At 33.8% G+C, this 54400-nt stretch carries 57 protein-coding genes, 4 tRNA genes, 1 other RNA gene and 1 pseudogene; 51 read left to right on the top strand and 12 right to left on the bottom strand.

The genetic code is table 11. The annotated features are described in order from the left end of the window. The 10 genes from cfbD to ACKI5C_RS03995 form a co-directional block, all read left to right on the top strand. Window positions 1-841, top strand: an 841-nt coding sequence (gene cfbD, locus ACKI5C_RS04040) for a Ni-sirohydrochlorin a,c-diamide reductive cyclase catalytic subunit (protein ID WP_407431925.1), incomplete at its 5' end; no start/stop codon positions are given. Beyond that, window positions 838-1434: an imidazole glycerol phosphate synthase subunit HisH gene (hisH, locus tag ACKI5C_RS04035; protein WP_407431924.1), complete on the top strand. Its 597-nt coding sequence runs from the start codon at window positions 838-840 to the stop codon at window positions 1432-1434. The genes cfbD and hisH, both read left to right, overlap by 4 nt. 5 nt (window positions 1435-1439) lie before the next feature. Beyond that, the gene (locus ACKI5C_RS04030) at window positions 1440-2804 is read left to right on the top strand and encodes an AIR synthase-related protein (RefSeq protein WP_407431923.1); all 1365 of its coding nucleotides are present in this window, start codon (window positions 1440-1442) and stop codon (window positions 2802-2804) included. A 51-nt stretch (window positions 2805-2855) separates the two neighbouring features. Next, on the top strand, window positions 2856-3293 hold the full coding sequence (locus ACKI5C_RS04025) for a hypothetical protein (RefSeq protein ID WP_407431922.1): 438 nt from the start codon (window positions 2856-2858) through the stop codon (window positions 3291-3293). Between the two features lie 237 nt (window positions 3294-3530). Next, a tRNA-Arg gene (locus ACKI5C_RS04020) sits at window positions 3531-3604 on the top strand. Window positions 3605-3623: 19 nt separating this feature from the next. Beyond that, entirely contained in the window at window positions 3624-4880 is a 1257-nt protein-coding gene (gene truD / locus ACKI5C_RS04015; protein ID WP_407431921.1) for a tRNA pseudouridine(13) synthase TruD, read from the top strand. A gap of 37 nt (window positions 4881-4917) precedes the next feature. Then, entirely contained in the window at window positions 4918-5307 is a 390-nt protein-coding gene (locus ACKI5C_RS04010; RefSeq protein WP_296885225.1) for a DUF126 domain-containing protein, read from the top strand. A 9-nt stretch (window positions 5308-5316) separates the two neighbouring features. Beyond that, the gene (locus ACKI5C_RS04005; RefSeq protein ID WP_407431920.1) at window positions 5317-6549 is read left to right on the top strand and encodes an amidohydrolase family protein; all 1233 of its coding nucleotides are present in this window, start codon (window positions 5317-5319) and stop codon (window positions 6547-6549) included. Then, complete coding sequence (locus ACKI5C_RS04000) at window positions 6512-7309, top strand: nitroreductase family protein (protein WP_407431919.1); 798 nt, start codon at window positions 6512-6514, stop codon at window positions 7307-7309. Before ACKI5C_RS04005 ends, ACKI5C_RS04000 begins: the two co-directional genes overlap by 38 nt. A 69-nt stretch (window positions 7310-7378) precedes the next feature. Then, on the top strand, window positions 7379-9859 hold the full coding sequence (locus ACKI5C_RS03995; protein ID WP_407431918.1) for a heavy metal translocating P-type ATPase: 2481 nt from the start codon (window positions 7379-7381) through the stop codon (window positions 9857-9859). Here ACKI5C_RS03995 and ACKI5C_RS03990 read toward each other — a convergent pair. From ACKI5C_RS03990 to purB, 3 genes are read right to left on the bottom strand one after another with little or no spacing between them, the layout of a single operon-like run. After that, window positions 9856-10869 carry a tRNA-dihydrouridine synthase gene (locus ACKI5C_RS03990; RefSeq protein ID WP_407431917.1) on the bottom strand — a complete coding sequence of 338 codons (1014 nt, stop codon included), beginning with the start codon at window positions 10867-10869 and terminating at the stop codon, window positions 9856-9858. The two genes, ACKI5C_RS03995 and ACKI5C_RS03990, sit on opposite strands and share 4 nt — an antisense overlap. Before the next feature lie 57 nt (window positions 10870-10926). Continuing rightward, entirely contained in the window at window positions 10927-11766 is an 840-nt protein-coding gene (locus tag ACKI5C_RS03985) for a hypothetical protein (RefSeq protein WP_407431916.1), read from the bottom strand. Between the two features lie 9 nt (window positions 11767-11775). After that, window positions 11776-13125: an adenylosuccinate lyase gene (gene purB / locus ACKI5C_RS03980; protein WP_407431915.1), complete on the bottom strand. Its 1350-nt coding sequence runs from the start codon at window positions 13123-13125 to the stop codon at window positions 11776-11778. A gap of 174 nt (window positions 13126-13299) precedes the next feature. On the opposite strand from purB, the gene ACKI5C_RS03975 reads away from it, so the two are divergent. From ACKI5C_RS03975 to ACKI5C_RS03870, 22 genes are all read left to right on the top strand, one after another. Then, the gene (locus ACKI5C_RS03975; RefSeq protein WP_407431914.1) at window positions 13300-13509 is read left to right on the top strand and encodes a helix-turn-helix transcriptional regulator; all 210 of its coding nucleotides are present in this window, start codon (window positions 13300-13302) and stop codon (window positions 13507-13509) included. Next, window positions 13506-14207, top strand: a complete 702-nt coding sequence (locus tag ACKI5C_RS03970; RefSeq protein WP_407431913.1) for a DUF4013 domain-containing protein — start codon at window positions 13506-13508, stop codon at window positions 14205-14207. Before ACKI5C_RS03975 ends, ACKI5C_RS03970 begins: the two co-directional genes overlap by 4 nt. A gap of 531 nt (window positions 14208-14738) precedes the next feature. Further along, on the top strand, window positions 14739-15008 hold the full coding sequence (locus tag ACKI5C_RS03965; RefSeq protein ID WP_407431912.1) for a hypothetical protein: 270 nt from the start codon (window positions 14739-14741) through the stop codon (window positions 15006-15008). A gap of 105 nt (window positions 15009-15113) precedes the next feature. Next, window positions 15114-16925, top strand: a complete 1812-nt coding sequence (locus ACKI5C_RS03960; RefSeq protein WP_407431911.1) for a hypothetical protein — start codon at window positions 15114-15116, stop codon at window positions 16923-16925. A 147-nt stretch (window positions 16926-17072) separates the two neighbouring features. Then, the gene (locus ACKI5C_RS03955; RefSeq protein ID WP_407431910.1) at window positions 17073-17849 is read left to right on the top strand and encodes a CPBP family intramembrane glutamic endopeptidase; all 777 of its coding nucleotides are present in this window, start codon (window positions 17073-17075) and stop codon (window positions 17847-17849) included. A gap of 9 nt (window positions 17850-17858) precedes the next feature. Next, window positions 17859-18260 carry a hypothetical protein gene (locus ACKI5C_RS03950; RefSeq protein WP_407431909.1) on the top strand — a complete coding sequence of 134 codons (402 nt, stop codon included), beginning with the start codon at window positions 17859-17861 and terminating at the stop codon, window positions 18258-18260. Between the two features lie 147 nt (window positions 18261-18407). Next, window positions 18408-19904 carry an anthranilate synthase component I gene (trpE, locus tag ACKI5C_RS03945; protein WP_407431908.1) on the top strand — a complete coding sequence of 499 codons (1497 nt, stop codon included), beginning with the start codon at window positions 18408-18410 and terminating at the stop codon, window positions 19902-19904. Then, on the top strand, window positions 19901-20470 hold the full coding sequence (locus ACKI5C_RS03940; protein WP_407431907.1) for an anthranilate synthase component II: 570 nt from the start codon (window positions 19901-19903) through the stop codon (window positions 20468-20470). The genes trpE and ACKI5C_RS03940 overlap by 4 nt, the downstream gene beginning before the upstream one ends. Then, complete coding sequence (gene trpD / locus ACKI5C_RS03935) at window positions 20471-21478, top strand: anthranilate phosphoribosyltransferase (RefSeq protein WP_407431906.1); 1008 nt, start codon at window positions 20471-20473, stop codon at window positions 21476-21478. Between the two features lie 5 nt (window positions 21479-21483). Continuing rightward, the gene (trpC, locus tag ACKI5C_RS03930; protein WP_407431905.1) at window positions 21484-22260 is read left to right on the top strand and encodes an indole-3-glycerol phosphate synthase TrpC; all 777 of its coding nucleotides are present in this window, start codon (window positions 21484-21486) and stop codon (window positions 22258-22260) included. Continuing rightward, the gene (locus ACKI5C_RS03925; RefSeq protein ID WP_407431904.1) at window positions 22253-22855 is read left to right on the top strand and encodes a phosphoribosylanthranilate isomerase; all 603 of its coding nucleotides are present in this window, start codon (window positions 22253-22255) and stop codon (window positions 22853-22855) included. The genes trpC and ACKI5C_RS03925 overlap by 8 nt, the downstream gene beginning before the upstream one ends. Next, on the top strand, window positions 22848-24032 hold the full coding sequence (gene trpB, locus ACKI5C_RS03920; RefSeq protein ID WP_407431903.1) for a tryptophan synthase subunit beta: 1185 nt from the start codon (window positions 22848-22850) through the stop codon (window positions 24030-24032). Before ACKI5C_RS03925 ends, trpB begins: the two co-directional genes overlap by 8 nt. Continuing rightward, window positions 24025-24798, top strand: a complete 774-nt coding sequence (trpA, locus tag ACKI5C_RS03915) for a tryptophan synthase subunit alpha (RefSeq protein ID WP_407431902.1) — start codon at window positions 24025-24027, stop codon at window positions 24796-24798. Before trpB ends, trpA begins: the two co-directional genes overlap by 8 nt. Before the next feature lie 79 nt (window positions 24799-24877). Then, window positions 24878-25612: a proliferating cell nuclear antigen (pcna) gene (gene pcn, locus ACKI5C_RS03910; protein ID WP_407431901.1), complete on the top strand. Its 735-nt coding sequence runs from the start codon at window positions 24878-24880 to the stop codon at window positions 25610-25612. Between the two features lie 52 nt (window positions 25613-25664). Further along, a complete protein-coding gene (locus ACKI5C_RS03905) occupies window positions 25665-26621 on the top strand; it encodes a hypothetical protein (protein ID WP_407431900.1) in 957 nt (318 codons plus the stop codon). 242 nt (window positions 26622-26863) lie between these two features. Continuing rightward, complete coding sequence (locus ACKI5C_RS03900; protein ID WP_296794498.1) at window positions 26864-27142, top strand: 50S ribosomal protein L44e; 279 nt, start codon at window positions 26864-26866, stop codon at window positions 27140-27142. Between the two features lie 9 nt (window positions 27143-27151). Next, a complete protein-coding gene (locus ACKI5C_RS03895; RefSeq protein WP_042691937.1) occupies window positions 27152-27331 on the top strand; it encodes a 30S ribosomal protein S27e in 180 nt (59 codons plus the stop codon). 66 nt (window positions 27332-27397) lie between these two features. Beyond that, a complete protein-coding gene (locus ACKI5C_RS03890) occupies window positions 27398-28195 on the top strand; it encodes a translation initiation factor IF-2 subunit alpha (protein ID WP_407431899.1) in 798 nt (265 codons plus the stop codon). A 6-nt stretch (window positions 28196-28201) separates the two neighbouring features. Further along, the gene (locus tag ACKI5C_RS03885) at window positions 28202-28381 is read left to right on the top strand and encodes an RNA-protein complex protein Nop10 (RefSeq protein WP_407431898.1); all 180 of its coding nucleotides are present in this window, start codon (window positions 28202-28204) and stop codon (window positions 28379-28381) included. Continuing rightward, on the top strand, window positions 28368-29138 hold the full coding sequence (locus ACKI5C_RS03880) for a proteasome assembly chaperone family protein (protein WP_407431897.1): 771 nt from the start codon (window positions 28368-28370) through the stop codon (window positions 29136-29138). Before ACKI5C_RS03885 ends, ACKI5C_RS03880 begins: the two co-directional genes overlap by 14 nt. Before the next feature lie 21 nt (window positions 29139-29159). After that, window positions 29160-29681 carry a DUF2112 family protein gene (locus ACKI5C_RS03875; RefSeq protein WP_407431896.1) on the top strand — a complete coding sequence of 174 codons (522 nt, stop codon included), beginning with the start codon at window positions 29160-29162 and terminating at the stop codon, window positions 29679-29681. 112 nt (window positions 29682-29793) lie between these two features. Further along, a complete protein-coding gene (locus ACKI5C_RS03870; protein ID WP_407431895.1) occupies window positions 29794-30981 on the top strand; it encodes a TIGR00375 family protein in 1188 nt (395 codons plus the stop codon). Between the two features lie 2 nt (window positions 30982-30983). Here the strand turns inward: ACKI5C_RS03870 and ACKI5C_RS03865 are convergent. From ACKI5C_RS03865 to ACKI5C_RS03855, 3 genes are all read right to left on the bottom strand, one after another. Then, window positions 30984-31057, bottom strand: a tRNA-Arg gene (locus ACKI5C_RS03865). Window positions 31058-31113: 56 nt separating this feature from the next. Next, window positions 31114-31188 (bottom strand) — tRNA-Arg (locus ACKI5C_RS03860). A 187-nt stretch (window positions 31189-31375) separates the two neighbouring features. After that, entirely contained in the window at window positions 31376-31882 is a 507-nt protein-coding gene (locus ACKI5C_RS03855) for an endoglucanase (protein ID WP_407431894.1), read from the bottom strand. A gap of 152 nt (window positions 31883-32034) precedes the next feature. Between ACKI5C_RS03855 and frhD (ACKI5C_RS03850) the strand changes: the two genes are divergently transcribed. From frhD (ACKI5C_RS03850) to frhB, 5 genes are all read left to right on the top strand, one after another. Beyond that, the gene (frhD, locus tag ACKI5C_RS03850) at window positions 32035-32598 is read left to right on the top strand and encodes a coenzyme F420-reducing hydrogenase, FrhD protein (protein ID WP_407431893.1); all 564 of its coding nucleotides are present in this window, start codon (window positions 32035-32037) and stop codon (window positions 32596-32598) included. Window positions 32599-32975: 377 nt separating this feature from the next. Next, on the top strand, window positions 32976-34202 hold the full coding sequence (gene frhA / locus ACKI5C_RS03845; RefSeq protein WP_407431892.1) for a coenzyme F420 hydrogenase subunit alpha: 1227 nt from the start codon (window positions 32976-32978) through the stop codon (window positions 34200-34202). 18 nt (window positions 34203-34220) lie between these two features. Next, window positions 34221-34790, top strand: coding sequence for a coenzyme F420-reducing hydrogenase, FrhD protein (gene frhD / locus ACKI5C_RS03840; protein WP_407431891.1), 570 nt, complete (start codon window positions 34221-34223; stop codon window positions 34788-34790). Further along, on the top strand, window positions 34790-35644 hold the full coding sequence (frhG, locus tag ACKI5C_RS03835; RefSeq protein ID WP_407431890.1) for a coenzyme F420 hydrogenase subunit gamma: 855 nt from the start codon (window positions 34790-34792) through the stop codon (window positions 35642-35644). The genes frhD (ACKI5C_RS03840) and frhG overlap by 1 nt, the downstream gene beginning before the upstream one ends. 11 nt (window positions 35645-35655) lie before the next feature. Further along, the gene (frhB, locus tag ACKI5C_RS03830) at window positions 35656-36507 is read left to right on the top strand and encodes a coenzyme F420 hydrogenase subunit beta (protein ID WP_296798983.1); all 852 of its coding nucleotides are present in this window, start codon (window positions 35656-35658) and stop codon (window positions 36505-36507) included. 56 nt (window positions 36508-36563) lie between these two features. Here frhB and map read toward each other — a convergent pair whose 3' ends face one another. Next, complete coding sequence (gene map, locus ACKI5C_RS03825) at window positions 36564-37481, bottom strand: type II methionyl aminopeptidase (RefSeq protein WP_407431889.1); 918 nt, start codon at window positions 37479-37481, stop codon at window positions 36564-36566. A gap of 90 nt (window positions 37482-37571) precedes the next feature. Here map and ACKI5C_RS03820 point away from each other — a divergent pair, with 90 nt between their 5' ends. The 5 genes from ACKI5C_RS03820 (at window position 37572) to ACKI5C_RS03800 (ending at window position 39368) form a co-directional block, all read left to right on the top strand. Beyond that, complete coding sequence (locus ACKI5C_RS03820; protein ID WP_407431927.1) at window positions 37572-37979, top strand: hypothetical protein; 408 nt, start codon at window positions 37572-37574, stop codon at window positions 37977-37979. A gap of 8 nt (window positions 37980-37987) precedes the next feature. Continuing rightward, window positions 37988-38491 carry a hypothetical protein gene (locus tag ACKI5C_RS03815; protein WP_407431888.1) on the top strand — a complete coding sequence of 168 codons (504 nt, stop codon included), beginning with the start codon at window positions 37988-37990 and terminating at the stop codon, window positions 38489-38491. 103 nt (window positions 38492-38594) lie between these two features. Further along, window positions 38595-38669 (top strand) — tRNA-Met (locus ACKI5C_RS03810). A gap of 21 nt (window positions 38670-38690) precedes the next feature. Continuing rightward, window positions 38691-38970: RNase P RNA component (rnpB, locus tag ACKI5C_RS03805), an RNA gene on the top strand. Between the two features lie 176 nt (window positions 38971-39146). Beyond that, complete coding sequence (locus ACKI5C_RS03800; RefSeq protein ID WP_407431887.1) at window positions 39147-39368, top strand: flavodoxin domain-containing protein; 222 nt, start codon at window positions 39147-39149, stop codon at window positions 39366-39368. 34 nt (window positions 39369-39402) lie between these two features. On the opposite strand, the gene ACKI5C_RS03795 is transcribed toward ACKI5C_RS03800, so the two are convergent. The 4 genes from ACKI5C_RS03795 to ltrA form a co-directional block, all read right to left on the bottom strand. After that, on the bottom strand, window positions 39403-40596 hold the full coding sequence (locus ACKI5C_RS03795) for an RNA-guided endonuclease InsQ/TnpB family protein (protein WP_407431886.1): 1194 nt from the start codon (window positions 40594-40596) through the stop codon (window positions 39403-39405). 306 nt (window positions 40597-40902) lie between these two features. Further along, window positions 40903-41352, bottom strand: coding sequence for a group II intron maturase-specific domain-containing protein (locus tag ACKI5C_RS03790; RefSeq protein ID WP_407431926.1), 450 nt, complete (start codon window positions 41350-41352; stop codon window positions 40903-40905). Window positions 41353-41456: 104 nt separating this feature from the next. Continuing rightward, the gene (locus ACKI5C_RS03785; RefSeq protein WP_407431885.1) at window positions 41457-42407 is read right to left on the bottom strand and encodes a reverse transcriptase domain-containing protein; all 951 of its coding nucleotides are present in this window, start codon (window positions 42405-42407) and stop codon (window positions 41457-41459) included. Window positions 42408-43099: 692 nt separating this feature from the next. Continuing rightward, window positions 43100-44593, bottom strand: a complete 1494-nt coding sequence (gene ltrA, locus ACKI5C_RS03780; RefSeq protein ID WP_407431884.1) for a group II intron reverse transcriptase/maturase — start codon at window positions 44591-44593, stop codon at window positions 43100-43102. 724 nt (window positions 44594-45317) lie between these two features. On the opposite strand from ltrA, the gene ACKI5C_RS03775 reads away from it, so the two are divergent. Further along, on the top strand, window positions 45318-45611 hold the full coding sequence (locus tag ACKI5C_RS03775; protein WP_407431883.1) for a hypothetical protein: 294 nt from the start codon (window positions 45318-45320) through the stop codon (window positions 45609-45611). A gap of 216 nt (window positions 45612-45827) precedes the next feature. Further along, window positions 45828-46700, top strand: a complete 873-nt coding sequence (locus ACKI5C_RS03770) for a CPBP family intramembrane glutamic endopeptidase (protein ID WP_407431882.1) — start codon at window positions 45828-45830, stop codon at window positions 46698-46700. A gap of 25 nt (window positions 46701-46725) precedes the next feature. Here ACKI5C_RS03770 and ACKI5C_RS03765 read toward each other — a convergent pair whose 3' ends face one another. Beyond that, the gene (locus ACKI5C_RS03765; protein ID WP_407431881.1) at window positions 46726-48561 is read right to left on the bottom strand and encodes a subtype A tannase; all 1836 of its coding nucleotides are present in this window, start codon (window positions 48559-48561) and stop codon (window positions 46726-46728) included. Between the two features lie 186 nt (window positions 48562-48747). Between ACKI5C_RS03765 and ACKI5C_RS03760 the strand changes: the two genes are divergently transcribed. From ACKI5C_RS03760 to ACKI5C_RS03730, 7 genes and pseudogenes are all read left to right on the top strand, one after another. Further along, entirely contained in the window at window positions 48748-49326 is a 579-nt protein-coding gene (locus ACKI5C_RS03760; RefSeq protein ID WP_407431880.1) for a flavin reductase family protein, read from the top strand. Between the two features lie 49 nt (window positions 49327-49375). Continuing rightward, window positions 49376-49837 (top strand): hypothetical protein, encoded by a 462-nt coding sequence (locus ACKI5C_RS03755; RefSeq protein WP_407431879.1) that lies wholly within the window; start codon window positions 49376-49378, stop codon window positions 49835-49837. Between the two features lie 145 nt (window positions 49838-49982). Further along, on the top strand, window positions 49983-50624 hold the full coding sequence (locus ACKI5C_RS03750; protein WP_407431878.1) for a site-2 protease family protein: 642 nt from the start codon (window positions 49983-49985) through the stop codon (window positions 50622-50624). A 195-nt stretch (window positions 50625-50819) separates the two neighbouring features. Further along, on the top strand, window positions 50820-51152 hold the full coding sequence (locus ACKI5C_RS03745) for a hypothetical protein (protein ID WP_407431877.1): 333 nt from the start codon (window positions 50820-50822) through the stop codon (window positions 51150-51152). Between the two features lie 17 nt (window positions 51153-51169). Then, window positions 51170-51580: a C-GCAxxG-C-C family protein gene (locus ACKI5C_RS03740; RefSeq protein WP_407431876.1), complete on the top strand. Its 411-nt coding sequence runs from the start codon at window positions 51170-51172 to the stop codon at window positions 51578-51580. A 5-nt stretch (window positions 51581-51585) separates the two neighbouring features. Then, window positions 51586-52086, top strand: coding sequence for a YgjV family protein (locus ACKI5C_RS03735; RefSeq protein ID WP_407431875.1), 501 nt, complete (start codon window positions 51586-51588; stop codon window positions 52084-52086). 167 nt (window positions 52087-52253) lie between these two features. Beyond that, window positions 52254-54400, top strand: a pseudogene (locus ACKI5C_RS03730) (hypothetical protein); the annotation flags it as partial.

Genomic DNA, 54400 nt, shown 5'->3' with positions numbered 1-54400 from the left:
ATTGATGGGAATTGCCGGAACATGCGCCAGTATGATTATTGGTGAAGATTTAAAAGATGCAATCGCCAGTGCGGATTTGCCGTGTACTGTGATACCTGTTGAATCTCATGGCGGATCCGGTGAAGGTGACAATACTGTAGGGGCAATAATGGTATTGGATGCAGCTGTCGAATGTGACGTAATTCCAAGAGAAGAAGCTGACAGACAAATCGAAATGCTTGAAAAGGCAACAGAAGTTGAAAAAACTCGTGGAATGGCTAAAGGAAAATACATTAAGCCTAACTTTGGAGATTCAAAGGAATCAGTTGCAAAAACTGTGGTTAAAGCTTTAAAGGATGGTAAAAAAGTAGCATTTGTACTCAATGTTAAAAAAGAAACATCATACCTGTTTGCAGATATTATAAATTTCGACTATATTCAGATTAATCCTGATAATAAGCCTATTTTTGTGGCTAATTTGGATGAAAATATTGGTTTGCCTAGAATCAGACAGCATGCTGTAAATATTAAAAATCAATTGGATATCGAACCTGATTTTATCACTGGCGGTCTTGATGAATATCCGATTACTGCTGATGCGGCAGCAAAATATCTTAAAGACAAGGATTTGGATTTAATTGTAGTGTTTGGTGTTCCCCATGCATTTCCAATTGAAAATTTTGATGTTGAATCCGTTGCAGTAACAGATGGGCCACGTTTGGTTGAACCTCTTAAGGAATTAGGTTATACTCATGTTGTAGCCGAATTGGATGCACATTCAAAAACATTGGGCACTGATGAAATTGTCTTTTCAGACTTTGGTGGAATGATTCGATCAGCTATTGGGTGGTTAAACGAATGATTACGATTATTGATTATAAAAGCGGAAATTTAAAAAGTATTTCCAATGGATTTAAAAAAATAGGCGAAGATTTTCAGATAACCGATGATATTGAGCTAATTTCCAATGCTAACCATTTGGTTTTGCCGGGTGTTGGGGCTTTTGGCTCAGCAATGAAAAATTTAGAGCCTTTTAGAGAAGTGATTGAAGAGCATGTAAACGATGATAAACCCTTTTTGGGAATCTGTTTAGGCCAGCAGGTACTTATGGGTGAAAGCGAAGAAAGCCCTAATGTTGATGGACTTAATTTATTTAAAGGACATTGTGAATATTTGCCTGAAGGCGTTAAGATTCCTCATATGGGGTGGAACAGATTAGATGTAGTTAATGACTCTCCTATTTTGGAAGGAGTAGATAAAGAGTATTTTTATTTTGTCCATTCATATCATGTAATTCCTGACGACGATGCTATTATTGCAGGTACCTGTGATTATGGAATAGATGTTGTAGCATCATTAAGTCAAAATAACCTGTTTTCAACACAATTCCACCCAGAAAAAAGTGGAAAAGCTGGACTTAAAATATTAAAAAACTTTGTTAATATTAAGGAGTAATTATTATGGATATTGAAGGTTTTGTCCGTGCAAGAATTGATGATTATTCATATGATGATTTGTCAGTTCTTTTAGCCGAAAGAATAAGAGAATATAAGGAAATTTCTGAGGAAAATTCAATCAAAATGGCTGAAGCCGTTATCGATGAAGTTTCAACCACTTTAAAATTAAAAGAAAGTGATGATGAATTTTTAAAAGAAATCGCTGAAATCACCAAATCCGGTGTTGGGATGGGTGAAATGGGTGTTGGTTCCCGTGGAGCAGGAGACTTTTTTGTTCACAGAAGAATTGCAGATATTGTAGCATCAACTAACACAGCATCACTTGTAAATCCAACAGAACAGGATGATGGTGGTGTTGTACGTTCAAAAGCTAAAAATGATGATGTTTTTATTACAACTGCTGTTGATGGAATACACTCCAGATTAAGTGAATATCCATTTTTAGGTGGATTCCACGTTACAAGAGCAACTTTAAGAGATGTCTGTGTAATGGGAGCTGATCCGGTAGCTATTTTAAGTGATGTTCACTTGGCGGATGACGGTGACGTTGGTAAAATATTTGACTTTACTGCAGGTGTTGCAGCAGTTTCAGAGCTTGTAAATGTTCCTATTGTAGCAGGCAGTACTTTAAGGGTTGGCGGAGACATGGTTTTAGGTGACAGATTCGTTTCTGCCGTAGGTAGTGTCGGTGTATCTGATTATCCTCCAACCGCACGTAAAGGTGCAACAAAAGGCGATGTAATTCTTTTGACTGAGGGTTCCGGTGGAGGAACAATTACAACAACAGCTCTTTATAATGGATTTTTTGATGTTGTATGGGATACAATGAACGTTAATTTTGTTCAAGCATCACAGTCATTATTTGAAGCTGATTTGGTTAAAGATATTCATGCAATGACTGACGTAACTAACGGAGGACTTAGGGGAGATGCCCATGAAATATCCAATACGACCGGTGTCGGTTTGGAGTTTTATGAAAAGGATATCCGTGCTATGGTTGCTCCAAATGTTTTAAACATGCTTGAAACATTGAATATTGATCCATTGGGAGTTTCTACAGATTCATTAATGCTTGTTGTTCCTGAAGAAATTGCTGAAGATGTTAAAAAAACTGTTTCCAGCGCTGGTGTTGACATCTCAGAAATCGGTCAGGTCACTGATAGCGGTGAACCGATCTTGATTAAGGAAGATTCATCAACCGAAAAACTTGTTCCTCTATTCAGGGAAGCTGCATACACAAAGATTAAAAAGTTAGTCGGTGATACAACACCTGAGGACTTTGAAATAATGCAGGAAAAAGTCCAGAAAGCATGTGAAGATGCAATTGCCAAAAAGGATAAGGTTATAAAGTATATAAATGAAAATTGATTTTTTCGCACTTCCATATTTTTTAAATATTATGGAAGTTAACTTCTTTTTATGAATGATGAAAAAGGAAGTTTATATCTGGGTGATGCAATAATCGCCCTAAGTATTCTATTTATTGTAATGATAATGTTAAATACCTTAATTTCACTTCCAAATCCAAATTACTCTGATATTTCACACAAGTCTAAGGATGCTCAGGATGTCATGGAAATTTTAAGCGGAAAGGTTAATTTTCATGATAAAACTTTTTTAAGTAAAATTACAGCTATTTTAAAAGAAAATAAAAATTCTAAAAAGTCCGTTAGTGAAGTATCTCAGCTTTGTGATGAAAAATTTGGTGAATTTAAACTGAAAAATTATAGGTTTGTGGAAACGAATCATTTGGATTCAAAGATTTTATCGGGTTCTGGAGATTTTACAAAAGCAGATGATGTATCTGTAGCAACACGAAATTTTGATGGTTATTCTTATACTCTATATGTGTGGTAACGGCTTATTGTATGTAATAGACCGATATTATACGTGTTTGGTGGTGAATATATCAGCCCTTACATACCCAATCATGCACCAAACTAGCAGAGAATTGGGTTTGTGGTGGTGATTCCCCACCAGTTATAATGCACATTTTAATATTTTTTCCTAACTATTATATAATGTTTACTCAGATTTAAATAAATATTAAATACTATGAAAAACTTATATTAGTGTGATAGCTTATTTTGTCTCGCCCCGGTGGTGTAGTTTGGATAACACATGGGACTGCGGATCCCATTCCCCGGGTTCAAATCCCGGCCGGGGCATTTTTGTTTTTGTGATACTATGTTAAATGCTAATACTTATGTTACGAGTCAAAAGGGAATTGGTGGATCTATTAGAAACCAATATGAAGATTTTTATGTTGAAGAAATTCCAGAAGTGATTCCGAATGGTGAAGGTCCTAATGTTTGGATTTGGATTGAGAAACTTGGAAGGACTACTCTTGATGTTGTTTTAGATATTGCTCGTGATTTGCATATTGACAGGAAAAGAATGGGCTTTGCTGGAATGAAGGATAAAAAAGCTTTAACCCGTCAATGGATTTGTATAGCTAATATGGACTCAGAAGAACAATTTAAGCAAGTTGAAAACTTGGATATTTACAAAACTGATTTTTTAGAAATTACTCGTGGACGTAAAAAACTCAGGATGGGTCAGTTAAAGGGAAATAAGTTCAGAATTCTAATTCGCGATTTGGATGATGTTGAAAAAAGCGCAGATGTTGCAAATGAAGTCCTGAAGGAGTTGGAAGTTACTGGAGTTCCTAATTATTATGGCTGGCAGCGTTTTGGAAAACCTAGAACCAATACTCACCTTGTCGGTGAAGCTTTAATTCAAAATGATTTGGCTGAAGCCGTTAGGAGATATGTTGGAAATCCGTCTGAAGATGAAAGTTTGGAAAATCAAAAGGCAAGACAGGCTTATGATGATGGGGATTTGGAAAAGTCATTAGAATTAATGGGTAAAGGAATGCGTTATGAAAAAATGATGGTTCGTCAATTAATCAAAGACTCTAAAAAAGGTGAATTAACTGATAAATCATATATGAATGCTATTCATGCTCTTCCAAAGCCATTACAAAGAATGTTTGTCCATGCTTATCAATCTTATTTATTCAATGATGTTGTAAGTCGACGTGTTGAAATGGGAATTAACAAATATATCGAAGGAGACATTATTATTGATAATGAGGAACACATTATCCGTGATAAAACTCCTGAGCAATATCAGGAATTAATCAATAATTTTGAAGTTAATCCTACAGTTCCGTTATATGGTACCAAAGTTCCTTTTGCAGGCGGTGAAGTTGGAGAGATGGAAAAAGAGGTTCTTGAAAACTATGGTTTGGATAAAAGCGATTTTGAAGTTCCTAAAATGCCACGTTTAGGAAGTCATGGTCTTAGGAGGTCTGTGCGTTTCCAAGTTTGGGATGCATCTGCTAAAGCATGTGATGATGGTGTTTTGGCTGAATTTTCAATTAACAAAGGCTCTTATGCAACAGCAGTGTTACGCGAAGTAATGAAGAAAGATGTTGTTTAACTTATTTTAAATACTACTTTTTACATAATATTTCATAATGATAGAATGTAGAAATATTGCAAAAGGAAAAGGAAAAGGGGAGTTAATTGTAAGCTCTGAGCCAATTAGTTTTTTAGGTGGAGTTAATCCTGATAATGGTGAAATTATCGACCCAAATCATGAATTGAAAGGTCAGATAATCAAAGATAAGGTTTTATTCATTCCTGGTGGAAAAGGTTCTACTGTGGGTTCTTATGTGATTTTTCAGATGATGAAAAATAATACTGCTCCAAAAGCCATTATTTGTCTTAATGCAGAACCTATTATAGCTACCGGTGCAATCATGTCGGATATACCTATGGTTGATTCTCCTTCAGAAACTAAAGACTTGGTTAATGGTGCTTTGGTTGAAGTTGATGGCGATAATGGTAAAATTACAATTTTATAAGTGATTTAAATGCAGACCCTAATTGAAAATGTAAATATTGTTAATCCTGCAGATGAGATAGCGGAGCATCAAAATATTTTGATTGAAGGAAAATATATTAAAGAGATTTCTTCAGGTAAAATTAATGCTAAAGAAAATGCTAAAATCATTGATGGAAACAATAATTATGTTTTGCCGGGGTTTATTGATTGTCATACTCATATTTTAGCTAAAGGTTTTCATAAAGAAGAAAATATGTATAATCCTCTAGCTATTCATTTTTATAATGCTGTTCCTCATGGAAAGCAGACAATTAATGCCGGTGTTACAACAATTAGGGATTGCGGATCTGCAGATGCGGGTGTTAAATTAGCACAACAAAGAGAACTATTTACTGCTCCTAAAATGGTGGTTTCCATAACTCCTTTGATAATGACTGGTGGACATTTTGATTTAATGATGCTGTCAGGTTTTGATATGGAAATAATGTATCCTGGCTTTCCAAAGGGAAGGTGTGATGGTCCATCTGAAGTTTTAAAGAAAACCCGTGAAGTTAAAAGAGCTGGTGCTGATTTTATTAAGGTAATGTGCAGTGGTGGTGTTTTAACTACAAACAACTCTATAGAGTTTTCTCAATTTAACTTGGAAGAACTTAAAACTATTGTAGGCGAAGCGAATAGTACAAATACAAAAGTTTCGGCCCATTGCCATAGTTTGGAGGGTATAAATAAATGTATTGATGCAGGATTTTCTTCAATTGAACACGGAACATTTATCGATGATAAAACCTCTAAAAAAATGGTTGAAAACAATGTCACATTAGTTCCAACCATGTTGGTTAATCAGTATATATATGAAAACGGTTTTCCTCCATGGGATAATTATGCTGATGAAAAGTTGGCAAAAATGAAAGAAGTAGTTAAAGTTTGCAAGGAAAATATTAAAACTGCTTATGAAAATGGTGTTAATATTGTAATGGGAACTGATAGTGGAGTAATGCCTCATGGTAATAATTTAAAAGAATTGCTGAATTTAGTCGATATAGGAATGACTCCTATGGAAGCTATCGAATCTGCTACCAGTAAATCTGCTGAATTCCTGGGAAAAGATGATATTGGTTCTATTGAAACTGGAAAATGTGCTGACTTAATTTTTGTTGAAAATAATCCTTTAAATGACATAAAACTATTAACAAATACTGATAATATTCTAAGGGTTGTTCAAGATGGTAAAGAAGTTAAAAATAGATGTGGAGTTATGTAGTGGATGCAAACTCTGTAAATCTGTATGTATTAGAGGTAATATTGAAATTGATGATACTGCTTTTGAATTAGAAAGTAACTGTTTTGATTGTGGACATTGTATGGCGGTTTGTCCTGAAGGGGCGATTACGCTTATTAAATATGAAAATCAAATGGATATGGTTGAAGAATATAATGCACGCCAAATTCCTGTCGATTATGATGATTTGCTTCAATTTTTAAAGCAAAGAAGATCTATTCGCTGGTTTAAAAATAAAAAAGTCGATAAGGATACATTTGATAAATTATTTAAGGGTGCTTATTATTCTCCTTCTGCTCAAAACCAGCAGGATGTTGAATTCGTTGTTTTGGACGATAAATTGGATGAATTCATGGACTTGGTTTATGACATAATTAAAGTAGAGGAAGATGAATTTTTCAGAATTAAGGAATTTGGGGATTATTTAAAAGACAAATCCTCCAAAGAATTTCATCCTTTACTCTGGCAAGGCCATCAGCTTATTTTAACTTTTGCAAGCGATAAAACAAGTGCAGTCATTGCAAATACTCGTCTGGAATTGCTCGCATATTCTTTGGGATTGGGTGGCTTTTATTCTCTTTTCATTTTAAAGGCAGATGAAATAGACCATGATAAATTAATGGAATTTTTCCCGAATATTGATAAGAATAAGCATATGTACTCTTCTTTCATAATCGGATATCCTAAAAAACGTTTTAGAAGAACTGTTCCTCATGATGAAATCGATGTAACTTTCATGTAAATTTTCTATTACCTAATCTTTATTAAATAATTTTTTTATATATTTAAATATAATTGAGTGGGAGATAGTATGGCAAAACTTAAAGAAATGGATATTCCTATTGAGGGAATGCATTGTGCTTCCTGTGTTTTAAGCGTTAACAAAACATTTGAACGTGAAGAGGGTGTGGAAGCAGTTGATGCTGATTTGGCTTCAAATAAGGTTCACATTACAGTCAATCCTAAAAAAATGTCATATGATGAAATGGATTCCATAGTCAGAAATTTGGGATTTCAATTGCATTGTGACGAAGTTACCTTAAGGATTGAGGGAATGCATTGTGCTTCATGTACAATGAATGTTGAAAATTTTTTAATCCGTTTGGACGGTATTTTTGATGTTAAAGCTGATTTAACTTCTGGAACTGCTTTTGTTCGATATGATAAGAGTAAGGTTACTATCGACGATATGGAAGTTGTAATTAATAATCTTGGCTTTGAACTGTTGGGAATCGATGGACAAACAGAAATTGATGAAGAAGAGCTTTACCAACAAGATTTAATTAGTAAAAGAAATCGTATTATTGTCGGTTTATTTTTCTCAGCCATACTAATGATTCTAATGTACAGCGGATGGGATCCGTTGATGGGTTTAACTCACCAGATACATGAAAGTACGGGAATTGACATTTCGTCTATGGGTCTGCTTTCATTACTTGTAAGTATTTTACCGTTTTTATATGTTTCACTTCCTATTTTAAAAGCGGGAATCAATGGTTTAATGCATAAAAACCTGAATATGGATGTAATGTATTCTATGGGTATTATTGTGGCTTATGGATCAAGTATTTTGGGAACATTCGGAATAGTCTTGGACCATACTTTCATGTTTTATGAGTCTGCTGTTATGCTACCTTCATTTTTAATGATTGGAAGATATCTTGAAGCCAAGGCTAAAAAGAAAACTTCAGATTCAATTCGTGAATTAATCGGTCTTCAGCCAACTGTTGCAACACTGGTTGAAGTTGATGAAAATAATGAAGTAATGTCACAAAAAGAGGTTCAGATTGCCGAAATTAATCTGGGAGATAATCTTTTGGTAAAACCTGGAGATAAAATACCTGTCGACGGTAAGGTTATCGGTGGAGAATCCTATGTTGATGAATCCATGATTAATGGTGAACCTATTCCTAAAGTTAAAAAGGATGGTGAAGAAGTTTTTGCAGGTACCATTAACCAGGATGGAGTTTTAATCATCAGCGCTTTAAAAATAGGTTCAGAGACAGTTCTTTCCAATATTATCCGTTTGGTTGAAAAGGCACAGTCATCAAGACCTCCGGTTCAGAAATTTGCCAATACTATTGTTTCTTACTTTATTCCAGTTATTTTAACTATAGCTATTGTAGTATTCTGCATCTGGTATTTTGTTTTGGGAGCAACATTATTGTTCTCACTTACCTGCTTAATATCTATTTTGGTTGTTGCCTGTCCTTGTGCTCTGGGTTTGGCTACTCCAACTGCTGTTACTGTAGGTGTTGGAAGGGCTGCAGAGTTCGGTATTTTAATTAAAAATGGTGATACTTTGGAAAATGCTGGCCAAATTGATGTCGCAGCATTTGATAAAACGGGCACTATTACTGAAGGAAAGCCTGAAGTTGATGATATAATAACATATGGCATTTCTGAAGAAGAATTGGTAGCTATTGCAGCTTCTGTTGAACAGAATTCAAATCATCCTATCGCTAAGGCAATTGTTAGAAAAGCTGAAGGCTTGGAACTGCTGAATACAGTTGATTTTGAAAATGTTACAGGTAAGGGTATTAAAGCAGTAATTGATGAAAAAACTGTTTTGGCAGGAAATAAATCATTAATGAAAAGTAGCGGCATTGATCTATCTGATGATGTGTTGAAAAGTTATGATGAATTGGAAAATCAAAGCAAAACCATTATACTTTTAGCTGTTGATATGGATGTCCGTGGAATCATAAGTCTTTCCGATAAGGTCAAGCCAAATTCTAAAAGAACCATTGAAGAATTACATAGGATGGACATTGAAACATACATGTTAACAGGCGACAATGAAAGTACAGCACTATCTGTTGCTAATGAAGTTGGAATAGATAATGTTGAATCCGAAATACTTCCTGAAAATAAGCTGGATATAGTTCAAGGCATTCAAAAAGATTCCAAAAAAGTGTTGTTTACTGGTGATGGAATCAATGATGCTCCAGCATTAACACAGGCAGATATTGGAGTTGCAATGGGCAATGGGACTGATATTGCAATGGAAAGCGGTGATGTTGTAGTAATGGAAGGTGATTTGGAAAATGTTGTGGCAGCAGTACAGTTTTCTAAAAAAGTAATGAGAAGAATCAAGGAAAATATCTTCTGGGCATTCGCATACAACACAATACTGATTCCTGTAGCTGCCGGTGTATTGTATCCTAACTTTGGAATCATGTTTAAACCTGAATTGGCAGGTTTGGCTATGGCATTGAGTTCAGTAACTGTTATTTCACTATCATTATTACTTAAACGCTATGTACCTCCAATTAAAAAAGTTAAGAGTTAATCAGATTTTTCCTCATAATATTGGAAACATCTGCTTTCTTTTTTACTGTAACAATTATTACATCCTTTACATATGGAAGTACCATCTCCATTTTCTTTCCAATCTGCTAAGAAATCAGGCTGTGCAACAAAAGGCTTTGAAAGGGACATAAACTCAACGTTTGAGGAATTCAATATTTCATTCATTGTTTTCATATCTCTTAAGTTTCCTGCCAATATTATTGGGACATCGACTTCCTGGGATAATTCATCTGCATAATCCAGAAACACATGCTTTTCTTCAGCATCATATTTCATGGAAATGGTTCTGCCGGTGATTTGGATACTGTCTGCACCATGTTCTGCCAGCAATTTAGCTATTTTCCTGCTTTCTTCCTGCGTCATTCCACCTTTTCTCACATCTTCAATATTGATTCTGCAGCTGACATGGAAACCTATTGTCTTTTTAATTAATTGAATAATTTCAAGAACAATTCTTAATCTGTTCAGTGTATTTCCACCATATTTGTCATCTCTTTGGTTGAAATATGGATTGACAAATCGGGATAGATAAAAATTATTTCCCATATTAATTTGGATGCCGTCAAAACCGGCAAAGGAGAATTTTTTTGCAACCATAATAACTTCCGCCTGAAGTTTTCTGATACCTTCAATTGTCAAATCATTAGGTTCCGCTTTCTGGTTATCTCCGTCATCATAATAGAAAAATGCTAACTGGCCTAGAATAGGTACATCATAATTGTGACAGATGTCTGTAATCTGTTTGTAATCCTTAATGAATCCTCTGTAATTAACGTTTGCTGAATAGTCATAAAAACGGTCTTTCGGGTCAAATGCGAATATCTCGGATAAAATTAACCCAACTCCGCTTTTTGCCATATCCTCATATCTGTCAAAAACTTCTGATGTTAAAAAACCGCCTTCGGTCTGTCTTTCCCAGACGCCTGTTCTGATAATTCTGCTTTTAATGTTAAATTCACTGAATTTACATTCATCGAAAATATCTTTCATATACAACTCTCCCATTAGATAGTGATGTTAAAAAAATAAAGGGAATAAGTGGATAACTTATTCTAATTCAACTTTCAATTTACCGATTTTTGGAGCAAGGAAATTATAAATCACTGCAACTAATAATGCTCCTATAAATCCACAAACAAAACTGCTTAATATGCTTGTTAATGCATTGAATATAGGAGTACCGCTAATTATCATAATTATCCCGACTATAATATTTAAAATAAGACATATTGCAGCTATAGCTATACTGAAGTTCACGGGATCCAATGATTCAAGCTGGGTAAATTTATCTTCTTGGCTAAGGTTAACTTTTATTCCTCTGTCACTATCTGCTAAAATATTATAAACATATGTTGCAAGTAATGTAAATATTGAGGTTATGATAACAGTACCAAGTATTCCAATTGCAATAACTAGTGGATTGGATATTAAAAGCATTATTTGATATAATTGTGTTGCGATAATGGCTTGTGAAGCATACATTAAAATTGAAATCATTGTGCTTAAAAGTACTGGAATAATTAATGAAAATGCCAAATAAACCACAAGAATCATAATTATTGTAATACAGGCAGCAATAAGTGCAGTCTCTTTTGGTGAGATTTTTTTAATGTAATCTTCTTCAATATCCAACTTAATAAAGCCGAATTTCTTTGCTAAAATATTATAAAGATAACCTATTGAAAAATATGTAAAAATACCGACAATTATTGTTCCGAAAATGATTGTAGGAACAATGAATGTAATTGTTGTAAGACTGTTTGGCACTAATGCTCCCATAGTTACAAATATAAGCAGTGCCACTAAAATTGAAATTAGTGTAGAAACACCTGTTGATATAATTGTAAATGAGGATATATCAATAGATTTTAATGTTTTTACAGTCATTTTATCCCTCTAAAACCAGTCTTTTGAGTCTTCTAACAATTCATCAATAATTATTTCAATTGAACCGGTATAAGTGTGAGGGTCCATTATTTTTTCTACATCTTCTTCAGTCAGGTATTTTTGAACTTCACTGTCTTCTAAGATTAGTTCTCCGAGCAATAGTTTTTCTTTGTTTGCTTTGATGGCATTTTTTCTTACAATTCCGTATGCAGTTTGTTTACCCATTCCTGCTCTTGTAAGTTCGGCCATTAATCTTTCAGCCATGATTAAACCGTTTGTAAGGTTTAAATTTCTTTCAATATTCTCGTCATAGAATACTAAATTGCTCATCAGTTTAATTGTTAAGTTTAAGATGTAATCTGTTAATATACAGCTTTCCGGAAACATTATTCTTTCACAGGATGAGTTTGTCAAATCTCTTTCATGCCATAACGGGTTATTGTCAAGTGCTGCATTAACGTATGATTTTACAATTCTTGCAACACCACAAATTCTTTCAGCAGTAATAGGATTCATTTTGTGTGGCATTGTGCTGCTGCCCACTTGTTTTTCCGGATCGAAGTATTCTCCAACTTCCATTATTTCAGTTCTTTGAAGACTTCTAATTTCTAAAGCTATTTTATCTAAAGTTGAAGCAATATTTGCTAATGTTGATATGAATTCAACGTGATTGTCCCTTTGAACAACCTGGTTTGTAATTTTGGCAGCAGGTAAATCTAATATACGTGCAACGGTTTTATGGATTTTCCATCCGTCAGTTCCTAATGCTGCAGTTGTTCCAACAGCACCGTCCATCATTGCGATACAGACATTTGCTCTTGCATGTTCTAATCTTTCGTATTGTCTGTGGAGTTCATCTGCCCATAAAGCAAATTTCATTCCGTAGGTGGTTGGAAGTGCATGTTGTCCGTGTGTACGTCCGATACATACTTTCATTTTATTTTCGCTTGCTAAATCGAGCATTATTTTGGTTAATCTTTCTACTTTTTCTTCCAATACGTCGATTGAGTCGCGAATGAGTAATGAATTTGAACTGTCTACTATGTCATTGGATGTTGCTCCAAAGTGAACATATTCTCCAGCCCCATTATCACAAACTTCAGTAATTCCTTTTGATAATGCGGCGATGTCGTGATTGGTTTCAGCTTCTATTGCTTTTACTCTTTCCAATTTAACATATTCTGTCGTTGCTTTTTTTGCAATCTCATCAGCCACTTCTTTTGGAATTATTCCTAATTCTCCTTCTGCTTGTGCAAGTGCTGATTCAATGTCTAACATTCTTTGTAATTTGTTTTCTTCTTCCCAAATTGCTTTCATTTCGGGAGTACCATATCTAAATTCGATTGGATGTATAGCCATTATTATCATCTCATTTTAAAATTTATACATTAATATATTTGTCAATTGTATATTTTTATAGTTGTTTGTTATATTCCATTATGGAAAATTTAATAGACAATTTTATATATATGTCTAAATAATATAACATTAAAGTCAACTTTTTTTTAGTTGAATAAGATTATGGGTGATTATTTGGAAACTAAGATACGGGAATTTCGCCAAGAGAAAGGCTTAACACAACAGGAATTGGCTGATGAGGCAGGTGTTACCCGTCAAACGATTAATGCGCTGGAAAATGCTAGATACAATCCTTCTTTACTGTTGGCATTTAAAATTACTAAAATTTTAGATAAAGATAGTATTGAAGAAGTATTTATAATTGATGAAGGTAGTTTAGAATGATTTTAGATATATATAAAGATTCAATAGAATTTGCATCAAAAAAGATTTCGATTCTTCTTATATTGGGTGTTTTATCTTTCTTTAATTTTTTAATCGTTCCATTAATATTTTTTTATGGTTACAATTATAAAATTATAAAGCTTTCCACTCAATCTATGATTAATGTTGATGCTGTGCCTCCTGAATTTTCAGGTTTGAAAGAAATGTTTATAAACGGTTTAAGATATATTGCGGTTAATCTTGTTTATATGATAATACCGGTTATTATACTTGTTTTTGCAATATCTTCAAAATCACTATTATTATTAGTGGTAGGATTAATTTTGGCTTTAATAGGGGTTGCTTTTTCATTTTTGGCCATACCTCATATGGCTGCAAACAATGATTCTTTTAAATCAGCATTTGCACTAGGCGAACTCAAAGAGATAATGTCTTTCATTGGATATGGAAGATATATTTTATCATATCTTGGTATTATATTTATTTCATTGGCTACGCTCATCATTGTCACTTTTATTATTGGAATAATATTTAATATATTTGGTGTTGCCGCATTGAGTGTATCTACAGCAGGTTTTGGAGAAGTTACTCGGTTTACTGCATTGGTTACTAATGCTATTTTATTATTTTTGGTTTCTCCTTTCTTATCAATATTCCAAAATAGAAGTCAGGGTTTAATTTATAATTTAAGGGGTTAATTGTTTAATTAACTTCATCTTATTTTTTTTGTCTCTTTCAAAAACTATGTTGATTTGAAATTTTTTCATGAAAATCAGTTGCGAATTTTTAATTCAATCTAAAAATAGTTAAATTTAATAAATAGATCGATTAAAAGTTTTTAGCATATCAAATCAAAAAAAATTACTCCAAATAGTATTTTAGATGTTAAACAATATTTATTATGTGATTTTGATGATGGATTTGTCCTTTCAGATCCTCGTTTTGTGAAGATTTTCAAATCATGTAAAAAGGTAAATGATTTTTTCCCCCGAATATAATGATTCAGAAAAATATTTTCATGTAACACCACCAAAAGCCAATAAAAAAAGATACAGAACACAACAAAGAGTATTTAATCAATTCTACAACAGAAAAAATGGCTGGATGAAAAAAATAAAATTCCAACTAACAAATTGACATAGCCAAAATATGTATGCAACACCGCACTTTATATATGTGGGTATAATCTATATTACATTAGGAGTTTTTATTATTAGGGGTATCTAAAAATGAATTTTAAAAAAATTTTAATTATTTTATTTATATTATTTATGGTATCTTTAACTGCTGTGAGTGCAGCTGATATTAATGATATGGACATGAATGAATCATCAGGTGGTGATGATTCATTGAAATCAATTTTTGATAATGTACAACTTGAAGAGACATACACCAGCACATCACCAGGTACTTTCGATGATCTTCAAGTTGAGATAAATAATGCGCCTGTAGGGTCTGTATTATATCTTAGTCGCGATTATAATGGAGCTTATGGTTAAAGAATTCATTTAGAGAGTGATTTAACAATTGATGGCCAGGGACACACTCTTGACTGTTTAAATACTGAATGCAGTGCATTCTACTCAAGCAGTGGAAATATAGTATTGAAAAACTTAATAATTAAAAACGGACACAATGATGACAACTACAATGGAGGAGCTATTCACATTGAAGGTTCAGCACAATACACAATAGAAAACTGTATTTTTGAAAATAACTGGGCAGACGATTATGGTGGAGCAATATACAATGGTGCAGATAAACCCCTTACCATCATAAACTCACAATTCAATAACAATGAGGCAGATGATATTGACGGTGGTGCAATATACTCCAAAGAGGATTTATATATTCAAGGTTCCACATTCACATCCAATAAGGCAGACGAATGTGGTGGAGCAATTTTCTGTAAAGAATGCGTTGAGGTTAAAAACTCCACATTTAATTATAACTATGCTGCAGATTACGGCGGAGCAGTTTATGCCGAAATCATAAATATCAATAATAATATGGAAACAGCACCATTTGACACATTCTTCACAGGCAATGATGGAGGAAAGAATAAAGGTGGAGCACTGTATGCAACTGAATATATTAATGCAGTAAACACAGTATTTGATAATAATACTGCATTTTTCGACGGAGGTGCTGCGTATGCAGAAACCAACATAAACGTAAGGCACTGCCTATTTGAATTCAACAAAGCAACCTCTCCTTTAATATCATCTTATGGTGGAGCAATGCGTGCTGAAGATACTGCAATAATCGATAACTCTACATTTATAAGCAATTTTGCTTATAATAAAGGTGGAGCGGTATATGCAAAGGATATAACAATAAAAGGTAATTCATCAATATTTGAAGGCAACACTGCAGGAGATGATGGTGGAGCAATATATACAGATAAATTCAATGGAGATGTTTCCAGGGTATCATTTATAAAAAACGTCGCCAAAAAAGGAGACGGCGGGGCAATATATATAAATGATGAAAAATGGATAACATTCTCACAGTGTATCTTTTCAAACAACATATGTGAGGGCAGAATTTTTTCAAAAGACACACCTGAGGGCAGAGGTGGTGCAATTTACCTTGACTCACAAAGTTCTCACCTGACATTGAAATATAATATTTTTATTTTTAATAGGGCATACGGTGAAGGAAAAACCGTATTCAACTCAGGTTATTATGATGAAATATCTGAAAATTACTGGTCAACCAATCCTAGTGAAGACAATGGTCAATTAACCGAATGGAAATACTGGCCATTTTCAAATGTCAATCATACAGATTCCAACCCTTTAAAGATAGAAATAGAATTTAGTGAAAATCCATGTGTAGTTAATACCTCTGTAGATGTGGCGGCTGTTTTCTACTGCAGTGACGGAAGCCAATGCTCCGGTGCAATGTATACTGATTACATTGTATTCTACCGTGTTCGAGACGCTGAAGTTGAAAACAGAACTGACTATGGAAACAGTGTACATATAACTGTAACACCTACAGAAGTAGACTCATACCTAATATCGGTATACTTATTCGACGAAAAGGTAACAAAAAGATTGGAAGTAATAGCTCTGGATAAATATATGGAGCATATAATGAAAAATACCGGTAATGGCAAAAATAATCAAACGAATTATGTTGCATCTCGAAAAAATCAAAAGAGTAATTTAGCATCTTCAAGTAATGGTCTATCATATTATAGGGATGTTGTTGAATTTTTACCTGCAAATGTTGTCAATCAATTGAATACGGCAGACGATTCTGTTGATGATAATCAATCAAATAATAATGCTCCAGTAAAATCCATTAATCAGGCAAAAACACCTTTAAATAATAATAATTTGTATTGGATAGTGTTATTGATATTGCTGGTTATTTTGGGCATATTCTTAATTAGAAAAATGAGATAATAACTTATTTTTCTATTTTTCTATTTTTTTTAATATAGGCTGCGCGCCAAAATAAAAAATTACAAACTAATTTTCATCAAAAAATTTCAAATCAACAAGTTTTTGAAAGAGTCTATTTTTTATATTAATATAATCATAACTTTATTCATGTCTTCATTAAATGATTGTCTTAAAAAAATTTCTATTTTGGAAGTTTTAATTATACTTCTGATATTAATAGGTTTATCAATCCTGTTGAGATTTTATGGCTATTCTATTGGTGGAGATTTGATTTATCTTGGACTTATAGTTTATTTTATCTATAGATTAAGGTTTTTTGGAGAGGGATTTAAACAGGATTTCAACAATATTTTTTCCAACATATCTCCAAAATCGCTTCTTACTATAGTTTTGGTTAATGTTTTCTTTTCTTATGGGATGTTGTATATTTCGATATTTGCACGGGAGTATATTCCTGGGTTAAACTCATTTTTGGGAATGTCTATACTTCATGCACTGCCAATAAATTCACTTGTTGGTATTGGGGCCTCCCTTTCAATAATATTTATTTCACCGGTTTGTGAAGAGCTATTGTTCCGTGGAGTATTTTTAAACAGGCTCAAACTCTTTGTTCCAACATCCTATGCAATAGCTATCACGTCAATTTTATTTGGATCGCTTCACGGCTATGGCAATATTATTTCCGCAATTGTATTTGCTGTTTGCATGTGTATTATCTTTCTTAAAACAAAGAATATATTAACATGCATATTGGCCCATTTTTTAAACAATTTATTGGCGGAGATTTTCGCTCATCTTGATTCAGGAAATTTGATTTTTACAAATGATGTATTTATATTTGTATTTTCCATTTTAGCTATTGTATCGTTTTATTTAATTGTAATATCTATACGTCAGGAGTGGAAGCATATTGATAAAAGGTAGTGATGTTTTATGGATTTAAAAAAAATAGGTATTGTATTAATTTTTATTGGAATTCTTTTATCTGTATATTTTGTTGATAATCATCAATATTTGGTTCCAGCATTAACAGTTACGGTTTTAGGATTTTTTATAACTGTTGTAGGATTTGTGGCTGAGGTTAAAAAAAGAAAAGAAATCAACGATCAGTTGGATAAGGATATTACATCTATCATTCAGCCATTGATAACCAAATATTCAAATTTAAATAAGGAATATAAAGCTTCTTTAAATGAAGAAGAATATGCCAAAAAAAGATTGGAGATTAATAAGAATTTGGAAGCTGAATTAAAAGAGAATCTTCCTTATCTTGAATCTCGTGAAATTAAAAAGATTGTTATAGAATTTAGTCGTGAACAGGATAAAATGAATTAATTTTATCTTTATTTTCTTTTTTTTTGATTTGATTTTCAAAGTATGTGTTAATTTTTATCAATGTTTATAATGTACAAAAATGTACTACAAGGTTTTAAATAGTACATTATACTAATAATCATATACTAAAAAGAAATTGGTGATAAAATGTTTTCCCCAAGTTTAGATGAAGTAAAAGAAATTGCTAAAGATAAGCAATATAAAAGAATACCAATATCTTATGAGTTGTTTTCAGATATTGCAACTCCGATTGAGGTTTTAAGAATTTTAAAAGGTATCAGTAGACATTGTTACATGTTGGAAAGTATTGAAGATACTGAAAATTGGGGAAGGTACAGCTTTTTAGGTTTCAATCCATTACTAGAATTTACCTGCCAGAACGGTGAAGTTCAAATTAAAGGTGATGTGAACTTTACTGAATTTAATGAAGAGACTATAACAATCAAAACAGACAATCCAAGTGAAATAATAAGGGATTTAATTGAAAAGAATAAATCTCCGAAATTGGAAAATTTGCCTCCGTTTACCGGAGGTTTTGTAGGTTATTTTGCTTATGACTATATTAAATATGCTGAACCTTCATTAACTCTTGATGCTGAAAATCAGGATCAATTTAAGGACATTGATATAATGCTTTTTGATAATGTAATTGCATTTGATAATTTCCGTCAAAAAATCATCATAATATCTAATATGAAGACAGATGATTTGGAAAAAAACTATAAAAAAGCATGTAAGCATTTAAAAACTATTGCTTATTTAATTATGAAAGGTAAAAAACCTAATATTCATCATTTAAAATTAAAATCTGATTTCAGGCCAGTATTCAGTCGTGAAAAATATTGTGACATGGTAAATAAAGCGAAAGAATATATTAGGCAAGGTGATATTTTCCAGGTTGTTTTATCCAATCGTATTGAAGCTGAAATTGAAGGAAGCTTATTTGATACGTATAGGGTTTTAAGAACTACAAACCCCTCACCTTACATGTTTTATTTTTCAAGTGATGATATAGAAATTGCAGGAGCTTCTCCTGAGACATTAGTCAAAGTTAAAAATGGAAATCTGTATACTTTTCCACTTGCCGGAACAAAGCCTCGCGGAAAAACTGATGAAGAGGATTTGGCATTGGAAAAAGAATTGCTGGCTGATGAAAAAGAGTTGGCTGAACACAACATGCTGGTTGATTTGGGGCGCAATGATATTGGAAGAATTGCCGAAATCGGATCAGTATCTGTGGACAATTATTTGACTGTTGAGCGATTTTCTCATGTAATGCATATCGGTTCAACAGTTTCCGGAAAATTAAGAAATGATTTGGATGCTTTAGCGGCATTGGATTCAATATTGCCTGCCGGAACATTGTCCGGCGCTCCAAAAATCAGGGCCTGTGAAATTATTAATGAACTTGAAGATAATAAACGCGGAATCTATGGTGGTGCTATAGGTTATATTGACTTAAGCGGAAATTTAGATACATGTATCTCCATTAGAATAGCCTTTGCCAGAAATAATAAGGTATTTATCCGTTCAGGAGCAGGAATCGTTGCTGATAGTGTGCCGGATACGGAATTTGATGAATCCATGAATAAAGCAGCCGCTGTAATTAATGCATTAAAAATAGCTGACGGGGGATTGGAATGATTCTTCTAATAGATAACTATGATAGTTTTGCATATAACTTATACCAGCTGATTGGTGAAATTACGCCGGACATTATGGTTTCAAGAAATGATAAAATTACTTTGGATAAAATAAAATCTTTGAATCCTGAAGCTATTGTTTTATCTCCGGGTCCGGGTAAACCTGAAAATGCAGGAATCTGTGTTGACGTTGTAAAGGAATTTGCAGGAAAAATTCCAATTTTGGGAGTTTGTTTAGGTCATCAGTCAATATGTGTTGCTTTTGGGGGAGTTGTTTCTCATGCCAAAAGATTAATGCATGGAAAATCATCAATCATATCTTTAAATGATGATCCTATTTTTAAAAATCTTGATTCAAAGATTACTGTTGGCCGTTATCATTCCTTAAGTTTAATAGAATCAACTATTCCTGATGAATTGGAAATAATATCCACTTCCTGTGATGACGGTGAAATTATGGCGGTCAAACATAGAGAATATAATGTTTATGGATTGCAGTTTCATCCAGAATCAATTTTAACGCCAGACGGTTTAACAATTATTGAAAATTTTTTGAAGGGGATTTAAATGATTAGGGAAGCTATTTTAAAGGTTTCAAGAAAAGAAGACCTGACATATGATGAAGCATATCAGACAATGGATGAAATTATGAGCGGTGAAGCCAGTGAAGTTCAAATGAGTTCATACTTAACTGCAATGTCTATGAAAGGTGAAACAATTGATGAAATTACGGCTTCAGCTAAAGCCATGAGAAACCATTGTGTCAGATTGTTAAATGATGTCGAAGCTTTAGAAATTGTAGGAACTGGTGGAGATGGTTCCAATACATTTAATATCTCAACAACATCTTCAATTGTAATTTCTGCTGCAGGAGTTCCTGTTGCAAAACACGGAAACAGGTCTGCATCAAGTAAATGTGGGGCTGCTGATGTATTGGAAGAACTTGGCGTTAATATTCATATTGATCCAGATAAAAGTTTAAAATGCTTAAAAGAGAATAATATTTGTTTTTTGTTTGCTCAAAACTATCATATTGCAATGAAATATGTTGCCAGTGTAAGAAAAGAACTTGCAATCAGAACTATATTCAATATTTTAGGTCCTCTGACCAATCCTGCCGGTGCAACTATGCAGGTTTTGGGGGTCTATGACAAAGAATTAGTAGAACCTTTGGCAAAAGTATTAAATAATCTTGGTGTAAAATCAGCATTATCCGTTTATGGTACTGACGGAATGGATGAAATATCCGCAAGTGATAAAACCTGTGTCTGTGAAATTAAAGATGGTGTAACCAAATCTTATGAAATATGTCCTGAAGATTTCGGTTTTGAAAAATGCAATAAAGCGGATTTAGTCGGTGGAGATCCAAAGGAAAATGCTCAGATTACATTGGATATTCTTAAAGGTCAAAAAGGTCCAAAAAGAAATGCAGTTGTTTTAAATTCTGCTGCAGGATTGTATGTTGCAGGTGTTGTGGAGTCAATTAATGATGGTGTCAGGCTGGCTGAAGAAATCATTGATTCCGGAAAGGCGTTAAAACAACTTGAAAAATTCATTGAATTTACAAACAGTTGATTTTTATGTTAGATGAAATAGTTGAAAAAACAAAAGAGCGTATTGAACTTGAAAAATCTATTATTTCTTTAGATGATTTAAAAAGAGAAATTTCCTATTTGGAAATAAACGAAGATTTCCCATTTAAAAAAGCACTTCAGGGTGATGATATTTCAATCATTGCAGAAGTCAAAAAGGCATCTCCTTCAAAAGGTTTGATTGCTGAGGATTTTGATTACCTTCAGATTGCAAAGGAATATGAAGAAGCCGGCGTTTCTGCAATATCTGTATTGACTGAACCTTACTTTTTTAAAGGAGACGATGATTATTTAAAAGAAATTGCTCAAAACGTTTCCGTTCCGATTTTAAGAAAAGATTTTGTCATAGATGAATATATGATTTATCAGGCTAAATATTTGGGAGCTTCAGCTGTCTTATTGATAGTGGCTATATTGGATATAGTGCAATTAAAGAAATATTTGGATTTGGCTCACTCTTTAGGTTTATCAGCTATTGTTGAGGTTCATGACAGTACGGAAATCATGAAGGCATTAAGTGTAGGTGCTGAAATTATAGGTGTAAACAACCGTGACTTGACAGATTTCACTGTGGATATTGAAAATAGTATTAATCTACGTAGATGTGTTGGTGAAGATATTGTATTTATATCTGAAAGCGGCATTAAATCAAAAGAAGATGTCACCAGATTAAAAGAAAATAATGTTGATGCAGTTTTAATAGGCGAAACTTTAATGAAAAGTGATGATAAAAAGGCTAAGGTTTTGGAGTTGAAAAATGGTTAAAATCAAAATCTGTGGACTGAAAAGATTGGAAGATATTGAAATTGTAAACAAGTATAAACCTGATTATATTGGTTTTGTATTCGCAGATTCTAAAAGAAAAGTCACACATGATTTAGCTGCTAATATGAAGAAAAAATTGGATTCATCAATTGAATCTGTTGGTGTTTTTGTTGATGCGGACATTGAAGAAATTCTAAAGTTATATGATGATGGGACAATAGACATTGTACAGTTGCACGGCAGCGAAAGTGAAGAATATATTAAGAATTTAAAGCAAAAATCTAACTATCAACTAAAAATTATTAATGCTATTGAAATGTCAGATGAAAAGGATTTGCTGGAATATGATGATTCACTTGCAGATTATCTCTTGCTTGACAGTGGAAAAGGCAGTGGAAAAACTTTTGACTGGCGGCTGATACGTAAAGATTTAAAAAAGGAATTCTTTTTGGCTGGAGGATTAAATGTAGATAATATTGCCTTGGCCATTGAGGAATTCAATCCCTATGCTATTGATTTAAGCAGCAGTTTAGAAACTAACGGTTATAAAGATGAAATAAAAATAAAAGAGGTCATGGAGGCAATAAATGACTAACGGAAGATATGGAGAGTATGGTGGTCAATATATATCAGAAACACTAATGAACGAACTGATTTATCTTGAAGAGCAGTTCAACTATTACATGAACGATCCGGAATTTTTGGATGAATTAAATACATTATTAAAGGAATATGCAGGAAGACCATCATTATTATATTATGCAAAAAGAATGACACAGGATCTTGGTGGAGCAAAGATATACTTAAAAAGGGAAGATTTGAATCACACAGGTGCTCATAAAATCAATAATGTTTTGGGCCAGGTGCTTTTAGCTAAAAAAATGGGTAAAACCCGAGTAATTGCTGAAACTGGTGCAGGTCAACATGGTGTGGCAACTGCAACAGCAGCCGCACTTCTTGATATGGAATGTGAAGTCTTTATGGGTGAAATCGATACTCAAAGGCAGGCTTTAAATGTTTATCGTATGGAACTGCTTGGAGCAAAGGTTCATTCAGTTAAATCAGGAACAAAAACTCTAAAAGATGCAGTTAATGATTCATTCAGAGATTGGATAGCTAATGTAGGTACTACAAATTATGTAATTGGTTCAACAATGGGGCCTCATCCATTTCCTCAAATTGTCAGGGATTTTCAAGCTGTAATCAGTGCCGAAGCCCGTGAACAGATTCTTGAAAAAGAAGGAAAACTGCCGACGGCGGTAATAGCTTGTGTTGGTGGTGGAAGTAATGCTATGGGAGCATTTTATAATTTCATTGATGATGAAGAAGTGCAGTTGATAGGATGTGAAGCCGGAGGAAAAGGTGTTGACACTCCATATAATGCAGCGGCACTTACCAACGGAAAAATCGGAATATTCCACGGTATGAAATCAATTTTCAATCAGGGAGATTATGGACAAATCGCTCCTGTTTATTCAATTTCAGCAGGTTTGGACTATCCTGGTGTTGGACCTGAACATGCATATTTGAGAGATTGTGGAAGAGCCCAGTATGTCCCGATTAATGATGAGGAAGCGGTAGAAGCATTCGAATATCTATCCAGAATGGAAGGAATTATTCCAGCTATTGAAAGCTCACATGCAGTAGCCCATGCAATGAAAATCGCACCTGAAATGGATGAGGATGATATTATAATTGTCTGTTTATCCGGAAGAGGAGATAAGGACGTCAAGTCTATAGCCGAGTATAGAGGAGTTGATTTAAATGAGTAGAATACCTAATGCATTTAAAAATGGAACTGCATTCATAGGCTTTTTAACTGCCGGAGACCCGACTGTTGAAAAAACTGTAGAATATATTTTGGCTATGGAAGAAGCGGGCTGTGATTTAATAGAAATTGGAATACCATTTTCAGATCCGATGGCTGAAGGGGTTGTAATTCAGGACGCCAATGTCCGTGCCCTAAAACATAATACGACAACAGATGATGTTTTTGAAATAGTTAAAAAAGTTCGCCAAAAAACGGACATTCCTTTGGTATTTTTAACTTATATCAATCCGGTATTCTTTTACGGTTATGAAGAGTTTTTCAAAAAATGCAATGAGTATGGTATTGATGGAATAATCTCACCGGACCTTCCTTTTGAAGAAAAAGGTGAAATTTCAGATATTGCTTTAAAAAATGATGTTGATGTAATTTCACTCATCGCTCCAACATCCAAGCAGAGAATTCAAAAAATTGCCCGTGATGCTACAGGTTTTATTTATGTAGTTTCATCACTAGGAGTTACAGGAATGCGTTCAGAGATAAAAACGGATTTAAATGCAATAATTTCAGACATTCGTGATGTTTGTGATTTGCCCGTTGCTGTTGGATTTGGTATTAACACACCTAAACAGGCAGATGAAATATCTAAAATTGCTGATGGTGTAATTGTTGGAAGTGCTATTGTTAAAATTATAGAAGAGCATGGTGAGGATGCTGCTGATGCATTAAAAGAATATGTGTCTCAAATGAAAAACGCATGTGCTGAATAAGAAATATTTATAATACAGAATTAACATATTATTTAATAATATTCAAAAATTTTTAAGATTAAAAATTAGAGGATTATTTATGTTTAAAGCTGAATTAAGTGATTCTAGTATTTTAAAAACCAGTTTTGATGCAATTTCATCAATTGTTGATGAAGTTCAAATCCAAACTGACAGTGAAGGTATGAGATTAGATGCCTTAGACCGTAGTCACATAACTTTTGTTCATTTAGAACTCAAAGCAAGTTTGTTTGATGAATATGTTTGTGATGTTCCTGAAAAGATTAACATAGACACTGATGAGTTTATGAGAGTTCTTAAAAGGGCTAAATCTCAAGATAGAGTTTTAATGTCTGTTGATGAAGGTAATTTCATTATTACTTTTGAAGGAGATGCAACAAGAACATTTAAAATAAGATTAATTGATATTGAGTACGACAATCCTACTCCTCCTCAAATCAATCATCCTACATCATTTAAAGTTCGTTTCTCTATCTTAAAAGATTCAATCAACGATATTGAAATATTTTCAGATAAAATTGCTCTAGAAGTCGATGAAGATTACTTTATTGCATCTGCAGACGGTGAATTTGGTGATGCAAGTATCAAATATCTTCACGGTGAAAATATTAAAGAACATGCAAAATCTCTATTTTCTTTAGATAAGATTAGAGAAATGCTTAAAGCAGATAAATTTTCAGAGGAAGCCGAAATTAGTTTAGGTACTGACATGCCATTAAGTTTAACATTAACCATGGTTACAGGCGATGGAAAACTCAGTTTCTTGCTTGCTCCTAGATTAGAAACAGATGAATAATTTCATTTGTTTTTCTTATTTTATTTTTAAAAACCATCCGAGATGATAATAAGTGGATTTATATCAATCATTGCGTAAAATTCAGAAAAAAGAACGTGATAATGGTACATTAGCTCATGTTGAAGAGACTTTTTATAAGGATATTCATGAATATCTCAATGAGTTAAAGCAATCCGCTATTGATGATCCATTCTCTGATGTATACAATACTTTAAATGAGGCCAGAAGAATAGCTACTGAAATTTGTGAAAGACGTGAGCATAAAATTACAAGTGTAGCTGTCTTGAACATGAACAGGTCTTATCATCTTTTTTCCGGAAAACAGGAATTTGATTTGGTAGATTCCATGCCTTTAAATTTAACTCCTGAAGAGGAAACCTTTTACTTTTCCATAATTGAAACTTTAAAAAATCACAGGCTTAATATTTCAGGTCAGGAAATTCCTAAAGAAAGTCTTTCAGATGTGATTGAAGATGATGTTATTGATGAATCCGATGATGACAATGCTGCTCCTTCATTAAGTGATGTTGCTGATGTTGCTATGGGTAAAGAGGAAAGTGATGATGATATTTTAGATAAAGTCGATAAATCATTGGATGATGAAGATGATGAGGTTTTAAATAAGATTAATGAAATCTCCAAAGCTAAAGTAATCACTGATGAGGTAAGGGAACCTATTGAAAAACAGGTTGCTGATTCTAAAGTCAAAACAGAAGTAAAAAAAGAAGTTCCTAAAGCTGAAGTTAAAAAAGAAGATTCCAATCGGCCGGCTGATTTGGATGATATTGAAATTATCGATCCTGATGACCAGTTTATTGATTTGGATGCCCCAAAAAGAACAAGGGAATCTGAAATTGTAACTATTCTTGTTTTGGATGATGTCGGGTCCATTGTTGGTATTGATGAAAAAGTTTATGGTCCTTTCAGGTCACAGGATATTGTTACCTTACCAAAAATTAATGCAAATATTTTTGTGAAAAACAGAAAAGCCCGTTTTGTCAAAATATAAGATAACTTTATATACTCTTAATAATATAACTATATCTCATATCTATTTGTAATATTAAAAAATTATTTATTATAATTTGGATTTTTGCTGTTTGTAGACATAAACGGTTACTATGCAGTTTTTATCTCTAACTTTTTGATATAACTTGAGTTTAGATAAATTTACAATTAGATTTATAATGACTATTTAATTAAGCACTTTTGAGTGCGTATTAAAATAAAAAAATATATAATGGTGGAAATATGAAAATACCAAAAGAAAAAAGGACATACTGTCCTCATTGTAAAAAACATACAATTCACGAACTCCACACTGCTAAAAAAAGAAAAGCTAGTGAATTAACTTGGGGACAAAGACAATTCAGACGTGTTACCGCTGGTTACAGAGGTTATCCAAGGCCTTTACCTGCTGGAAACAAACCGGTTAAAAAATTAGACTTAAGAGCTAAATGTAAAGAATGTGGTAAATCTCACATTAAACAATCTTTCAGAACAGGAAAACCTGAATTTGTAGCAAAATAGGTGGTTAACATGGTTAGTAAAGGAAGAGGAAACTTTTTAAAAGTTAAATGTTTAGATTGTGACAATGAACAAATAATCTTTGACCGCGCAGCATCTGATGTTAAATGTATTATTTGTGGTAAAACTCTTGTTAAATCTCGTGGTGCTAAAGCTAAAATCACAGCACACATTGAAAAAGTTTTAAACTAAATTTTTTAGTTTTTAACTTATTTTTAACTATTTTTTAATTTTTACTTATTTTTGGGGTGATTTTACATGGTAAGAAAAAGTAGAGAATGGCCTGATGAAGGGGAACTTATAGTAGGTACTGTTTACAAAGTTCTTAACTATGGTGCATTCGCTAAATTAGAAGAATATCAAGGCAAAGAAGCTTTTATTCATATTTCTGAAGTCTCTGCTGGTTGGGTAAAAAATATTAGAGATCACGTAAGAGAAAATCAAAAGATTGTATGCCGTGTTCTAAGAGTAAACCCTAAAAAAGGACATGTGGATGCTTCTTTAAAAAGAATCCGTGAAGACCAAAGAACTAAAAAGATTCAACATTGGAAAATCGAACAAAAAGCTGAAAAGTTCTTGGAATTATCCGCTAAGTCTTTAGACAAAAATCTGGATGAAGCTTATGATGAAGTCGGTTATGAGCTCATGGATATCTTCGGTGATGTTTATGGCGCTTTTGAAACTGCAGCTGATGAAGGAGCTGAATCCTTAACTGAAGAAGGAATCCCTCAAGATTGGGCTGATGCTATTACAGAAGTAGCACAAAAGAATATTACTCCTCCGGAAGTTCATATTAATGGTTATGTTGATATAGAAACTTTTGTTCCTAACGGAGTCGAAATCATTATTGAAGCACTCAAGGCTGCTGAAGATAATGGTGACGATGAAGAGGAAATCAAAGTCCAGTGTGTTGGTGCTCCAAGATACAGAATCACTGTCAAATCAACAGATTATTTGCTTGCTGAAAAAGCACTTAAAGCCGCTGCTGATAGATGTATTGCTGTTGTTGAAGAATCTGATGGTAACGGATCATTTTTAAGAGAATTGGATGATTAGATTCTTATGAGTATGAAAATGCATAGATGTCCTGAATGTGGAATTTATACTTTAGAGGATAAATGCCCTAAATGCGATGGGGATTTGAAAGTGATTTATCCTCCAAAATTTTCTATTGAGGATAAATACGGAAAGTATCGCCGTATATTAAAAAAAGAATTAAGGGGAAAAAATGAAAGCCACTGATATTACTGTTTTAGAAGAAGTAGAGTTAAATAATCCTATTTTCATTGAAGCCTTACCTGGTGTTGGCCATGTGGGTAAATTAGTTGCAGACCATATGATTGATGAGTTAAACGCAACCAAATTTGCAGAAATCTATTCTCCAACTTTCCCGCCACAGGTTTTGGTTGGTGATGAGGGTATGATTGAAAATATGGTTAATGAATTGTATTATATTCGTGATTTAGGTGAAAATAATCAGGATATTATTATAATTGGTGGAAATACTCAATCATTATCTCCTGATGGCCAGTATATTGTTTGTCAAGAAATTTTAGAATTTTTAGAACCTTTCAATATCTCTAGAATTTTCACTTTAGGTGGAGTGCCTACAGGACAGCCTGTTGAAAATCCAAGAGTTTTGGGCGCTGCCAGTGATGAAGCTCACATCGAACTTTTAAAGGAAGTTGGTGTTGAAATGAGATCTAATGATGGTGCAATCGTTGGTGCTTCAGCATTATTTTTAGGTTTAGGAATGCGCAAAGGAATATATGGTGCTTGTTTAATGGGCGAAACCCCAGGTTACTTTATTGATGCCGAATCTGCTGAAGGTGTTTTATTGAAATTGGCCGATTTGCTTAATTTCGAGATTAACACTGAAAAACTTGATGAAAGAGCTGAAGAAACCAGACAAATGTTGGCTCAAGCTCAGCAAATGGAACAGGATTTAATTAATCGCGCCAATGCCGGAAATGCAGATGATTTAAGATATATTGGATAATTATCCAATTTTTATTTTTTTATGAATATTGTTGTTATTCCTGATGGTGCAATGATTGTTGTGCCGCTGATTGAAAAGAATGGACATACATATTTGTCTCCAACTAATTTTTCCAAATATGATAATGAACTGAATTTAAATCCTGATTTTAAAGTTAACATGTCCAGCGAAACTCCATCAGGCGTTCGTGGTCGTATTTCTCTTTTGATGCCTTTGCTGGATAAGGCTGATGCTGCAATAGTTTTGGGTCAAAGGCCAGCAAATTATGAGCCGATGTATGATGTTTTAAACGAACTGATTTTGTTTTGCGGTAACGGCTGTAATAATGCTCATTCATTAGCAGTTAATATTGTAAGTCAGTTGGATATTCCTGTTTTAAAATTGGCTTATCCAACCACTCGTGATGAAATTATTGATTTGATTGACAAGGTCAATCTATTTTTAAAAGATTTCAATTCTTCCATTGGTGATGATTTGGATGTTGATTTGAGAAATAAAAGTGAAAAAGTTTCATTGGAGGATTTTAAAAAAATTATTTTTTAAAATCGAACAATTTTTATCATCATCATGTTTTTTTAATTGACCATTAGTATGGGAAATTAATCATCTTTTTTGTAATCAATTTTAAATAAATCAATTTAAAGATAATATTATCATGTTGGTCAATTCTGATTTTCATATTCATAGCTGTTTTTCAATGGCTTCATCCAAGGACATGCTGATTAAAAATATCGCTCCTAAAGCCAAACTTAAAGGTTTAAACCTTATGGGAACCGGAGATGGTCTTCATCCCAAATGGTTGGATATCATTGAGGAATCCACCACTTATTCGGGGGATGGAATCTATTCGACAGAAGATATGGATTTTGTCATAACGACTGAAATTGAGGGAAAAAACAAGATTCATCATCTTATTATCATTCCCGATATTGATATTGCAAGGGAATTGTCTGAAAAATTGCCATCTAAAAACAAAGGCATTGACGGAAGGCCCAAAACCCATTTGGGTGGTGCTGAAATTCTAGAGTTGGTGCGCCAGTATGATTGTTTAATCGGTCCTGCTCATGCTTTTACTCCATGGACAGGAATGTATAAGTCTTTTGATAGTATTTATGATTGTTATGGAGCTAAAGTTGATTTTGTTGAGCTGGGACTGTCTGCAGATACAAATATGGCAGATACTGTTGCTGAATTAAAGGATTTTACATTTTTAAGTAATTCCGATGCACATTCTCCATGGCCTCACAGATTGGGTCGTGAATTTAATCAAATGGAGCTTGAAGATATTTCATTTTCTTCCATTAAGTATGCAATTAAACATTCAAACATTAAAGCAAATTATGGTCTTGTTCCAAATCTGGGAAAGTATCACATGACTGCATGTACCAAATGCTTTAAAATAATCGATCCCGAAATTGCCCAGAAAAATAAGATGAAATGTGACTGTGGGGGAAGAATTAAAAAAGGTGTTGATTATAGGATTTTTGAAATTTCTGATTTTAAATCCCCAAAACATCCTGATTTTAGACCGCCTTACATTCATTTGATGCCTCTTGCAGAGCTGATTTCCACTGTTTATGACAAGGGAGTTACAACAAAAACCGTTCAAAACATCTGGCAAAAATTAGTTGATAATTTTGCTAATGAAATAAATGTTTTAATTAATGCTGAGATTTCTGATATTGAAAAAATAGATTCAAAAGTATCTGAAGCGATTGAAGCGTTTAGAAATAATACAATTGATATTACTCCTGGCGGTGGAGGCAAATATGGTGAAATTAATTTCAAATCTTCCGTTAAAGAAGAAAAAAGTCCTAAAGTACTTACTTTGGATAATTTTTAAAACGGACTTGGAGGGATTTGAACCCTCGATCTTAAGATTAGGAGTCTTACGCCCTTCCAGACTAGGCTACAAGCCCAAAAAATTTTTAAATTTCTTTATAAAATCTTTAAAAAAAGTAGTTTTCATGAAAAGCGGACCCGCCGGCATTCGAACCCGGGACCTTCGGATTAGAAGTCCGACGCCCTATCCAGGCTAGGCTACGGGCCCCTCATAAACATCATTTATTTATTTTGTTTTTCTTATTATATATATTTAATTGTAATCTGTGTAGTCATGTTATATTTTTGTCCATGTAATAATATTTGTTTTTTGAGCACACATGAAAAAAATTCTTTTTTTAAAAAATAGTGAATGTATCTCTTAATTAAAAAAATAAAATAAGGTAGTAGAGAAATTATCCCCTACTTACTTGTCCGGTTGCATCATTAATAACAAAACCGTCTACAGCACTGTCATCAGTACTGTTGTAGATTGTGACATACCAGTAACCACCACTATATGATGGTGTTCCTGCATAACATCCAGACACTCCGATATGATCATTTGCTATTGCACGGATTTGTGAAGTTGTGTGGATTGTACCACTACCAGATCCTCCGCCAGATCCACCACCGGATCCTCCGCCGGAGCTTGAACCACTTCCAGAACCTGAACCGGATCCTGAACCTGAACCTGAGCCGGAACCAGACCCACCACCGGATCCACTTCCGCCTGAAGAAGGATTTGTTCCATTGTGGGTTGTGTTATTTCCAATACCATGTCCACCATTTCCAGAACCTGAACCCATACTAGCTAAATCTGAAAATATAGCATCTTGATTATTTATAATACCATAAGCTGCAACTGCAGTTGCAATACATAACACGATAATGATAGAAATTATTAAATTTGATTTTTCCATTATTGCACCCCCGTTACATTTTTGTAATTTCTAATTAATTGAATATATGTTTATTTCTATTACTTAAATGTTATTTAATACAAAAATTATAACAGTTATATTATATAAAACTTACTATATTAATCTATAAGATTATATTTGGAGGATTTTCAATGCCTTATCATGCAAAAACTATTGTTGTTGGATGTGGAAACATTCTTTTCAAGGATGATGGCTATGGGCCCATTGTTGTAAATTTGTTGGAAAAATATTTTGAAAATGAAACTGAAGATGATTTTGATCCTGTGGTAATTTCCTATATTGAAAATGACTTTTCAAAGGAAGTGCTTGATGAAGTTGAAGACATTGTCAGCGGTGTTGATTTGTCTGGTGAAGTAAAGTTTGTTGATGCCGGAAACGGTGCAACTCATTTCATATTTTCTCTTCCCGACGAGTATTGGGAGAAAGTCATTGTCGTTGATGTCGTTGATTATGACGCTGAAGCAGGATCAGTTAGAACATTTTCTCCTTTTGAGATGCCTAGGGACAAATATGAAAATGTCCACACATATTCTGTTGAAGAACCGCTTCATGAGTTATCCGAGAAATGTGAGGTTGTTATTGTGGGATGTAAGCCTGGTGAGATATCAACTCCGGATGTTGAAATGGGATTAACTGAAGAGGTTGAAAAGGCGATTCCCGAAACAATTCGTTTGATTTTAAATGAAATTAAATAATATTTTTTTATATTTTAGTATTACTTCATGTAATATAAATTTATTATAAAGTATTACTTTTTATTATTTTATTGTAAAATAAGCATATTTTCCGTGGAAAATGCAAGTGGTCACTTTCGTTTTTTATGTATTATTTTAAGGTTTGATTAATTCATTAATTCTTTTTGTTTAACCTAAACTTTTTACTACATTTTTTAAAATATTTATTAATTTATCATTATTTATCATGGATTTCCTTGCAGTATAGGGCTTAGATTTTTTATTATTTAAAGTTTACTATTTAATTTTTAAAGTATCACTTATTAATAACATTAGAGAAATATATATATCGTTATTTCAAATAACAAATTTTTTAATTACGAAAGAAGGTGACATATTTGACAGATAGAGTAGTTATATCTCCTACAACTCGTCAAGAAGGCCATGCCGAATTGGTTATGGAAGTTGACGATGCAGGGATAGTTACAAAAGGTATGTATTTTAGTATTACTCCTGTAAGGGGTTTAGAAAAGATGGTTCTTGACAAGGCACCTGAAACCGCTCCTGTATTATGTCAAAGAATCTGTGGAGTTTGTCCAATTCCACACACTTTGGCTTCAGCAGAAGCAATGGATATGGCATTAGGAATTGAAATTCCTAAAGCAGGTAAATTGTTAAGAAAAGCTACCTTAGCAGCTCATAACATTAACAGTGCAGCTATTCACCACTTCTTAGTTGCAACAGATTTCGTCCCAGAAGACAAATTTGTTACTGCTGTAGACAGTGTAAGTGAAATCAGAAAAAATGTACAATATGTTGTTGATATGATTGCTGGTGAAGGTATTCACCCATCTGATATTAGAGTAGGTGGAATGGCTAGAAACATTACTCCATTCACAAAAGATAGATTAATCGAAAGAATGACTGCACTTAAACCAAAACTTGAAGCACACATTGAATTAATCAAAAACTGTGTTGCTGAAAGTGCTGAAAAATTAGGTATTCCTGAAGATTTAGGTGTTGTTAACCAACCATTAATGGCTGTTGACCCACTTTATGGTAGTAACGACTTCGACATGGACAAATTCTCTGAAGTATTACCTGAAACCTGGTATGATGACCCAGAAATTGGTAAAAGAGGATGTTCCGTAATTCCTTTATGGGACGGTCAAAATGTTGAAACTGGTCCTAGAGCAAGGATGGAAAAATACCAAGGATTCAAAGGTAAAGGTGTAATCGCTCAACACGTTGCACGTGCAGACGAAATGTTGAAAAACTACGACGCATGTTTAGAAGCATTAGATGCAATTGACCCTGCAGCTTCTGCAAAAGCAGATTATGATCCTAGAGGAACCGGAGAACTCGGTTTCGGTATCATCGAAGGTCCTAGAGGAACCAATGCTCACATGGCAAAAGTTGTTGACGGTAAAACCGCATTCTACTCTGCTATTGTACCAACTACTTGGAACATTCCAACTATGGGTCCTGCAACTGAAGGATTCCATCATGAGTTCGGTCCACATGTTATCAGAGCATACGACCCATGTTTATCATGTGCTACTCATGTAATGGTAGTTGACGATGAAGACAAATCCATTCTTAAAAATGAAATGGTGAGAATCTAAGTTTGGAGGAAATAATTAATGCCTTATAATTCGGATATCATTGTAGTTGGATGTGGGAATATATTGTTTAGGGATGACGGATTCGGTCCTATCCTCATAAATATTCTACAGAAATACTTTAACGATACCAACGATTATTATGATCCTGTTGTTACATCTTATGTAGAAGATGAATTCGATAAAGACATTTTAAACACAATTCAAGAAAAATTTGAAGGTATTTCATTGCCTGACGGTGTCCAGTTTGTTGATGGTGGAACTGCAGCTCCTTCCAATTTCTTCCCGTTGTATGAAGAATATGACTGGAAAAAATTAATTGTTTTGGATGTTGTGGAATTCCAGGCAGAACCTGGAACTGTTGAGGTATTTGATCCTAATATTATGAAAATAGGAAAATATGACAATCCTCATGGAATGACTGTTGAAGAGCCTCTTCAAAAAATTTCAGAAAAATGTGAGGTTGTTGTCGTTGGTTGCAAACCAAAAGAAATTCCAACTCCGGATGTTCATATGGGTTTAACGGAACCTGTAGAAAAGGCAATTCCTAAAGCTATAGATATTATTTTAAATGAAATCGGGGTAAAATAATGTTTGACAAATTGAAAAAAGCTTTTGGCGGTTCAAATGAACCAGCAAAACCAAAAGTAGAAAAAGAAGTTAAAGCAGCAGCTCCTGCAAAAGAAGAACCTAAAGCAGCAGCTCCTGCAGAAACTAAAGCTGCTTCATCCAAACCACGTATTGGTTACATACACTTAAGTGGTTGTACTGGTGATGCAATGTCTTTAACAGAAAACTATGACATTTTATCTACTGTTTTAACTGATATGGTTGATATTGTATACGGACAAACTTTAGTCGACAAATGGATCCATGGTACTTATGCTGAAGAAATGCCAGAAATGGATGTCTGTTTAATTGAAGGGTCTGTTTGTTTACAAGATGAACACAGTGTTCACGAACTTTTAACTGCTAGAGAAAAATCAGGTTTAATTGTTGCATTCGGTTCCTGTGCTGTTACCGGTTGTTTCACAACCTACGCACGTGGTGGTCAACAAGCACAACCTAAACACGAATCATACTTACCTATCAGTTCATTAGTAAAAGTTGATGCAGTACTTCCAGGATGTCCTGTAGCTCCTGAAATGATTGCAAAAACTGTCGTTGCTGTATGTGAAGGTGACTTAGATTACTTAAAACCAGCAATGGACTTAGCTGCATGTAACTCTGCATGTGGTTGTGATGTATTAACAAACGTAGTCCGCCAAGGATTATGTTCTGGATGTGGAACTTGTGGTCTAGCTTGTCCAACAAGGGCAATGGGCTATTCTGAAGGTAGACCTAGCTGTGACAGAGACAGATGTATTAAATGTGGTACCTGTTACGTAATGTGTCCAAGATCATGGTTACCTGAAGGAAGAATTAAAAAGGAAACAGGACTTTAGGAGGATTGGATATGCCATTAGGTACTTATAAAGAAGCAGTATCTGCAAGATCTACTGATAGTAAAATTTTAGACGTATCACAAGATGGAGGAATTGTTTCAGCATTATTATGTTACGCAATCGATGAAGGTATCATTGAAGGTGCTGTTGTTGCTGGAACTCCTGATGATGATTGGAGACCTATTCCTACAGTTGTAACTTCATCTGATGAAGTTATCGCAGCTGCTGGAACTAAATACTCAATGTCCCCAACTTTATCTGCATTAAAAGATGCTGTTCGTCAAAACGGTCTTGAAAAAGTCGGTGTAGTTGCAACTCCATGTCAAGTACAAGGTTTAAGAAAAGCTAAAGCTTATCCATTTACCAGATTTGTTACCGAAAAAGTAAACTTAATCATCGGTATTTACTGTATGGAAAACTTCCCTATGGCTTCTCTTGATACTTTTGCAACTTCCAAATTAGGATTTGACTCCTTAACTGAAGCTAGTAAAATGGACATCGGTAAAGGTAAATTCTGGTTAACTAAAGACGGTGAAGACAAAGGTTTAGCTATTAAAGAAACTCACGGATACGAACAAGCTGGATGTAACGTATGTCAAGATTACGTTGCTGAATGGGCTGATGTATCTACCGGTTCTGTAGGATCACCTGACGGATGGTCCACTGTTTTAGTCAGAACTGACGACGGTGAAAGTGTCTTTAAAGCAGCAGTTGATGCAGGTCTTATTGAAACCAAACCAATGGACGATGTAAAACCAGGTCTTCCTTTACTTGAAAAATTAGCTAAAGGTAAAAAAGACAAAAATACTGCAGAACGTGAAAGAAGAGCTAAAATGGGTGTACGTATCCCTACTATTTACTAATCTTCTTTCTTTTTTTTCTTTTTTTTAAAAAATAGTAATAAAGAGAGTAAACTCTCTTATAATGTTGTAACAGTACAACCTTCTTTTTCTACAATTACTGTGTGTTCTTTTTGTGAAACAAAGTAACCTTTTTTCTCTTTGAGAGGTGCATACGGATAAATTGCCATTGCGTCGGCAAGCTGTTTGAGTGCAATGTTTCCTCTTCTTTCTCCAAATTTCTCAGTTATCCATCTGCCTGAAAATGGCAGGTACTGGTTGTTGTTTTGGATATAATTAAGTACTTTTTGTGTGTTTTTCATTCTGAATGGCTTATTTGCCATATATGAGAAAATATAATGTCCTGGTCCATCATTAACATATCCTGCACCGTTTGTTGCGAAAGGTTCAATAGCTATTGCCTGACCTTCATCCAAAACGAATGGGTCATGATTGTCATAGTTTGGAATTGAAATTCCAGCATGCAAATTATATTGCTCCAAACTGTGTCCTGTCAGGTTAAATATCGGATTTAGGTTAAAGTCTTCAATTGCTTCATGGACTGCAGCTCCGATTTTTCCGACTTCAACTCCTGCTCTGACTGTTGCTATTGCCGCTTCAAGACCTGCTGCTGAAGCCTCTATGATTTCTTCATGGAGGTTTATTTCATCCTGGGAGTAATTTTCTTCAATATTTCCTCCAGCCATTATTGTTACAGCAGAATCTGCAATGCAGCCATCTATTTCTGCTCCTAGATCTAGTTTAACTAAATCTCCTGCATGGATAACTGTTTTATCATTAATTGGGGATGTGTAATGGGCAGCAACTTCATTAATGGATACGTTGCATGGAAATGCAATTCCTGCACCCTGTTTCAATATTTCTTCTTCTACATATTCCACTAAATCCAATACCAAACATCCTTCCTTTATCATTTCTGATGCATCTGAGCGTATTTTTGAAACTATTTTTCCAGATTTTATATAAGAGTCAATCATAATTATCACTTTTCAATAATAAATGTTATATTTAATAAGATTTAAATATTTATTATATCTTAATTATTAATTGGAGGTCAACTTATGGATATGAATATTCCAGCAATTCCGGATCAAATGTTTTTATTAATTATATTATTAATCGTTTCATTAGTTCTCATTATTATTGTTTACCAATGGAGAAAAGTTGCTCAAGCTAGAACCTCTGTAGATATGCTTGAAAAAGAAATTCAACTTAAAAAAATGTCTATGGTCGAAAAGGACATAGAATCTAAAAGGTTAATGGACAATCCTATTCCTTTACCTCAAGACCAGCAAGACTCTCTTAAAGCTATTAGACAATCAACTAATGATGTAAGAAGTGAGATTGGTTTTTTACACAGCCAAATAAATGAAAGATTAGCAAGATTGGAAGCACAAACCGAACAGAAAAAGTTAGAAAAAATGCTTAAAGAGATCGAAGCTAAAGAGAAAAAGCTCAATAAAACAAATAAATAGGTGGAATTATGGAAGTTATTGAAGCTGTCGCTATAATCATTTTAGTAATTGCTATTGTTGTTTTGGTTTACTATTATTTATTGAATACTCCAGGTACTATGAATAAGCTCAAGGCTTATATTCCAACAAGTGCTGATGCACATATGAATGAAGTGCTTAATAAAAATTCTGAATACAATGATTTAAATAAAGATAAAGAGTCAGAATCTGTAACTAAAAGAATAAAAGTTAAATTGAGCGACATTGATAAAGCAAGTATCAACACAGATGCTTTTTCTAAAAAACTTGATTCATTCTTGGATGAAAAAAGTGATGAATTGATTAAAGACTGGTCACTTGCAACAAAAAAAGATCTTGGAGAACTTGAAGCCAAGTTTACCGAAACCACCAATTCTGTTGATGCACTTGATAAAGATTATCAGGAATTTAAAAAATCTTCTCAAGAATTCCAGGAAGCTACAGAAGAAAAGCTCAATGATTTGGATAAAAGAATTAAAGCATTAGAAAAATAATTTTTTGAAATGGGATAAATTCATCCCTAATTTCTACTTTTATAGAAAGTTTTATATATTATCGCGAATATAGTATTAGTGTTGACTATTTTCTTGTTTTTATAGCAGGGTGGGGTAGTCTGGTGATCCCGCAGGGCTCATAACCCTGAGATCCCTAGTTCAAATCTAGGCCCTGCTACTTTTAATTAATATTTTCATGGCAAGTTAAAGACAGCTGCTGGTTATTTTAACTAAGGAAACTCCGCCCATCACACAGATTATGGCATTGAAAAATGTATGCTGAGAAGTATGGCAATGGAGCAGAAACGACACGGCTTTTAATGGTTGACGATGATATTTAATTGAGGACATTAAAAGAATCGGTGAAACGGCCACCCCATAAGGTGCAAGAACAAAGTTGCTGATGATCACTGTTGTAGGCAAGGTAGTTCGCTAAGATGAATGCTGTTAAAACAGAAGGTGGGTTACTCTTAACAGGCCATGGATATTAATTATTTTCTTTTTTACTAATTTTTATACTTTATTTAAAGTTTTTATGGAATTTTCATTAATTTTTTATAATCATGAATTAAAATATATAATAGGGCAATAAGAAAATAAATGGAACAATAAATTAACATTACATAAAAAGACTTAATAATCATGGTGCAATATTATGAAAATAATTATTTATGGTTCACAGTATGGAACAACAAAACAATATGCTCAAGAATTATCTAAAAAAACAGGTATCAAAGCAGAAAAATATACTGATATTCAAGATATAAATCAATATGAAACAATAATATATCTGGGAGCTTTGTATGCGGGTAGGGTCTTGGGTATGAAAAAAACTTTAATTGAACCTCTCCGGCCTGTAGAGGTCGGAGATTCTTAGGTAATCCATTCTATTGAATGGAAAATATTCTAAGCTATCCCCCAGGTCCCCTAGGTTTTTTTAGTGTTTTTAACCCTTCGTTTAAGATGTTGATTGCGGCATTGTGGTCTCTTTCATGCTGTGTGCCGCATTTTGGGCAATTCCATTCTCTGTCTTTTAGGGTTATGTTGTTGTTTTTGTAGCCGCATTTGTGGCATGTTTTTGTGGAAGCGAACCATTGGTCTATTTCGATGAATGTTTTACCGTATAATTCTGCTTTGTATTTGATTTTTTGTTTTAGTTTATACCATGCGGCATCATGAATTCCGCTACTGACATGATGATTTTTTAGCATACCTTTAATATTTAATGTTTCCATTACGATTATATCGTATTCAGTAACTATTTTTTTGCTTATTTTGTGGTGGAAATCGTTTATTATGTCGTTTCTTTTGTGTTCGAGTCGTTGTAGTTGTTCTATGGCTTTTAGGTAGTTGCTTCCATATGGTGAGACTTGGAATCTGCGGGATACTATTTTGCGTTGTTTTTTTATTTTATCATCTAAATCACGGGTGTCTGGTTTGGCTATCACCTCTCCTGTTGATAATGTGATATAATTTTTTAAACCAACGTCAATTCCCACTGCTTTACCGGTTAATGGAAGTGGATCTATTCGGATTTCAATTCGATAAGTCAATATTGCATACCATCTTCCTTTGTCATATAGGATTGTTACGGTTTGTATTCTGCCCAGTATTGGTCGCAATCCATGTAGTTTGATGAATCCGTATTTATTTAGTCTTATGTAATTGTCTTTGAGTCTAATGCTGTTTTTGATGTTTTTAATGGTGAATGATTGTACTGGATTTTTTAATGTTTTAATCTTAGGTTCACCAGATAATCTTTTATCATAGCGTTGATATGCTTTTTGTAAGCGTTCTGTAGATTCTTGTAAAGCTGTAGAGTCGATTTCGTATAGAAATGGATTTTCATGCTTTAATTCACGTAGACAATCATTGTAAAAACTCCTATTTATCCAAATCTTTTCATCCTTAGATTCAGAGTAATTTTTATCGATTATCTTGTTGTGAATTCTTGCTTGCCTTACTTTTTGTCTAACGTTATTGCTAACAAAACGTGAAGCTCCAAAAGCATCCCAAAAAGCAATCTTTAAATCCCAATTAGGATTAATACTACATTTACAACTTAAAACCTCAGGCATAAATAAAACACACCATCTAACAACCATTGAAAAAAACCATTAACAGATTTTTATCACTACAAAAATATATATGAATATACAAAATATATAAACAAAATGAGAGAGAGCATTTGAAAAGTAATTATTCAAAAATATTAATTAAAAAAAATGACTCCGTGTCTTTTTTGTGAAATTCATCTCGTCGGATAAGTCAGAGGGGTCGCCCCCTCCTTCTCTCCTAAGAACCCATCGTGTGACTTTGTCAGATAAGATTGAGGCATTACTGCCTCGCTCTCTCAGAAGAACCGTACGTGTGCCTTTTAGCACTACGGCTCAAATAGACCATTATCTTAATCAATTTGACAACTTAATCTGTCGATTTTTAAAGTATTCGGATTTATCACTATCAAAAGGCGAATAATTATGTTTAATCATTATATGCCTTTTGTCAATGTTAGTCCACCTCATTTTAACTAATTGACGACCAGAAACTGGGTCAGTCAAAATCCACCTATCTTGATGTTTATCTTCAGGCTTAGGATCAGGAAAATATTTTCTTCTAATCCATTTCCATCCTTTTTTGGGATGTAGATGTTTTAGGAATTTCTTGACTTTAATCCAAATATAATTATCCATCTTTTCAAATGCTACTGTGGAAACCATGGGTTTCCAATAATTTACAAGTCCGATAATCAAGGGATTAAGAGCATCAATTAAATTCCCAACATTATGCCCTTTCATAAGTTCAAATCTTTCTGCGATTTTAGTTCTGGCATTCTTTAGAGAATCTTTAGATGGTTTAATGAAACATTTGTCTCCATCCTTAGTGTGCCTTTGTCTAGTTTCAAAACCGAGAAAGTCAAAGCCCTCAGAAATATGTGTAATACGAGTTTTATCCTCTGCGAGGATTAAACCCCTTTCCTCAAGATAAGGATTAAGAATATCGTAAACTTTCTCGATTTCTTCCTTTTAGCAAATATTACAAAATCATCGGCATATCGAGTCATACGATAATTTCCCTTAGCATTATAATTTGTACTTCCATTTTTACGAGTTAATTTATTATAAGAAATTCCCAAGCAATCTTCCATGCCAGTTAAAGCAATATTGGCAAGCAATGGCGATAAAAGACCTCCCTGTGGGGTTCCAATTTTCGTACGAAAAAAGACGTTATTATCGACATAACCTGCTTTTAGGAATTTCTCTACAACATTAACATACGGAAAACCCTCAATTTGTTTGAGGATGAAGTTATGGTCTAATGTATCGAAACACGATTTAAAATCGCCTTCAAATACCCAACACCAATTTCCATTTTTAACATTATAGAAAATTCTTTCCATAGCATCATGTGCTCTCCTTTTTGGACGAAAACCATAACTAACGGGTTCAAATTTGAATTCCCATTGCGGTTCAAGCGCCATTCGAAGCAATTCTTGATACACCCTGTCTATAATAACAGGTATGCTTAGTGGACGAGTTTTATTATTCTTTTTAGGAATATGAATTCGATAAGCCGGTTTAGGCTTGTAAAGATTAATATTCATATTTCTCATTTTTACGAATAATTCTCCCCTTTGTTTATCATTTACTGCACGAAAACCATCTAGACCAGGGGTTTTCTTACCTTTATTTATTTGAGTAACTCTTTTTATTGCTAATTTTAACGCAGCAGAACTGCGAACTAGCATTCTTTGTAAATCTCTTACTTTTCGTTTGTCATTATTTGATTCAGCACGATATATCCTACGTTGTTGTTTATCTACATACTTTCGAGTCTTATTCCAGTCAGTATTAGACCATAAAGTAGCGTATGATGTTGTGGACTCAAAACTCCGACGATTTTGAGCATAACTCATCTTTTAATCACCATCCTTTTAATAAATAACATTCTATAGTTTTATATACACGTTGTCTATTCTTTGAAAGTCAGCCATGTTTCCATGTCCGCCCACAAAGGGGTGGTATCCGTCACAGTTATTATAACCCTAGTTTACTGCTGTCTTTCGACAATAACGGCATTCGCTTTCTTCAAAATCCTTTACCACCTGCAGAGTTAGGCTTCATTCACAATCCGCTTACCTCCATATGTTATCGGAGGACTGCAAATGGCTTACCAAGTTAATCTCCCGTCAGATACGAATAAGGGAAGGTTCAATCTATACATCGGCAAATATGCAGGTTGCGAAAATATAAGTATGTGTTGACTACTTATTTCTTATTTGCAATATGATAGTAGCAAAAAAAATTGCATTGTATTCCACCTATCACTGCCCATAACGATGCTTACAATTGTTCACATAATGTTAACCTTTCTTATTCTTCCTCTAGCCCTTTAATGATTGAATACTATCATTAAATTAAGCATTTTCTTCATGCAACTTCCTAAGTCCGTTACCAGATTAAGAATTTCAGAGGAGGAAATCCCACGCAACAGGGATTAAAACCTCTTTATAGAGATTTTACTGACTTTAAAGGGTTGGGAGACCCTATCTTGTCGCACCATCACAATGGGCTCAAGCAAACATTTATCTGAATAATAAGGTTTAATTTATCGTCTATTTGCAAAATAATCTGATTTACTAGCATCATATGGACTGTAATTAAATTTTATCATGGTATGCCGTCTAATCGGGTACCAAGACATTCTTTCCATATGTAGACCATTATTAGGGCCAGTTAAAACCCAATTATCTCGGTGTTTTCCATCATTGTAAGGCGGATAGTATTTCTTTTTAATCCATTTCTTACTTTTCTTGGGATGAAGCCGTTTAAGGAATTTACTATTCTTAATCCAAATGAAATTATCCATTTTGCCAAATATTTCCTTGGAAACATAGGGTTTCCAAAAGTTAGCAATTCCCCTAATAACTGGATTAACAACTTCAATTAAGGTATCAACATTGTTTCCATTCATATTCTCATATATATCGGAGATTTTATCTCGGGCTTTCTGAATACTCTCTTTAGATGGTTTAATTAAAGTTTTGTGGCCATTTTTAGAGTAGTATATTCTGAAATTCAGTCCCAGAAAATCAAATCCCTCTCGTAAATGGGAAATTTTTGTTTTGTCTTCAGCGAGTGTTAAACCTCTTTTAACTAAATAAGGTTCTAGAATTTCAGGTACTTTCAGTATATCTTCCTCAGTTTTGGTAAAAATAACGAAATCATCGGCATATCGAGTCATTCGATATTTACCTTGGGTTATATAAGTAGTGTAAGGTTTCCCGTTTCTATTGGATGTTTTCTTTCTGTATGAGATATTTAAACATTCTTCCATGCCTGTCAAGGCAATATTCGCCAATAAAGGCGAGAGCAATCCTCCTTGAGGAGTACCTTTATCATTACGGTTGAACATATTATTATCAACATAACCTGCTTTAAGAAAACGCTCAACAAGTTTGTAGTATGGAAATCCTTTAATTTGTTCAAGAATGAAATCATGGTCAATATTATCAAAACATGACTTGAAATCTCCTTCAAATACATAAACCCAATTACCAGGATGAATATAATTAAATATCCTTTCCGCAGCATCATGAATACTCCTTTTAGGCCTAAATCCGTAACTGGTAGGTTCAAAACGAACCTCCCACTGAGGTTCTAAAACCATCCGAAGAATCTCTTGATAAATCCTATCAAGAATAACTGGAATACTAAGAGGACGCATTTTACCATTCTTTTTACGAATATATTTACGAAGAGCCGGTTTCGGCTTATGTAAATTAATATTACGATTACGAATTTTGTAAAATAACTCCATTCTTTTCTTATCAGTTAATGCTCTAAATCCATCAATACCTGCGGTTCTCTTCCCTTTATTAGTCTGAGTAACTCTTCTGATTGCCAATAATTGTGCATAAGCACTACGTCCTAATAATCGTTGTAAATCTCTTACTTTACGATAATCACCTTCACTTTCAGCACGATATATCCGCTTTTGAATTTTATCTACATACTTTTCTGCTTTCTTCCAATCTATGGAAGACCAGTTAGTAATGTTTGAAGTGGTGGACACAAAAGTATCCTTTTGTGTATTTCTCATCAATTATACCTCCAATCTTTGAATAAAACCAAAATATTCGTTTTATATGCATGTTGTTCACCTGCTAAAGTCAGCATATCCATTCACAGTTATTAAAATTTGTCAGTTTCCTGCTGTCTTTCGACCAAATAATGGCATTTGCTTTCTTAGCATCCTTTACCTGATAGAGAATTCAAGTTTCCTCACGGTCACCCTACTAGAATAAATTCTAGACTTTATCAGGCTTACCGAGTTTACCTTTTGTTAGATACGATTAGGTTAGGTTCTTTCTGTATCCCGAACAAGCTCTAAAAGGTTATGGCCTATATACGTTCCGGTCGAATAGCGTATGACTTAAAATTGGCTTGTTAACACGATGGAATCATTTAAACTCCTTTAATAAAACATCGTTCCCCCTAACGAGACTTTAAACAAAAGTTCACATAACATTAACCAGTACTAATCTTTCTCTCGCCCTCAACAGCCCGGAGTATGACTATCGATTAGGCTTTAAACTATCATGCAACCCACATTATCGTCACCAATAATGCAGTTTCAAGCGAGAATAACCCGCATAACAGGATTATCAGTCCAATGACTGCACTAACATATAATCAAAGATTATATAACAAATTAAAAGGCAATTGCTCGTCGCACCGACCTAAAAGAGGTCGGAGTATTCTTTCATTTATTTGATAAAATCGAAGATTGTCATAATAAGAAAATCGTAATTGCAACAGTGGGATTGGCAGACCCTAATGATAAAGGGAATATTGATAGGATAATGGATGGAATAGAAAGACAACTATCAGAGGATATGTATAATCAAGTTAATGTCTATTTTTTAAGGGGCGGAATAGATTATTCTATTCTTAATTTGAAACACAAAACTATGATGGCATTTGCTTATAAAAGATCAAAAAGATTAAAAGAAAAGGAAAGAACAGCTGAAATAAAAGCTATAATAGAGACGTATGGTAAAAAAGTTGATTTCATAGATTTTGATAAGTTAAATCCAATAATTAATGAAATTAAATAGTCATTCTTCTTTTTTACTATTTTTAATGTTGGAAATGGTGGTAGGATTTGCCAATTTTTGAGAGGTAACCCACCATATTTTAGGTGGCTTGCTCTTAACAGGCCATGAATATTAATTATTCAACTAATTTTTCGCCAAATATTTTTTTGATTTCATAATATTAATAATTATATATGAACAATTACAGATTATATTTAGAAAATGTTTGGTGAAAGAATGTTGTCCATTATTAAAGAATTTGCAGACAATTCTGAAACATTAAAGCAAGCGCGCAGTAATGTTGAAGAAATGTCTTCAATAAAAGAAATAGGAATTTATATTGGTTTATTTATATTGTTATTTATTATTTTAAAAATATTCACTTATATATTCATGATATATAGTCCGATTAAGGAAGACATATTTGTTACCCTAGGCAGATTCATAATTGTTCCATTTGTAATCTATTTCTATGTCACTAAAATAGAAAAGCGCAGCTGGAGGAGTATCGGATTTTCTAAAGGCAATGGATTTTCTTCAACTTTGAAAGGTCTCTTGTTCGGTTTTTTAATGTTTAGTGCTGTGGTGGCAATAGGTATGCTGCTTGGACAATTTAGGTTTGAAGGATATGACCTGTCCTCCTTAATTTTAGTAATTCCATATTTCATTCTCTTTGCAATACAGTGTTTCAGTGAGGAAATGTATGCTCGCGGATGGACAATAACCTATTTTTTCAAAAGACACAGCATATTTCTTGCAATGGTAATTAACTGTATTGTTTTTGCACTTCCTCATTTATTAAGTCCTGGAATAGACTTGTTGTCTATTGTCAATATTTTCATCGTTGGAATGGTCTTTGCGGTGATGTTTTTAAGATTTGATAATATTTGGGTTTGTGGTGGTGTTCATACTGCATGGAACTTTTCACAGGGAATCATACTTGGATTTAATGTAAGCGGTTATACAACACCGTCAATAATGAAATTCAGCCAGGTAGGTCAAAATCTGATAAATGGGGGAGCTTTCGGACCGGAATCCAGTTTAATCACAACGGCAGTATTCATCATATCACTTATTATAGCTGTTTACTATCCTAATAGAAAAAATTAAAAAAAGAAATCCTAATTTGGATTTCTTAATTCAAACAATCATTCACCCAATTTATGAAGTTGCCGGTTGAATTTCCGGTTCTTTCAGCTTGAGTGTGGCCCTGGCCCCATACGGTTGAAAATTCAACGTTATCTGGACCTACTTTATTCAATACCGCTAAATATAGGTTTACATCTACACACTGTGATGTATCTCCTTGTTCAATGCCCGTATTAATTCTCCAGTATTTGGCTACATCCGATGTGCCGCTGCCGTTATAGTAGTCGCACAGATAATACATTGGATTGTACATGTCTACACGTGTTTGCATGGTAGTATTCAATCCGTCTCGTTTTTCCAGATCCCCTGCATATTCTGTTGCATAGCTTTCCTGATAATCGCTGAACTTCGTGTAGGTGCTGCTGTTATTGTTAAGCAAATCACTTAATATCTTATCAAAGTGTGCGGAATCATTTGCATCAATACCAAATAATCCGTTTTCAGCTTGGGAGCGGTTTAAATCATCAAATGCAGGTACGGATTTTGACGGATTTTTACAATGTTTAACAAATGATTCAAGGCTTTTGATTTTTGCAGTATTTGTGGTTTCATTATATTCAATCCATGTATCATTGCCATTTAAAGAGTTAATGTAATCTTTTGCAGTTGCATAACTTTCAGAATCACTGGAACTATCAGTACTGCCCATATCTCCTGATGGCATTCCTCCGGAAGGCATTCCTCCTGATGGCATTGCACTATTTTCTAAATCATTTGGTGCAGATCCTGATGGCATTGCACCGTTTCCTCCAGGCATTCCTCCGGAAGGCATTCCTCCCATTCCGCCGGCACTTGGGGTGTATGGGAATGTGGTGTCATTTAAGAAGTTATTTAATGATTCTTCGGTTATTGTTATCATATAATCATAATAACTTCCGGAGCAATATGTGCCTTTGTTGCTTTTTTCCAGGCTTAATGTTTTTCCGTTCGGATCTTTGAGATGTAAATTGTTGATGTATTCCGCATATTCTCCTGCAAGGTCTTCACTCAAACTTGCAGTGAATGTACCATTGCTTCTTGCATATTGGCCCATATTCCATTCGTATGCTTCATCAGCAGTATCCAGGTTTGTAATAGGACACCAGCACATTGCACCTGCAACAGCATTTGATAGTGTATTTCCATCTTTTGAAACCATTGCTGATTGTATGTTTTCAAGGTATGGTGTGTATAATTTGCTGTTTCCGCTGGCACCCAGTATTGCAGATTGTGCTCCTCCTCCGCTGTGACCGAAGGTAAATATTTTTTCACTGTCGCCGGGCAAAACATCTCCATTGAATCTATAATATGTTATGGCTGCTTTTAAATCAGTTACTCCCTCTGGGGCCTGACCGTTGTCTCTTCCAAAACATCCTGCATTCAAATAAATAAATCCTGCATCAGTATAGTCTTTTACTTCACCTGCATTATATGCAGTTGGCGCAGCACATGAAGAATATCCTGGTGTATTGACAGGCATTACTATAGGTGCTGTTGATGCGCTATAGTTTCCGACTTTCCTGGAATCATTTACGGTACAGGTATATGTTCCATTCGGGTTTTTGGTTGCATTAAAGTATTTTCCGGGAACATATATTCCACAGGATTCATATGCGGGGTCTTTCGGATTCATACAGTAGACGAGTCCAATTTGATAGTATATGTCATTTTCCGAATCATAACTCCAGTTGTTCATGTTGATTGATAGTTTTTGACTTAATGCAGTTGCATTATATGACGGCCCATTTCCGCTTGGAGTATTTTTGGTAAATAATATAAATGCTCCAGCAAGGACTATTATTGAAATTACTATAATTGTTAGTATTTTATGTATTTTTTTCATGTTATCACCGCTGTGTAGTATTCTATAACTCGTAACTACTATATAATACTTTTTTTATTCCTCTGAACATTTCTTTTCATGATTGTATTGGGGAAAATGAACAATTTTACTTTTAACCTCTATGAATATCAAGTATTTTCTTATTTTAAAACAATTTATTTACTATTAATTTATAAATGTATAATCATGAAAGTCAATCTTAATCCAAAAACAATGATGTTTCCGGCACCTGCCGTTGTTGTATCTGCATATGATGAAAATGGCAATGCCGACTGCTGTACACTTGCCTTTGCAGCAATGTGTTCTCATCATCCGCCGGCGGTAATGATAGCCATTAACACTACTTTAAAAAGAAAAACTCTTAAAAGTATTCTGTATTCCAATGAATTTGTCCTTGCATTTCCAAGCGTTGAGCATGGGGCCGAAACGGATTATATTGGAATAGCTTCAGGATATGACACCAACAAGCTTGAAGATGTAGGATTTACTTTTAAGGATGCTGAAAAAGTTAATGCACCAATAATAAATGAGTTTAAAATATCTCTTGAATGCAGGGTGATGCACACTGCTGAAGTCGGATCACACACCCAGATAACGGGTGAAATCGTTAATGTACAGGCAGAAGAGGATGTTTTAAATGAAAAAGGTAAAATTTCATATGAAAAATTAAATCCTTTGTGTTATGATGATGTAAGCCATAGCTATTTTGAAATTGGTGATTTTATTGGCAAAGCATTTAAAATAGGGCTGAAATACAGGAAATGAATACTGTACATGCATATTTTTTTGATGTTATGATGGTTGGGTATATTAAATGAATTTCGGATTTTCATATATTACTTTAATATTTTTAATAATGCTCTTTGTTCCAAATATTATCTGGGCGAAAAACAAACCTGAAGATTATGATGATTATTCAAAAGATGAAAATAGGACTTTGACAATGATTGAACGTATTGGACAGGTTTTGATTATTTGTTGCCTATTTTTTGCTGATGATATTATCTTCACTCCATGGATATTGATGCTGATTCTGGCTTTCATATTCATGATACTCTATGAATTGTATTGGATTAAGTACTTCAGAAGTCCTAAAACAATGAAAGACATGTATTCCAGCTTTCTGGGCATTCCTGTTGCAGGTGCAACCCTTCCCGTTTTGGCATTTCTATTTTTGGGAATCTATAAGATGAATCTCTTTTTAATTTTTGCAGCGCTCGTACTTGCAATCGGACATATTGGCATTCATCTTGACTATGCAAGGCGGTTAAAGTAACGCTATTAAAAAAAGAAAATAATTGATGTATGTTTGTACAATAATTCAATTTTTTCTTGTTTCATGTTTGTATTTGCTTTAGTTATTTACTATGCTCAAAAATCAAAGAAAAAATATTTTATTTTTAAAAATAGATATAATTATCATGGTTGAATATACACGTAATGAAATAAGGGATTTGATAATTTCTTTTATTGTATTGTCCATATGTTTTACAATATCGACTGTTAAAATGAACTTTTATGGGGCCATTTCAATTTTACCTATTGTAACTGTTGGTGTTGGTATTGGTTTTATGCTGCGTGAGCTTGCGCAGAAATTCGTGGCAATAAAGTATGGCTACAATGCAGAATTTAAGATGTGGCCTCTGGGATTACTAATTACATTTATTTCATCATTATTGGGATTTGTATTGGCATTTGTCGGTTCAATCAAAATCGATGAAGATGATGTTCCTGATGAAATAAAGGGTAGAACTGCAGTTGCCGGTCCGATGGCAAATATGGCTCTTGCATTGCTATTTATAGTAATTGCAACTTTAATATATCCTTTAAAGATTCATTCTAGTGTTTTTAATTTAATCTTTTTGATTAACACTGTTGGCTTTTCTGTTAATAGCTTTTTGGCTGCATTTAACCTATTGCCTCTATGGACATTAGATGGGCTCAATGTTTTTAAGTGGGATGTTAAAATTTGGATTGTTACATTTGTCCTTGCATGTATTATGCTGGTTCTAGCCACAATAATAGGTGCCGAAAAAATGGTTGTGATGCTTATAGGAATATAGATTTGTTTTGGGGATATGGTATGCATTTAAGGCAAATTCGCAGAAGAATTCATTGAAATATGAAAATAATTCATCATTCCTGCATTTGATATAATCGTCAGCTGGGAAATGTCTCATGTTCATAATTTTTTCTTATGTTTTAATTTTAAATATTTTGATTTTTATATATTATATGTGGAAGGGGGATAGGATATCATGCAAGAAAAAATTACTTATGAAGATATTGAAAGGTATCAACATCTTTTTAAATTTGTTCCAGCATTCCTGCTTGAGAGGATGGCTAAAAAAAATACCAATCTTGTTTTAAAGTTCCATTCCCGTATTGCAGCTCATTTGGAAAAATTAACAAATCATGAAAAAAATCTGTTAAATCTTATATTGAATAGTGATATTGATGATTTGCAGATGCTAATGGAAGATGCTTATGGAAGAAGCAATATGAAGCAATATAAAATATTATCTGATCCCAAATACAGAGAATTCGTTGAATTGAATATTGATGAACTTAGAAAACTATTAATTAATTGAAGTTCATATCTATTTTTATGACTCGTGTTGATGAAGCAGTTTACTTATTTGATAATGGATATGTGTGTTCACAGGCAGTTTTTGCCGTGTTTTGTGAAGAGTTTGGACTTTCCAAAAGTGAAGCCTTTAAGATTGGGGCCTGCTTTGGAAGCGGCATGCGCCAGGCTGAAGTCTGCGGAGCATGCACCGGTGCATTAATGGCCATCGGCTTGAAGCATGGTGAGGATAAAAAGACATGTGATGAGCTTTCAAACAGGTTTTTTTCAGAATTTGAAAAAGAAAACGGATCTTTTATCTGCAGGGATTTGCTCGTATGTGATATCAGCACTCCTGAAGGCGTTGAAAAAGCACGGAACAATAATCTCTTTAAGGAAATCTGTCCTAAAATGGTTGCCTCTGCAGTTGAGATTACGGAAAAAATCATATGATGGATTTGGCCTGGAATATTCTGGTTGGAAACGGGATATCCTTTATTGCAGGAATATTTCTGATTGTCAGCTACTGCGTCAATGACGTGAAAAAAGCCTATAAGTATCAGTTTTTAAATGCATTTGTCCTGGCGATATCCTCAGTTTTCTTTTTTTCCTGGACCGGCGTAACTACACTGTCCATTGCATCTGCCAGAAATGCGATGGTGTATAAGGACAATCTGACATTTAACTGGACAATATTTTTCCTGATAATATCTGTTGTTTTGGGTGTTGTGGTAAATACCATGGGATTTATCGGTTTGCTACCGGTTATTGCAATTGTTCAGATTACTGTTTGCAATTACGCTCTTAAATCAATCAAATCGATTAAGATAAGTTTCATAGTCAACAGCTTAATCTACATCGTTTATTTTTTGGCTATTCTGGATTTCACTTCAGCGACTGCAGAGACAATTACGGTTGCTATAGGTTCTCTTTCTCTGCTGAGGTTAATTAAAAGATGAGCTTTTTATCTTTATTTTTTTAAACTCCTCTCTTTTTTTATTTATTAATTTATTTATCATTTTGAGTTTTTCTATCTATTAATAATATTTATATAATTTTTTATTCATATCTTTAATTGAGTAATTATTATTCGATATTATGCAAATTTTTACTCATTTTTTTTTAATTGATTGTAAAGGGAGGTGAAAATACGAAAAGCAAATACTTAGTCATTATTCTAACGATTATGTTTATCTTATGTGTCAACGTTGTAAGTGCAGCTGACGATTCGTCCCAGGGCATTATTGGAAATGCTCCCGATGATATTTTGGCTGCTGATGAATCAACATTTACTCAACTTAATGATGAAATTTCCAATGCAGGCAATTCTTTAACCTTAGATAAGAATTATACTTATCAACCTGGAGATGATGCATTTATAAATGGTATTTTAATCAATAAGCAAATTAATATCACCGGTGATCCTAGTAAAAATATTACAATAAGTGGTAATAATTTGGCTAAAATATTCACAATAAACGCTACTGTTGTATTAAAGAATATAAACTTCATTGATTCAAAAGGTGCCATTAATATAACCTCTAATGCTGACAGTTGCAGAATTGAGAATTCATATTTCTTCAATAACACGAATGTTGACTATCGTGGAGGAGCTATTAATTGGGCCGGAGATGACGGAACAATTATAAATTCCAATTTTACCAATAATGCTGTCGATTATCAAGGTTATGGACAGTATGAGGATGATGTTCAGGACAGAGGGGGTGCAATATTCTGGTCAGGTGATAATGGAAACATATCAAACTGTAACTTTTTATATAATAAGGCAGGTTATGGTGCTGCAATATCATGGGGATATCATGATGATGAGGGCATATATTCTGTGAAACCTAAAAAAGGATTCCTTTATAATAGTTATTTCCAAAATAATAATGTTATAATGCGTGGTGGTGCAATTGATTCTAATTGTGAAGAATTGACAGTTATTAAATGTAATTTTACTAACAACACTGCACAGCATGCCGGTGCTATTAGGCTTGGAGGAGATGCTAAGAATTCCGTTATTTCTCAATCTATTTTTGAAAATAACAGAGGGCTTCTTATTAATCTTTCTGAAGACTATTCATCACCTGGTGCTATAGAGATTCTTTCTGGTGATATCAAGATTGACTATTGTAATTTCACCAATAACACTGCTACCCAAGCAGGTGCTATAAAAGTTGATAGCGGTTGCGAAAATGTGGTAGTTTCATCATGTAATTTCATTAATAACTCTGCTTGCTATGATGGTGATGGCAGCTATAAAATGGGATGGGTTTTTGGTGGAGCTATTGAATGGTTAGGTAAGGATGGAAAAATACTCAATTCCAATTTTACCGGTAACTCCGCATGGGCTATAGATAATTCTTATTGTTATGCCGGTGCAATATGCTGGTCAGGATCTGAAGGAAATATAACAGATTGTAATTTCTTCAATAATTCCGCTACTCATTATGCTGGTGCTATTGCATGGGAAGCAAATGGTGAGAATGGAATTATTTCCGGTTCTACTTTCTTTAATAATTCTGCTTATGAAGATGGTGCTATATTATGGGAAGGTGACTATGGTACTGTAGAGAATTGTAATTTCACCATTAATTCTGCTACCAGTTATGCTGGTGCTATTGAGTGGATTGGTGTTTCTGGTACTGTTTCTGGTTCTAGTTTCTTTAATAATTCTGCTTCTAATGAGGCTGGTGCTGTTAAGTGGAGTGGTGAATCTGGTAATGTTTCTGGTTCTACTTTCTTTAAAAATTCTGCTGATAAAGAAGCAGGTGCTCTTAAATGGGAAGGTGAATCAGGTACTGTGAAAAATTGTAATTTTACTAGTAATTCTGCTCCTGATTCTGGTGCTGTTAAGTGGACTGGTGTTTCTGGTAATGTTTCTGGTTCTAGTTTCTTTAATAATTCTGCTTCTAATGAGGCTGGTGCTCTTAAGTGGGATAGTGGATCAGGTACTGTGAAAAATTGTAATTTTACTAGTAATTCTGCTTATGATGCTGGTGCTGTTAAGTGGTTTGGTGTTTCTGGTACTGTTTCCGGTTCTAGTTTCTTTAATAATTCTGCTTCTAATGATGCTGGTGCTCTTAAATGGGAAGGTGGACCTGGTAATGTAGTTGATTGTAATTTTACTAGTAATCATGCTTCTAATGAGGCTGGTGCTGTTAAGTGGACTGGTGTTTCTGGTAATGTTTCTGGTTCTACTTTCTTTAATAATTCCGCTTCTAATGAGGCTGGTGCTCTTAAGTGGGATAGTGAATTAGGTTATCTAGA

The sequence above is a fragment of the Methanobrevibacter sp. genome (assembly GCF_045646045.1).
Lineage (GTDB): Archaea > Methanobacteriota > Methanobacteria > Methanobacteriales > Methanobacteriaceae > Methanocatella.
Note: the sequence above shows the minus strand (reverse complement) of the source record. Positions and strands in the feature narration are given on the sequence as shown.

Excerpts from the sequence above, each read along its gene's own strand:
- hisH (WP_407431924.1), top strand. The coding sequence starts at position 838 with ATGATTACGATTATTGATTATAAAAGCGGAAATTTAAAAAGTATTTCC.
- ACKI5C_RS04030 (WP_407431923.1), top strand. The coding sequence starts at position 1,440 with ATGGATATTGAAGGTTTTGTCCGTGCAAGAATTGATGATTATTCATAT.
- ACKI5C_RS04025 (WP_407431922.1), top strand. The coding sequence starts at position 2,856 with ATGAATGATGAAAAAGGAAGTTTATATCTGGGTGATGCAATAATCGCC.
- truD (WP_407431921.1), top strand. The coding sequence starts at position 3,624 with ATGTTAAATGCTAATACTTATGTTACGAGTCAAAAGGGAATTGGTGGA.
- ACKI5C_RS04010 (WP_296885225.1), top strand. The coding sequence starts at position 4,918 with ATGATAGAATGTAGAAATATTGCAAAAGGAAAAGGAAAAGGGGAGTTA.
- ACKI5C_RS04005 (WP_407431920.1), top strand. The coding sequence starts at position 5,317 with ATGCAGACCCTAATTGAAAATGTAAATATTGTTAATCCTGCAGATGAG.
- ACKI5C_RS04000 (WP_407431919.1), top strand. The coding sequence starts at position 6,512 with ATGGTAAAGAAGTTAAAAATAGATGTGGAGTTATGTAGTGGATGCAAA.
- ACKI5C_RS03995 (WP_407431918.1), top strand. The coding sequence starts at position 7,379 with ATGGCAAAACTTAAAGAAATGGATATTCCTATTGAGGGAATGCATTGT.
- ACKI5C_RS03990 (WP_407431917.1), bottom strand. The coding sequence starts at position 10,869 with ATGAAAGATATTTTCGATGAATGTAAATTCAGTGAATTTAACATTAAA.
- ACKI5C_RS03985 (WP_407431916.1), bottom strand. The coding sequence starts at position 11,766 with ATGACTGTAAAAACATTAAAATCTATTGATATATCCTCATTTACAATT.
- purB (WP_407431915.1), bottom strand. The coding sequence starts at position 13,125 with ATGGCTATACATCCAATCGAATTTAGATATGGTACTCCCGAAATGAAA.
- ACKI5C_RS03970 (WP_407431913.1), top strand. The coding sequence starts at position 13,506 with ATGATTTTAGATATATATAAAGATTCAATAGAATTTGCATCAAAAAAG.
- ACKI5C_RS03965 (WP_407431912.1), top strand. The coding sequence starts at position 14,739 with ATGAATTTTAAAAAAATTTTAATTATTTTATTTATATTATTTATGGTA.
- ACKI5C_RS03955 (WP_407431910.1), top strand. The coding sequence starts at position 17,073 with ATGTCTTCATTAAATGATTGTCTTAAAAAAATTTCTATTTTGGAAGTT.
- ACKI5C_RS03950 (WP_407431909.1), top strand. The coding sequence starts at position 17,859 with ATGGATTTAAAAAAAATAGGTATTGTATTAATTTTTATTGGAATTCTT.
- trpE (WP_407431908.1), top strand. The coding sequence starts at position 18,408 with ATGTTTTCCCCAAGTTTAGATGAAGTAAAAGAAATTGCTAAAGATAAG.
- ACKI5C_RS03940 (WP_407431907.1), top strand. The coding sequence starts at position 19,901 with ATGATTCTTCTAATAGATAACTATGATAGTTTTGCATATAACTTATAC.
- trpD (WP_407431906.1), top strand. The coding sequence starts at position 20,471 with ATGATTAGGGAAGCTATTTTAAAGGTTTCAAGAAAAGAAGACCTGACA.
- trpC (WP_407431905.1), top strand. The coding sequence starts at position 21,484 with ATGTTAGATGAAATAGTTGAAAAAACAAAAGAGCGTATTGAACTTGAA.
- ACKI5C_RS03925 (WP_407431904.1), top strand. The coding sequence starts at position 22,253 with ATGGTTAAAATCAAAATCTGTGGACTGAAAAGATTGGAAGATATTGAA.
- trpB (WP_407431903.1), top strand. The coding sequence starts at position 22,848 with ATGACTAACGGAAGATATGGAGAGTATGGTGGTCAATATATATCAGAA.
- trpA (WP_407431902.1), top strand. The coding sequence starts at position 24,025 with ATGAGTAGAATACCTAATGCATTTAAAAATGGAACTGCATTCATAGGC.
- pcn (WP_407431901.1), top strand. The coding sequence starts at position 24,878 with ATGTTTAAAGCTGAATTAAGTGATTCTAGTATTTTAAAAACCAGTTTT.
- ACKI5C_RS03900 (WP_296794498.1), top strand. The coding sequence starts at position 26,864 with ATGAAAATACCAAAAGAAAAAAGGACATACTGTCCTCATTGTAAAAAA.
- ACKI5C_RS03895 (WP_042691937.1), top strand. The coding sequence starts at position 27,152 with ATGGTTAGTAAAGGAAGAGGAAACTTTTTAAAAGTTAAATGTTTAGAT.
- ACKI5C_RS03890 (WP_407431899.1), top strand. The coding sequence starts at position 27,398 with ATGGTAAGAAAAAGTAGAGAATGGCCTGATGAAGGGGAACTTATAGTA.
- ACKI5C_RS03885 (WP_407431898.1), top strand. The coding sequence starts at position 28,202 with ATGAGTATGAAAATGCATAGATGTCCTGAATGTGGAATTTATACTTTA.
- ACKI5C_RS03880 (WP_407431897.1), top strand. The coding sequence starts at position 28,368 with ATGAAAGCCACTGATATTACTGTTTTAGAAGAAGTAGAGTTAAATAAT.
- ACKI5C_RS03875 (WP_407431896.1), top strand. The coding sequence starts at position 29,160 with ATGAATATTGTTGTTATTCCTGATGGTGCAATGATTGTTGTGCCGCTG.
- ACKI5C_RS03870 (WP_407431895.1), top strand. The coding sequence starts at position 29,794 with ATGTTGGTCAATTCTGATTTTCATATTCATAGCTGTTTTTCAATGGCT.
- ACKI5C_RS03855 (WP_407431894.1), bottom strand. The coding sequence starts at position 31,882 with ATGGAAAAATCAAATTTAATAATTTCTATCATTATCGTGTTATGTATT.
- frhD (WP_407431893.1), top strand. The coding sequence starts at position 32,035 with ATGCCTTATCATGCAAAAACTATTGTTGTTGGATGTGGAAACATTCTT.
- frhD (WP_407431891.1), top strand. The coding sequence starts at position 34,221 with ATGCCTTATAATTCGGATATCATTGTAGTTGGATGTGGGAATATATTG.
- frhG (WP_407431890.1), top strand. The coding sequence starts at position 34,790 with ATGTTTGACAAATTGAAAAAAGCTTTTGGCGGTTCAAATGAACCAGCA.
- frhB (WP_296798983.1), top strand. The coding sequence starts at position 35,656 with ATGCCATTAGGTACTTATAAAGAAGCAGTATCTGCAAGATCTACTGAT.
- map (WP_407431889.1), bottom strand. The coding sequence starts at position 37,481 with ATGATTGACTCTTATATAAAATCTGGAAAAATAGTTTCAAAAATACGC.
- ACKI5C_RS03820 (WP_407431927.1), top strand. The coding sequence starts at position 37,572 with ATGAATATTCCAGCAATTCCGGATCAAATGTTTTTATTAATTATATTA.
- ACKI5C_RS03815 (WP_407431888.1), top strand. The coding sequence starts at position 37,988 with ATGGAAGTTATTGAAGCTGTCGCTATAATCATTTTAGTAATTGCTATT.
- ACKI5C_RS03800 (WP_407431887.1), top strand. The coding sequence starts at position 39,147 with ATGAAAATAATTATTTATGGTTCACAGTATGGAACAACAAAACAATAT.
- ACKI5C_RS03795 (WP_407431886.1), bottom strand. The coding sequence starts at position 40,596 with ATGGTTGTTAGATGGTGTGTTTTATTTATGCCTGAGGTTTTAAGTTGT.
- ACKI5C_RS03785 (WP_407431885.1), bottom strand. The coding sequence starts at position 42,407 with ATGAGTTATGCTCAAAATCGTCGGAGTTTTGAGTCCACAACATCATAC.
- ltrA (WP_407431884.1), bottom strand. The coding sequence starts at position 44,593 with ATGAGAAATACACAAAAGGATACTTTTGTGTCCACCACTTCAAACATT.
- ACKI5C_RS03770 (WP_407431882.1), top strand. The coding sequence starts at position 45,828 with ATGTTGTCCATTATTAAAGAATTTGCAGACAATTCTGAAACATTAAAG.
- ACKI5C_RS03765 (WP_407431881.1), bottom strand. The coding sequence starts at position 48,561 with ATGAAAAAAATACATAAAATACTAACAATTATAGTAATTTCAATAATA.
- ACKI5C_RS03760 (WP_407431880.1), top strand. The coding sequence starts at position 48,748 with ATGAAAGTCAATCTTAATCCAAAAACAATGATGTTTCCGGCACCTGCC.
- ACKI5C_RS03755 (WP_407431879.1), top strand. The coding sequence starts at position 49,376 with ATGAATTTCGGATTTTCATATATTACTTTAATATTTTTAATAATGCTC.
- ACKI5C_RS03750 (WP_407431878.1), top strand. The coding sequence starts at position 49,983 with ATGGTTGAATATACACGTAATGAAATAAGGGATTTGATAATTTCTTTT.
- ACKI5C_RS03745 (WP_407431877.1), top strand. The coding sequence starts at position 50,820 with ATGCAAGAAAAAATTACTTATGAAGATATTGAAAGGTATCAACATCTT.
- ACKI5C_RS03740 (WP_407431876.1), top strand. The coding sequence starts at position 51,170 with ATGACTCGTGTTGATGAAGCAGTTTACTTATTTGATAATGGATATGTG.